The organism is Bradyrhizobium sp. RD5-C2, from assembly GCF_019972155.1.
Taxonomy (GTDB): Bacteria; Pseudomonadota; Alphaproteobacteria; order Rhizobiales; family Xanthobacteraceae; genus Bradyrhizobium.
Genome location: NZ_BOVL01000019.1, coordinates 103466 through 158014 on the forward strand (window position 1 = coordinate 103466; position 54549 = coordinate 158014).

Annotated in this window: 56 protein-coding genes and 1 tRNA gene (1 of these 57 running past the window's edge); 31 read left to right on the forward strand and 26 right to left on the reverse strand. The window is 64.8% G+C overall.

Annotated elements, in window-relative coordinates; all coding sequences use genetic code 11:
• The first annotated feature begins 63 nt into the window (after positions 1-63).
• Positions 64-960: an SDR family oxidoreductase gene (locus BraRD5C2_RS21460; protein ID WP_223971194.1), complete on the forward strand. Its 897-nt coding sequence runs from the start codon at positions 64-66 to the stop codon at positions 958-960.
• A 1-nt stretch (position 961) separates the two neighbouring features.
• Here BraRD5C2_RS21460 and BraRD5C2_RS21465 read toward each other — a convergent pair whose 3' ends face one another.
• Complete coding sequence (locus BraRD5C2_RS21465; protein WP_223971196.1) at positions 962-1297, reverse strand: GIY-YIG nuclease family protein; 336 nt, start codon at positions 1295-1297, stop codon at positions 962-964.
• Positions 1298-1401: 104 nt separating this feature from the next.
• On the opposite strand from BraRD5C2_RS21465, the gene BraRD5C2_RS21470 reads away from it, so the two are divergent.
• Complete coding sequence (locus BraRD5C2_RS21470; protein WP_223971198.1) at positions 1402-1827, forward strand: DUF1330 domain-containing protein; 426 nt, start codon at positions 1402-1404, stop codon at positions 1825-1827.
• 8 nt (positions 1828-1835) lie between these two features.
• Here BraRD5C2_RS21470 and BraRD5C2_RS21475 read toward each other — a convergent pair whose 3' ends face one another.
• On the reverse strand, positions 1836-2501 hold the full coding sequence (locus BraRD5C2_RS21475) for a glutathione S-transferase family protein (RefSeq protein WP_223971199.1): 666 nt from the start codon (positions 2499-2501) through the stop codon (positions 1836-1838).
• 131 nt (positions 2502-2632) lie between these two features.
• On the opposite strand from BraRD5C2_RS21475, the gene BraRD5C2_RS21480 reads away from it, so the two are divergent.
• The 4 genes from BraRD5C2_RS21480 to panE all read left to right on the forward strand — a co-directional run bounded on the left by BraRD5C2_RS21480 (position 2633) and on the right by panE (position 6435).
• Complete coding sequence (locus BraRD5C2_RS21480) at positions 2633-3220, forward strand: DUF2239 family protein (protein ID WP_223971202.1); 588 nt, start codon at positions 2633-2635, stop codon at positions 3218-3220.
• A gap of 104 nt (positions 3221-3324) precedes the next feature.
• Positions 3325-4680, forward strand: coding sequence for an MATE family efflux transporter (locus tag BraRD5C2_RS21485; protein WP_223971205.1), 1356 nt, complete (start codon positions 3325-3327; stop codon positions 4678-4680).
• Between the two features lie 111 nt (positions 4681-4791).
• Positions 4792-5397: a 2-hydroxychromene-2-carboxylate isomerase gene (locus BraRD5C2_RS21490; protein ID WP_223971208.1), complete on the forward strand. Its 606-nt coding sequence runs from the start codon at positions 4792-4794 to the stop codon at positions 5395-5397.
• 117 nt (positions 5398-5514) lie between these two features.
• Positions 5515-6435: a 2-dehydropantoate 2-reductase gene (gene panE / locus BraRD5C2_RS21495; RefSeq protein WP_223971210.1), complete on the forward strand. Its 921-nt coding sequence runs from the start codon at positions 5515-5517 to the stop codon at positions 6433-6435.
• Between the two features lie 190 nt (positions 6436-6625).
• On the opposite strand, the gene BraRD5C2_RS21500 is transcribed toward panE, so the two are convergent.
• The 4 genes from BraRD5C2_RS21500 to BraRD5C2_RS21515 all read right to left on the reverse strand — a co-directional run bounded on the left by BraRD5C2_RS21500 (position 6626) and on the right by BraRD5C2_RS21515 (position 10069).
• Positions 6626-7207 carry a c-type cytochrome gene (locus BraRD5C2_RS21500; RefSeq protein ID WP_374708030.1) on the reverse strand — a complete coding sequence of 194 codons (582 nt, stop codon included), beginning with the start codon at positions 7205-7207 and terminating at the stop codon, positions 6626-6628.
• A 187-nt stretch (positions 7208-7394) separates the two neighbouring features.
• Positions 7395-8672: a PQQ-dependent sugar dehydrogenase gene (locus tag BraRD5C2_RS21505; RefSeq protein WP_223971211.1), complete on the reverse strand. Its 1278-nt coding sequence runs from the start codon at positions 8670-8672 to the stop codon at positions 7395-7397.
• A gap of 706 nt (positions 8673-9378) precedes the next feature.
• A tRNA-Gly gene (locus BraRD5C2_RS21510) sits at positions 9379-9453 on the reverse strand.
• Between the two features lie 160 nt (positions 9454-9613).
• Complete coding sequence (locus tag BraRD5C2_RS21515) at positions 9614-10069, reverse strand: SRPBCC family protein (RefSeq protein ID WP_223971213.1); 456 nt, start codon at positions 10067-10069, stop codon at positions 9614-9616.
• 239 nt (positions 10070-10308) lie between these two features.
• Between BraRD5C2_RS21515 and trxA the strand changes: the two genes are divergently transcribed.
• Together trxA and BraRD5C2_RS21525 are read left to right on the forward strand one after the other, a co-directional pair.
• Positions 10309-11229, forward strand: a complete 921-nt coding sequence (gene trxA, locus BraRD5C2_RS21520) for a thioredoxin (protein WP_223971215.1) — start codon at positions 10309-10311, stop codon at positions 11227-11229.
• 30 nt (positions 11230-11259) lie between these two features.
• Positions 11260-11934, forward strand: coding sequence for an LON peptidase substrate-binding domain-containing protein (locus BraRD5C2_RS21525; RefSeq protein WP_223971217.1), 675 nt, complete (start codon positions 11260-11262; stop codon positions 11932-11934).
• A 42-nt stretch (positions 11935-11976) separates the two neighbouring features.
• Here the strand turns inward: BraRD5C2_RS21525 and BraRD5C2_RS21530 are convergent, their stop codons facing one another.
• The 7 genes from BraRD5C2_RS21530 to BraRD5C2_RS21560 all read right to left on the reverse strand — a co-directional run bounded on the left by BraRD5C2_RS21530 (position 11977) and on the right by BraRD5C2_RS21560 (position 18147).
• On the reverse strand, positions 11977-12531 hold the full coding sequence (locus tag BraRD5C2_RS21530) for a cytochrome b/b6 domain-containing protein (protein ID WP_223971219.1): 555 nt from the start codon (positions 12529-12531) through the stop codon (positions 11977-11979).
• A 22-nt stretch (positions 12532-12553) separates the two neighbouring features.
• Complete coding sequence (locus BraRD5C2_RS21535) at positions 12554-12838, reverse strand: PepSY domain-containing protein (RefSeq protein WP_223971221.1); 285 nt, start codon at positions 12836-12838, stop codon at positions 12554-12556.
• A gap of 186 nt (positions 12839-13024) precedes the next feature.
• A complete protein-coding gene (locus BraRD5C2_RS21540) occupies positions 13025-15556 on the reverse strand; it encodes a bifunctional diguanylate cyclase/phosphodiesterase (protein WP_223971224.1) in 2532 nt (843 codons plus the stop codon).
• Between the two features lie 156 nt (positions 15557-15712).
• Positions 15713-16531 (reverse strand): SDR family oxidoreductase, encoded by an 819-nt coding sequence (locus BraRD5C2_RS21545; RefSeq protein ID WP_223971228.1) that lies wholly within the window; start codon positions 16529-16531, stop codon positions 15713-15715.
• A gap of 28 nt (positions 16532-16559) precedes the next feature.
• On the reverse strand, positions 16560-16982 hold the full coding sequence (locus BraRD5C2_RS21550; RefSeq protein WP_223971230.1) for a PaaI family thioesterase: 423 nt from the start codon (positions 16980-16982) through the stop codon (positions 16560-16562).
• The gene (locus BraRD5C2_RS21555) at positions 16979-17785 is read right to left on the reverse strand and encodes a crotonase/enoyl-CoA hydratase family protein (RefSeq protein ID WP_223971232.1); all 807 of its coding nucleotides are present in this window, start codon (positions 17783-17785) and stop codon (positions 16979-16981) included. Before BraRD5C2_RS21555 ends, BraRD5C2_RS21550 begins: the two co-directional genes overlap by 4 nt.
• Before the next feature lie 11 nt (positions 17786-17796).
• Positions 17797-18147 (reverse strand): hypothetical protein, encoded by a 351-nt coding sequence (locus BraRD5C2_RS21560; RefSeq protein ID WP_097676238.1) that lies wholly within the window; start codon positions 18145-18147, stop codon positions 17797-17799.
• Positions 18148-18240: 93 nt separating this feature from the next.
• Between BraRD5C2_RS21560 and BraRD5C2_RS21565 the strand changes: the two genes are divergently transcribed.
• The 3 genes from BraRD5C2_RS21565 to BraRD5C2_RS21575 all read left to right on the forward strand — a co-directional run bounded on the left by BraRD5C2_RS21565 (position 18241) and on the right by BraRD5C2_RS21575 (position 19995).
• A complete protein-coding gene (locus tag BraRD5C2_RS21565) occupies positions 18241-18777 on the forward strand; it encodes a TetR/AcrR family transcriptional regulator (RefSeq protein WP_223971233.1) in 537 nt (178 codons plus the stop codon).
• A gap of 106 nt (positions 18778-18883) precedes the next feature.
• Positions 18884-19081, forward strand: coding sequence for a Trm112 family protein (locus BraRD5C2_RS21570; RefSeq protein WP_223971236.1), 198 nt, complete (start codon positions 18884-18886; stop codon positions 19079-19081).
• Positions 19081-19995 (forward strand): alpha/beta hydrolase family protein, encoded by a 915-nt coding sequence (locus BraRD5C2_RS21575; RefSeq protein WP_223971239.1) that lies wholly within the window; start codon positions 19081-19083, stop codon positions 19993-19995. The genes BraRD5C2_RS21570 and BraRD5C2_RS21575 overlap by 1 nt, the downstream gene beginning before the upstream one ends.
• A gap of 25 nt (positions 19996-20020) precedes the next feature.
• Here the strand turns inward: BraRD5C2_RS21575 and BraRD5C2_RS21580 are convergent, their stop codons facing one another.
• Positions 20021-21241 carry a ubiquinone biosynthesis hydroxylase gene (locus BraRD5C2_RS21580; protein ID WP_223971242.1) on the reverse strand — a complete coding sequence of 407 codons (1221 nt, stop codon included), beginning with the start codon at positions 21239-21241 and terminating at the stop codon, positions 20021-20023.
• Between the two features lie 217 nt (positions 21242-21458).
• Here BraRD5C2_RS21580 and tesB point away from each other — a divergent pair, with 217 nt between their 5' ends.
• Complete coding sequence (gene tesB, locus BraRD5C2_RS21585; RefSeq protein ID WP_212312813.1) at positions 21459-22322, forward strand: acyl-CoA thioesterase II; 864 nt, start codon at positions 21459-21461, stop codon at positions 22320-22322.
• Between the two features lie 14 nt (positions 22323-22336).
• Here the strand turns inward: tesB and BraRD5C2_RS21590 are convergent, their stop codons facing one another.
• Positions 22337-23227 (reverse strand): DUF4339 domain-containing protein, encoded by an 891-nt coding sequence (locus tag BraRD5C2_RS21590; RefSeq protein WP_223971245.1) that lies wholly within the window; start codon positions 23225-23227, stop codon positions 22337-22339.
• 283 nt (positions 23228-23510) lie between these two features.
• Between BraRD5C2_RS21590 and BraRD5C2_RS21595 the strand changes: the two genes are divergently transcribed.
• From BraRD5C2_RS21595 to BraRD5C2_RS21630, 8 genes are all read left to right on the forward strand, one after another.
• Positions 23511-23849 (forward strand): P-II family nitrogen regulator, encoded by a 339-nt coding sequence (locus tag BraRD5C2_RS21595; RefSeq protein ID WP_074128375.1) that lies wholly within the window; start codon positions 23511-23513, stop codon positions 23847-23849.
• Positions 23850-23933: 84 nt separating this feature from the next.
• Complete coding sequence (locus BraRD5C2_RS21600) at positions 23934-25250, forward strand: ammonium transporter (RefSeq protein ID WP_374708031.1); 1317 nt, start codon at positions 23934-23936, stop codon at positions 25248-25250.
• Between the two features lie 149 nt (positions 25251-25399).
• Entirely contained in the window at positions 25400-25714 is a 315-nt protein-coding gene (locus BraRD5C2_RS21605; protein ID WP_092121114.1) for an ArsR/SmtB family transcription factor, read from the forward strand.
• On the forward strand, positions 25711-26064 hold the full coding sequence (locus tag BraRD5C2_RS21610) for an SRPBCC family protein (protein WP_223971249.1): 354 nt from the start codon (positions 25711-25713) through the stop codon (positions 26062-26064). Before BraRD5C2_RS21605 ends, BraRD5C2_RS21610 begins: the two co-directional genes overlap by 4 nt.
• Before the next feature lie 56 nt (positions 26065-26120).
• Complete coding sequence (locus tag BraRD5C2_RS21615; RefSeq protein ID WP_223971251.1) at positions 26121-26723, forward strand: ATP-dependent Clp protease proteolytic subunit; 603 nt, start codon at positions 26121-26123, stop codon at positions 26721-26723.
• A 316-nt stretch (positions 26724-27039) separates the two neighbouring features.
• Entirely contained in the window at positions 27040-27378 is a 339-nt protein-coding gene (locus tag BraRD5C2_RS21620; RefSeq protein WP_029080945.1) for a P-II family nitrogen regulator, read from the forward strand.
• Between the two features lie 39 nt (positions 27379-27417).
• Positions 27418-28866, forward strand: a complete 1449-nt coding sequence (locus BraRD5C2_RS21625) for an ammonium transporter (RefSeq protein WP_223971253.1) — start codon at positions 27418-27420, stop codon at positions 28864-28866.
• A gap of 202 nt (positions 28867-29068) precedes the next feature.
• Positions 29069-29473 (forward strand): GFA family protein, encoded by a 405-nt coding sequence (locus BraRD5C2_RS21630; RefSeq protein ID WP_207834147.1) that lies wholly within the window; start codon positions 29069-29071, stop codon positions 29471-29473.
• Between the two features lie 34 nt (positions 29474-29507).
• On the opposite strand, the gene BraRD5C2_RS21635 is transcribed toward BraRD5C2_RS21630, so the two are convergent.
• Both BraRD5C2_RS21635 and BraRD5C2_RS21640 read right to left on the reverse strand, forming a co-directional pair.
• Positions 29508-30281, reverse strand: coding sequence for a GGDEF domain-containing protein (locus BraRD5C2_RS21635; RefSeq protein ID WP_223971255.1), 774 nt, complete (start codon positions 30279-30281; stop codon positions 29508-29510).
• A gap of 144 nt (positions 30282-30425) precedes the next feature.
• Positions 30426-30899: an NUDIX hydrolase gene (locus tag BraRD5C2_RS21640; protein ID WP_223971257.1), complete on the reverse strand. Its 474-nt coding sequence runs from the start codon at positions 30897-30899 to the stop codon at positions 30426-30428.
• Between the two features lie 180 nt (positions 30900-31079).
• On the opposite strand from BraRD5C2_RS21640, the gene BraRD5C2_RS21645 reads away from it, so the two are divergent.
• From BraRD5C2_RS21645 to BraRD5C2_RS21660, 4 genes are all read left to right on the forward strand, one after another.
• Positions 31080-32306 carry an aminotransferase class I/II-fold pyridoxal phosphate-dependent enzyme gene (locus BraRD5C2_RS21645; protein ID WP_223971260.1) on the forward strand — a complete coding sequence of 409 codons (1227 nt, stop codon included), beginning with the start codon at positions 31080-31082 and terminating at the stop codon, positions 32304-32306.
• A gap of 16 nt (positions 32307-32322) precedes the next feature.
• Positions 32323-34809, forward strand: coding sequence for a DNA translocase FtsK (locus BraRD5C2_RS21650; RefSeq protein WP_223971263.1), 2487 nt, complete (start codon positions 32323-32325; stop codon positions 34807-34809).
• Between the two features lie 100 nt (positions 34810-34909).
• Entirely contained in the window at positions 34910-35734 is an 825-nt protein-coding gene (locus BraRD5C2_RS21655; protein WP_223971266.1) for an outer membrane lipoprotein carrier protein LolA, read from the forward strand.
• Positions 35735-35939: 205 nt separating this feature from the next.
• Positions 35940-36755, forward strand: a complete 816-nt coding sequence (locus tag BraRD5C2_RS21660; RefSeq protein WP_223971269.1) for an exodeoxyribonuclease III — start codon at positions 35940-35942, stop codon at positions 36753-36755.
• Between the two features lie 161 nt (positions 36756-36916).
• Here the strand turns inward: BraRD5C2_RS21660 and BraRD5C2_RS21665 are convergent, their stop codons facing one another.
• Positions 36917-37357 carry a Crp/Fnr family transcriptional regulator gene (locus tag BraRD5C2_RS21665; RefSeq protein ID WP_223971271.1) on the reverse strand — a complete coding sequence of 147 codons (441 nt, stop codon included), beginning with the start codon at positions 37355-37357 and terminating at the stop codon, positions 36917-36919.
• 57 nt (positions 37358-37414) lie between these two features.
• Positions 37415-38101: a response regulator transcription factor gene (locus BraRD5C2_RS21670; protein ID WP_016841446.1), complete on the reverse strand. Its 687-nt coding sequence runs from the start codon at positions 38099-38101 to the stop codon at positions 37415-37417.
• Positions 38102-38344: 243 nt separating this feature from the next.
• Between BraRD5C2_RS21670 and BraRD5C2_RS21675 the strand changes: the two genes are divergently transcribed.
• Positions 38345-38884, forward strand: a complete 540-nt coding sequence (locus BraRD5C2_RS21675) for a L,D-transpeptidase family protein (RefSeq protein WP_223971274.1) — start codon at positions 38345-38347, stop codon at positions 38882-38884.
• A 102-nt stretch (positions 38885-38986) separates the two neighbouring features.
• Positions 38987-39772: a 2-keto-4-pentenoate hydratase gene (locus BraRD5C2_RS21680; protein WP_223971276.1), complete on the forward strand. Its 786-nt coding sequence runs from the start codon at positions 38987-38989 to the stop codon at positions 39770-39772.
• A gap of 145 nt (positions 39773-39917) precedes the next feature.
• Here the strand turns inward: BraRD5C2_RS21680 and BraRD5C2_RS21685 are convergent, their stop codons facing one another.
• A complete protein-coding gene (locus BraRD5C2_RS21685; protein WP_223971278.1) occupies positions 39918-40622 on the reverse strand; it encodes a YggS family pyridoxal phosphate-dependent enzyme in 705 nt (234 codons plus the stop codon).
• Positions 40623-40731: 109 nt separating this feature from the next.
• Between BraRD5C2_RS21685 and BraRD5C2_RS21690 the strand changes: the two genes are divergently transcribed.
• The 4 genes from BraRD5C2_RS21690 (at position 40732) to holA (ending at position 47008) form a co-directional block, all read left to right on the forward strand.
• Positions 40732-42423: a sensor domain-containing diguanylate cyclase gene (locus BraRD5C2_RS21690; RefSeq protein WP_223971280.1), complete on the forward strand. Its 1692-nt coding sequence runs from the start codon at positions 40732-40734 to the stop codon at positions 42421-42423.
• Between the two features lie 376 nt (positions 42424-42799).
• The gene (leuS, locus tag BraRD5C2_RS21695; RefSeq protein WP_223971282.1) at positions 42800-45424 is read left to right on the forward strand and encodes a leucine--tRNA ligase; all 2625 of its coding nucleotides are present in this window, start codon (positions 42800-42802) and stop codon (positions 45422-45424) included.
• The gene (lptE, locus tag BraRD5C2_RS21700; protein ID WP_223971284.1) at positions 45411-45968 is read left to right on the forward strand and encodes an LPS assembly lipoprotein LptE; all 558 of its coding nucleotides are present in this window, start codon (positions 45411-45413) and stop codon (positions 45966-45968) included. Before leuS ends, lptE begins: the two co-directional genes overlap by 14 nt.
• Before the next feature lie 8 nt (positions 45969-45976).
• Positions 45977-47008, forward strand: coding sequence for a DNA polymerase III subunit delta (gene holA, locus BraRD5C2_RS21705; protein ID WP_223971286.1), 1032 nt, complete (start codon positions 45977-45979; stop codon positions 47006-47008).
• 121 nt (positions 47009-47129) lie between these two features.
• Here holA and BraRD5C2_RS21710 read toward each other — a convergent pair whose 3' ends face one another.
• From BraRD5C2_RS21710 to mnmE, 5 genes are all read right to left on the reverse strand, one after another.
• On the reverse strand, positions 47130-48020 hold the full coding sequence (locus BraRD5C2_RS21710) for a ParB/RepB/Spo0J family partition protein (protein ID WP_223971289.1): 891 nt from the start codon (positions 48018-48020) through the stop codon (positions 47130-47132).
• Between the two features lie 141 nt (positions 48021-48161).
• On the reverse strand, positions 48162-49013 hold the full coding sequence (locus tag BraRD5C2_RS21715) for a ParA family protein (protein ID WP_223971292.1): 852 nt from the start codon (positions 49011-49013) through the stop codon (positions 48162-48164).
• A gap of 31 nt (positions 49014-49044) precedes the next feature.
• Entirely contained in the window at positions 49045-49710 is a 666-nt protein-coding gene (rsmG, locus tag BraRD5C2_RS21720; RefSeq protein ID WP_223971294.1) for a 16S rRNA (guanine(527)-N(7))-methyltransferase RsmG, read from the reverse strand.
• A gap of 121 nt (positions 49711-49831) precedes the next feature.
• Positions 49832-51715, reverse strand: a complete 1884-nt coding sequence (mnmG, locus tag BraRD5C2_RS21725; protein WP_223971296.1) for a tRNA uridine-5-carboxymethylaminomethyl(34) synthesis enzyme MnmG — start codon at positions 51713-51715, stop codon at positions 49832-49834.
• Between the two features lie 233 nt (positions 51716-51948).
• Entirely contained in the window at positions 51949-53274 is a 1326-nt protein-coding gene (gene mnmE, locus BraRD5C2_RS21730) for a tRNA uridine-5-carboxymethylaminomethyl(34) synthesis GTPase MnmE (protein WP_223971298.1), read from the reverse strand.
• Between mnmE and BraRD5C2_RS21735 the strand changes: the two genes are divergently transcribed.
• Positions 53174-53464 (forward strand): hypothetical protein, encoded by a 291-nt coding sequence (locus tag BraRD5C2_RS21735; protein WP_223971300.1) that lies wholly within the window; start codon positions 53174-53176, stop codon positions 53462-53464. The two genes, mnmE and BraRD5C2_RS21735, sit on opposite strands and share 101 nt — an antisense overlap.
• 114 nt (positions 53465-53578) lie before the next feature.
• Here BraRD5C2_RS21735 and rho read toward each other — a convergent pair whose 3' ends face one another.
• On the reverse strand, positions 53579-54549 hold the 3' portion of the coding sequence (rho, locus tag BraRD5C2_RS21740; protein WP_028341998.1) for a transcription termination factor Rho. 295 nt of this gene lie beyond the right edge of the window; the window shows 971 of its 1266 coding nt (coding positions 296-1266); its start codon lies off the right edge, out of view — the gene reads right to left on this strand; the stop codon is at positions 53579-53581.

Genomic DNA, 54549 nt, shown 5'->3' on the forward strand with positions numbered 1-54549 from the left:
CCTCTCCCACAAGGGGAGAGGGAGCCTGACATGGTGCATCCCTAACTGTGGAGGAGCCGACAGATGACATCGCTCAAAGGCAAGACGCTGTTCATCTCGGGTGCGAGCCGCGGCATCGGGCTTGCGATTGCGCTGCGCGCCGCGCGTGACGGCGCCAATGTCGCGATCGCGGCGAAGACCGCCGAGCCGCATCCGAAGCTGAAAGGCACGATCTACACTGCCGCCGACGAGGTCCGCGCCGCCGGCGGCAAGGCGCTGCCGGTGCTCTGCGACATCAGGGACGAGGCCCAGGTGATGGCGGCGATCGAAGCTACCGTCGCCGAGTTCGGCGGCATCGACGTCTGCGTCAACAATGCCAGCGCGATCAGCCTGACCCCCTCGCAGGCAACCGACATGAAGCGCTACGATCTCATGATGGGGATCAACACCCGCGGCACTTTCATGGTGTCGAAATACTGCATCCCGCATCTGAAGAAGGCGGAGAATCCGCACATTTTGATGCTGTCGCCACCGCTCGACATGAAGACGAAGTGGTTCGAGCACTCGACCGCGTACACGATGGCGAAGTTCGGCATGAGCATGTGCGTGCTCGGGCTAGCCGGCGAGCAGAAATCCGCCGGCATTGCCGTCAACGCATTGTGGCCGCGGACCACGATCGCAACCGCCGCGGTCGGCAATCTGCTCGGCGGCGACGCCATGATGCGCGCGAGCCGCACGCCCGAGATCATGGGCGATGCGGCCTATGCGATTATCACGCGGCCGTCGCGCGAGTTCACCGGCAATTTCTGCATCGACGACAAGGTGCTCTATGCCAACGGCGTGCGCGACTTCGAACGCTATCGCGTCGATGCCTCGGTGCCGTTGATGTCGGATTTCTTCGTGCCCGACGACGATGTGCCGCCGCCTGGCGTCACCGTGCAGGCCCTGCCGTCGGTGGGCGGAGCTCAGACGTCGCGCTAGACTAGACGACCGAGGCGTTGAGCTGCGTGCGCCAGTGCTGCACGCGCTCCTTGAGCAACGTGTCGCGCACATAGGCGAGCTCTTCGTCCTCGATGCGCTCCAGTGTTTCGAGCGAGAGATCGTCCGCGCCATGCGCCGACCAGGCGCGCTGCAATTCGGCATTGCGGTGGCTACCCATCCGCAGCGTGAACCAGATGCGGTTCTGGATTTTCTCCAGATCGAGCGCCTGCCCGACCCAGACCTCCCCGGTCGCCCGGCAGCGGATCGCGAACACGCCGGCGACGGCACCACGTTTCTTGTAGTCGGCGATGGCCAGCTTGCGGTCCTCGGTCTTCATGATGGCTCCTGTCCGGTCGGCACACGATTTATATCCGGGTATTATTGACAAAGCAATTACACCCGGGTAAAACTTCCCATCGAGGGCGAATAGGACGAGCTGACATGGACACCGCCTACCATCTGGAGCCGACCTGGAATGCCGGGCGCGACTTCGCCCAGCGCGCGATCGGCGGCGAGCTGGTGATGCTCAACCTGCTGCGCTTCCGCGACATCGCCGACTATTCGCAAAGCCCTGAGCTGGCCCCGCCGCAGCCGGTGACGGGTGCGGAAGCCTACGACCGCTATGTCGCCCACACGCTGCCGCATCTGCGGAAGAGCGGCGGCGACATCCTGTTCATGGGTGAAGGCGGCTCGTTCCTGATCGGCCCCGAGGACGAGCGCTGGGATCGCGCAATGCTGATCCGGCAGAAGAGCCGCGGCGCGTTCCTCGCCTTCGCGGTGGCGGAGGCCTACCTCGCCGGCATCGGACACCGCACCGCGGCGCTGGCGGATTCACGGCTGCTGCCGCTGGTCGAGTTGCCGCGATGACCGAGATGCTAGCGGCCAACCTCGTACGGCCCGCCCTTCTCCAGCGCCCGCGCATAGGCCGGGCGGGCGTGGATGCGCTCCAGGAAAGCGACGCACCGGGGATGGCCGTCCTCGAGCCCGCCGCGCGCGGCGGCCGCCTCGAGCGGAAAGCTCATCTGGATGTCGGCGCCGGAGAACTCGTTGCCGGCGAACCACTCGCTCTTGCCGAGCTCGCCTTCCCAATAGGCCATGTGCTGCTTGATCTGCGGATTGACCAGCGTGGACAGCGCCTGGTTCGAGACCTTGCGCACCAGCGGCCGCAGCAGCGCCGGCGCGCGCTTCGGCATCAGCGTGAACAGCAGCTTCAACAGCAGCGGCGTCATCGCCGAACCCTCGGCGTAGTGCAGCCAATAGGTGTAGCGCAGCCGATCCGGCGTATCGGCCGGCGGGATCAGGCGACCCTTGCCGTAGGTCGCGATGATGTATTCGAGGATCGCGCCGGATTCCGCGATCGTGTTGCCGTTGTCGGTGACGACCGGCGACTTGCCGAGCGGATGGATCGCGCGCAGCTCCTTCGGCGCCCGCATGTCGGGCTGCCGCTGGTAGCGCACGATCTCGTAGGGCACGCCCAATTCCTCGAGCAGCCACAGCACGCGCTGCGAGCGGGAATTGTTGAGATGATGAACCGTCAGCATGGGCGTCCTCTGAAATATCGGCGCAATCGGACGGCGTTTGGTGCCGGCCGGGAACAGGAAAGTCGAGATCCACGCGCCGTGCTTGCTGGAAATCACCCGGGCAATACGTCGCGCAATCGGAGAGGTCTACCATGAATCCTACCTATGTCGCCTTCGAAGGCGAGCATCGTATCGGGGCCGGTGACCTCGCGGAGGTCGCGCGCGCCGCCAAGCAGCTGCTCGACCGGCGCAAGGATGCCGCGGTCCTGGTGTTCAACGGCCGTACCTCGGCGCTGGTCGATATCGATTTCCGCGGCTCGGTCGACGATGTGCTGGCGCGGCTGCCGAAGCTCGCGCCTCCGCGCGACGAGGAGCCGGCAACGCCGACCGCCCCGCGCGGTCCCGGACGGCCGAAGCTTGGCGTCGTCGCGCGTGAGATCACGCTGTTGCCGCGCCATTGGGACTGGCTCGCGCAGCAGAAGGGCGGCGCATCGGTCGCGCTTCGCAAGCTGATCGACGAGGCGCGGCGCACAAGCGGAGACAAGGACCGCACGCGCAGCGCACAGGATGCCGCCTATCGCTTCATGACAACGATGGGGGGCAACCGGCCAAACTACGAGGACGCGATCCGCGCCCTGTTCGCGCACGACCGGCGGCGCTTTGCGACGCTGATCGCGGAGTGGCCGGCCGACATCCGCGATCACGCGATCAAGCTCGCCTATAGCGATCAAGCGGACTGATGCGCCGTCGCGCGAAATCGGCGGCGGCGGGCCAGTGATTCGGCTTTCGGAGCAGAACCGCAGACCCGTCCCACCGCCGTCCTGACGGTCTCGATTTTTGGAAGTTGAACGTGTCCAAGCCTCCTTCTCTACGCAAAGCTTTCCTATCCTTCCTGGCGCCGATGCTGCTGAGCAATGTGCTGCAGTCGCTGTTCGGCACCATCAATGGCATCTATCTCGGCCAGATGATCGGGGTCGACGCGCTCGCCGCTGCGTCGGGGTTCTTCCCGGTGATGTTCTTCTTCATCTCCTTCGTGATCGGCCTGAGCGCCGGCGCCTCGGTCATGATCGGCCAGGCCTGGGGCGCCGGCGAGCCCGACCGGGTCAAGGCGGTCGCCGGCACGACCATGACCGTGACGCTGCTGCTGGCGCTGGCGATCGCGATCTTCGGCGGCCTGTTCGCGCGCCCGCTCCTGATCGCGCTCGCCACGCCGCCTGATGTGCTCGATGCCGCAGTGTCCTATGCGCGGATCATGATGATCACGATGCCGGTGACCTTCGCATTCCTGCTGCTCGCGGCGATGATGCGCGGCGTCGGTGACACCATGACGCCGTTGCTGGCGCTGACGGTCTCGACCGTCGTCGGCCTTGTGGTGACGCCCGCATTGATCCGCGGCTGGCTCGGGCTGCCAATGCTGGGCGTCGCCAGTGCCGCAATCGCCTCCGCGGTCTCGGGCGTCGTCACGCTGCTCTGGCTGCATATCCACATGCTGCGGCACAAGCATCCGCTGGCCTTCGACGCCGCGTTCCTGCGCGCGATGCGGCCGAACGGCGCGCTGCTGCGCATCGTGCTGCGGCTCGGCATTCCGACCGCGATCGGCATGGTGGTGGTCTCGCTCGCCGAACTGGTGCTGCTCGGCCTCGTCAACGGGTTCGGCTCGGACGCCACCGCCGCCTATGGCGCAGTCAACCAGGTGATCAGCTATGTGCAGTTTCCGGCGATCTCGATCGCAATATCCGTGTCGATCTTCGGCGCGCAGGCGATCGGCCGCGGCGACTCGCGCCAGGTCGGCGCCATCGTCCGCACCGGGATCGAGATGAACCTCGCGCTGACCGGCGGACTTGTCGTGCTCGGCTATCTCTTTGCGCGGCCGCTGATGGGCTTCTTCATCGTCGATGGCGCTGTGCTCGCGCTCGCCCAGCAGCTTCTCTACATCGTGCTGTGGAGCATGGTGCTGTTCGGCATGGCGACGGTGTTCTCCGGCGCGATGCGTGCCGGCGGCACGGTCTGGATGCCGCTGTTCATCTCGATCCTGGCCATGGCGCTGGTCGAGGTGCCGGTCGCGGTTGTGCTCAGCCGCATCATGGGCATCAGCGGCATTTGGATCGCCTATCCCGCCACCTTCGCAACCATGTTCCTGCTGCAGATGGCCTATTACGCCCTGGTATGGCGCAATCAAACCATCAAGCGGCTGATTTGACATCGCGCGCCGCGGCTCACATGATGAGTATCATATTCTACTGATGGCGCCTGCGGCAGCAGGCCCGTGCTAGAAGAGCCAATACGAGACAAGCCGAGGGGAGAGACCGCCGTGAGCCAAAATCCGCAATTCCTGTTCGATTTCGGCAGCCCCAATGCCTTCCTCAGCCACGAGGCGATCCCGGCGATCGAGCAGCGCACCGGCGTCAAGTTCGAGTACGTCCCGATCCTGCTCGGCGGCATCTTCAAGGCCACCAACAACAAGTCGCCGGCCGAGACGCTGGCCGGCGTCAAGAACAAGCCGGACTTCATGAAGATCGAGACCGAGCGCTTTATCAAGCGCTTCAACGTCAAGCCCTACACCTGGAACCCGTTCTTCCCGGTCAATACGCTGAACCTGATGCGCGCGGCGGTCGCCGCCCAGCTCGAGGGCGTGTTCGAGAAGTACATCGAAGCGGCCTTCCACTACATGTGGGTCGAGCCGAAGAAGATGGACGATCCGGAAGTCGCCGGCAAAGCCATCGCCGCCTCCGGCCTCGACGCCGCCAGACTGTTCGCCCGCGCGCAGGACGCCGATGTGAAAGCCAAGCTGATCGCCAACACCCAGGCCGCCGTGGAGCGCGGCGCGTTCGGCTCGCCGACCTTCTTCGTCGGCAACGAGATCTTCTTCGGCAAGGAGCAGCTGCGCGAAGTCGAGGAACTGGTGTCGGGAAAGTGAGATGAGCGAATGCTCAATTGCGGGTAGCGAATAATCGAACGGCATTCCTATCTAATCGACACTCCCCATTCGCTCTTCGCTCGCTTCCCGGGCAACAACAAAGAAGGACAAATTCCCATGCGCGTTCTCGTGGTCGGCGCCGGTGCGATCGGCGGTTATTTCGGCGGCCGGATGCTTCAGGCCGGCCGCGATGTGACTTTTCTCGTCCGGCCCCGCCGCGCCTCCGAGCTCGCCTCCGCCGGGCTCGTGATCAAGAGCCCGAACGGCGACGTCACGCTGAACAATCCGCCGACCGTGCAGGCCGATAAACTGTCGGACAAGTTCGACGTTGTGCTCCTGAGCTGCAAGGCGTTCGACCTCGAGGATGCGATCAAGTCCTTTGCGCCAGCGGTCGGCGACAAGACTGCGATCATCCCGCTGCTCAACGGCATGCTGCATCTCGATGCGCTCGACAAGACATTCGGCGCCCAGCATGTGCTCGGCGGTCTCTGCGCGATCGCCGCGACGCTGAACGAGAAGCGCGAGGTGGTGCAGCTGCAGCCGATGCAGTCGCTCGCTTTCGGCGAACGCGCCGGCGGCCTGTCGGACCGGGTGGGCGCGATCGCGGACACTTTCTCAGCGATCAACGGCGCGGCCGCAAGCGACCACATCATGCAGGACATGTGGGAGAAGTGGGTGTTCCTGGCGTCGCTCGCCGCCTCCACCAGCCTGATGCGGACCTCAGTCGGCAACATCCTGGCTGCGCCCGGCGGCAAGGATTTCCTGCTCGGCATCCTCGACGAATGCAGCGCGATCGCGGCCGACGCCGGCCACATGCCGGGCGGTCCGTTCTTCCAGCGCACCCGCGGGCTCCTGACCACTGAAGGCTCGCCGATGACCGCATCGATGTTCCGCGACATCAAGGCGGGGCTGCCGGTCGAAGCCGATCACGTGATCGGCGACCTGATCGTGCGCGCCGATGCCGCCAAGATCCCGGTGCCGAAGCTACGCACGGCGTACACGCATCTCAAGGCGTACGAGAAGCAGCGGGCTGGCTAGCCTTCACCCTCCCTTGGAGGGGGAGGGTCGACGCGAATGAAATGAGCGGCGGGGCGGGGTGACAGTCTCTCCGCATCGGCACTGCTCGAGTGGAGAGATCACCCCACCCCGGATCGCATATCGCTACGCTCAATGCGATCCGACCCTCCCCCTCCAGGGGAGGGTGAAGACCGCGGGTCCTATGCTTCCCTCACAAATGCGCCAGGTAATGCGCGAGCGCGGTGATCTCTTCGTCGCTCAGCGGATACGCCACATCGGCCATCGCCGCCTGCGCGCCGCCGGAGCGCTGTCCCGACTTGTAGTCGTGCAGCGCCTTGACGAGATATTCCTCGCGCTGGCCGGCGATGCGGGCGACGGCCTTGGTGCCGGCGAACGTGTCGCCATGGCATGAGGCGCAGCGACGGCCGGCGGCGGCCTGCTTACCCTTCTCGGACAATTCCGGATCGTCGTCCTTGCCGCCCTTGAACGGCGTCAGCGAGGCGAAATAGGCGCCGAGATTACGGATGTCGTCATTGTTGAGCTGCTCGACGATCGGCTGCATCTGCTCGTTCTTGCGCGCACCGGCACGGAAGAACACCAGCTGCCATTGGATGAACTGGTCGAGCTGGCCGGCGAGCGACGGAATATTCTCAGTCTGCGAGATGCCGTTGTCGCCATGGCACCCGGCGCAGATTTCGGCCTTCGCCTTGCCGGCGGCGACGTCGGCTGCCTCCGCAAAGGATGTCATCGCGATTGCCGACGCGAACAGGATTCCGAGGGACGCGATACGCATTGCCAGTTTCTCCTGACGTCATTGCCGGGCTTGACCCGGCAATCCATCTGGCTTGCAGAAGGGTTTTTGTTTGGATGGATGCCCGGATCAAGCCCGGGCATGACGAGTCTGTTCCGTAGCTTGCCAAACCAAGCAAACGGGGCTGCAGCCGCCTCGAAGGCCACCGCAGCCCCGCTGCCTTCAACCGTTACTTCTTGCTGTAGCTGATGCGATAGATCGCACCGGCCCAGTCGTCGGCGACGAGGATGGAGCCATCCTTGTCGAGCAGGATGTCGGCCGGGCGGCCGAGATAGCCCTGGTCACCCTGGATCCAGCCGTCGGCGAAGATCTCCTGCTTGGCGTTCTTGCCGTCGGGGCTCGCGGTGATCTTCACGATGCGGCCGCCCTGGTACTTGTGCCGATTCCAGGAGCCGTGCTCGGCGATCAGGATGCTGTTCTTGTACTCGGCCGGGAATTGGCTGCCGGTATAGAACTTCATGCCGAGCGGAGCGACGTGGGCGCCGAGATTGTACACCGGCGGGGTGAACTCCGAGCACTTGTGACCCATCGCGAACTTGGTGTCCGGCAAATTGCCCTGGTGGCAATAGGGATAGCCGAAGTGCTCGCCGATCTTCGAGATCATGTTGAGCTTGTCGCTCGGCAGATCGTCGCTGATCCAGTCGCGGGCGTTTTCGGTGAACCAGTATTTGCCGGTGCGCGGGTCGACGTCGCCGCCGACCGAGTTGCGCACGCCGAGCGCATAGATTTCCGCGTTGCCGGTCTTGGGATCGACGCGGCGGATCTGCGACACCGAGGTCGGCGGGATGCCGATGTTGAAGGGAGGTCCGAACGGAATGTAGAACCAGCCGTCCTTGTCGACGGCGATGTATTTCCAGCCATGCGCCGCATACGACGGCATGTCGTCATACACCACCTTGCCGCTGCCGAGATTGTCGAGATTGGCTTCGGCATTATCGTATCTGATCAGCTTGTCGACCGCGATGACGTAGAGCGCGCCGTCGCGGAACGCGAGGCCGGTCGGCATGTTGAGGCCCTTCAGGATGGTCTTGACCTCCTTCTTGCCGTTGTTGTCCTTGATCGCATAGACGTTGCCGAGGCCGAACGAGCCGACGAACAGCGTGCCCTTGTCGCCCCAGGCCATCTGCCGCGCCGCGAGCACGTTCGAGGCATAGACCTCGATCTTGAAGCCCGGCGGCAGCTTGATCTTCTTCATCATGGTGGCGAGTTCGGCGTCGGATGCGCCGGTCGGCGGACCGGACGGCGGAGCAAGGCCCTTCTGCGCGTCGGTCTCGTCGCCGAGGAACCAGTCATCCGGCGGATGGGTCCAGAATTCCTTGGTGCCGGATTCGTACTTCTTCAGCGCCCGGTTCTTGTCGGTTTGTTGCTGTGCATTGGCGAAGGTTGTCCCCGCCAGCAGCGCAATCGCCGCGAACGCAAGTATGGATCGATTGAAAGCCGATTTCATCGCGTCACTCCCCTACGCAAGCCATTGCAGCTTGCCTGTTATTGATTTTGAACGCCCTGAGAGATGATGGTGGCGGTCTGTGAGGTAGGTCAGACCGCAAAATGGTAGCACATCCATCGACGCTGAAAAGCGCGTGCAGTAGTGTGCGCTGCGTCAAAACAAGTTGAGACGAAATTTGAGACGAAATTTTCGCGCGCCGGCTGCCTGATAACAAGGCATTCTGCACCGCAGCGTAATATTCGAACGAAGCTAACGCTCGTGACCGCCTCTATCGCGACGAGAGGCGCGAACGCCCGAGCGCCTGTGCCTTCGGTAGCGGCCTGAACAACACACTGCGCTTGTGCCCCCGAAGATCCCCGCGATCTTGAAGCCGTCATCGGCGGCGATGATGTCGCCGTTCCGCAGCGTCATGCCATCCTCGATGCAATCGGCGACGGTCCGGTGGACGCGCCAGCGCTGCACACGCATGGCGGCACGATCGCGCGCTGGAATCGGAGTGGATCCGCGAGCGCCTTGCAGGTCCCGCCCGCTTCGGTTGTGGCGCTATCTATGTCGGAGCCGGAATGCAGCTTCACCGCGGCAGCCGACGCGGCCGTCGCGGGCCGCGGCATCCTGGTCGCAAGAACACAACACCGCCCGAACAACAAAAAGCCCGCACCAATGCGCGGGCCTTCATCAGACTGTCAGCTCGGTCAGCGAGATATTTTGGAGCGGGCGAAGGGGCTCGAACCCTCGACCCCGACCTTGGCAAGGTCGTGCTCTACCACTGAGCTACACCCGCATCCGAAATGGCGGCGATCGCTCGCCGGCAACGGCAGACCTATGCCAAATGCTGTCTGTGAATGCAACACAAGAGCGCGGTCCGAACTTCACGAAATCGCACGGTTTCCTTAAAAATTGACCCCGAATCGGCCGGAACCGGCCACCGCGACGATTTCTTTTTATGTTTCGGCTGGAACCAGCCTCAGAGCCATCTCGTCCCGGAGCGATTCGAGCCAGGTCTCGAACCAGCCGGTCAGCGTCTGCGCCAGTTCGACGCGGCGGTCCGCGTCGCAATCGAACACCGCCCACCATTCGATAAAGGCCCGGTCGCCGTCGACCACCGGGGTCACCCGCAGGGTTGCGCTGAAATCCGTCATCGGCAGGGTCGGTGGACCGGCAAATTCGTAGGTCTGGAAGTGCTCGACGTCGGACTGGGCGAGCAGGCGCTGCCGGATCCGCCGCTCCCGGTACAAGACGTTGCGCACGGCGCCGACGGTATCGCCGGACTTGCCGTCCTCGATCTCGCTGCTGCCCGCGCCGTGGACCCAGACCGGGTAATTGTTGAAATCGCGGATGATTTTCCAGACCTCGCCGGCCGGCTGCTCGAACACGGTGCTGTAATAGGCCTTCGCCATGGGCGATCCCCTGTTGCCATGAAGGAGCGCCATCGTCGGCCGTTCCGGACCTCAAACCCACCCGATCTCCGATGGAACGGGCCGGGCGGCAAGCGATTGAATTTTGCCGGCCGACCGCCATCTACGGAGCATGTTCCGGGATCATGCTCTGGGCTGACAGAACGGCTGAACACGCCGTCCGGAGCGTGCTAGAACGCCCCCGTATTTTTCCGACCTCAGAAGACCAAGGCGAGGACAACGTGACGATAATGGAGCAGGGCGGCCCCACGCCCCAGGCAGCGCCCGATCTGATCAAGGAGACGACGACCCAGACCTTCGTCAAGGACGTCATCGAGGAATCGCGCCGCCAGCCGGTCATGATCGACTTCTGGGCGCCGTGGTGCGGTCCCTGCCGCCAGCTCACCCCGATGCTGGAAAAGGCGGTTCGCAACGCCAAGGGCCGGGTCAAGCTGGTCAAGATGAACATCGACGAGCATCCACAGATCCCCGGCCAGATGGGCATCCAGTCGATCCCGGCCGTGATCGCCTTCGTCAACGGCCAGCCCGCCGATGGCTTCATGGGCGCGGTGCCGGAGAGCCAGATCAACGCCTTCATCGAGAAGATCACCAAGGGTGTGCCCGCCGCCGGCGAGCCCAATCTTGCGGAAATCCTGGCCGAGGCCGACGCGGTGCTGGCCGAGGGCGATGTCGAGGCTGCGGCGCAGATCTATGCCGAGGTGCTGGCGCACGACGCCACCAACATCGCCGCGCTGGCCGGCCTCGCCAAGTGCTACGTCACGTCGGGTGCGGTCGAGCAGGCCAAGCAGACGCTCGCGATGGTGCCGGAATCCAAGCGCAATGACGCCGGGGTGAAGGCGGTGCAGGCGGCAATCGACCTCGCCGAACAGGCGCAGTCGGTCGGACCGATCGCGGAGCTGGAACAGAAAGTCGCCGCAGACCCGCTCGATCATCAGGCCCGGTTTGATCTTGCGACCGCGCTCAATGCCATAAACAGGCGCACGGAGGCGACCGAGCAGCTGCTCGCGATCGTCAAGCGTGACCGCAAGTGGAACGACGACGGCGCGCGCAAGCAGCTGGTGCAGTTCTTCGAAGCGTGGGGCGGCACCGATGAGGCAACCGTCGAGGGGCGCAGGCGGTTGTCGACGATATTGTTCTCGTAACGCACGCCCGTCATAGCACCGGGACCGCAGATGCCGATCAATGCCGAATATCGCGGGCCCGGCGAGCTCCCCGAGGTGATCCCGGTGTTCCCGCTGCCGGGCGCGTTGCTGTTGCCGCGCGGCCAGATGCCGCTCAACATCTTCGAGCCGCGTTATCTCGCGATGATCGACGACGCGTTGCGCGACGGTCACCGCCTGATCGGCATGATCCAGCCTGATGCGGCGCATTCGCAGAAGGAGGCGCGGCCGGCGCTGTTCCGCATCGGCTGCGTCGGCCGCATCACCCAGCTCGCCGAATCCGGCGACGGCCGCTACATCCTCGAACTGACCGGCGTCGCACGCTTCAAGGTGGTCGAGGAGCTGACCGTGCAGACGGCGTACCGGCAGTGCAAGGTCGACTTCTTCTCGTTCGCCGGCGACTTCACCGCGCGCAAGGGCGAGGACGCCGTCGACCGCAAGGCGCTGCTCGAAGTGCTCGCCGATTTCCTGGAAGCCAACAACCTGAAGGTTGACTGGGAAGGCATCGAGTCCGCGCCGAACGAAGCGCTGGTCAATGCGCTGGCGATGATGTCGCCCTATGGTCCGGCCGAGAAGCAGGCGATGCTGGAAGCGCCCGACCTGAAGACCCGCGCCGAGATCCTGATCGCGGTCACCGAGATGGACCTCGCCAAGAAGCGCACATCGGGCGACCCGCCGGTGCAATAAAGGATGATCCTTCGCGACAAACGCGAGGTGTTTGCGCGAAGATCAACGATTGCGAAGCTGCTTCCGTCCGGTGAACATCGCGCGCACCAGGTTCTGACGCTGCAGCAATCCCACCGCGATGACGCCGAGCACGTGCAGGGCGACCAGGATGATCACCGCATCCGAGGCATAGGCGTGGGTGTCCTCAACCCACCAGACGCCGAAGAAGGTGACCGTGACCTCCATCGCACCGGTGATCGCGGAGACCGCGAGCGTGAGCAGCAGTGCCACCAGCATCACGGTGCCCGCGGGGTTGAGCCCGATGTAGCGGCCGGTGATGCCGCGACGGAGATTCCAGATGTAGCGCGGCGCGGCGCGCAACCGGACACCGAGCTTGCCGAAACGCGCATAGCGCGTGCCGGCAAAGCCCCAGATCAGCCGGAACGCCAATAGCCCGATCACGGAATAACCCGCCAGCCGGTGCAGTCGGTCATAGACGTTGGGCGTCACCCAAGCGACCAGGACGAGGATGGCGAGCGCCCAGTGCCAGAACCGCAGCGGCAGGTCCCAGACCTGCACGGTGGTGGCGCCGCGGGCGCCGGGCGCCGCCTTCGTCATCGCGTCTGCTTCACTCGGCGATTCACTTGGCGATCGTGTGCTTCAGGCTGAGATCCTCCGGGCTGTAGAACAGCTCGTAGAGCTTGCCTTCCTTGACGCCGTACACTTCGTAGCAGGAGCCTTCGACCTTCGAGCGGCGCACCTCGTAGCCGGCCGCCTTGGCCTTGGCTTCGGCATCGCTGGCCGGCTTCCACGACGCCTTGTCGAGCTTGGTGCAAGTCTTGTAACCGTCGGCGAACGCCGCCGAACCGAAAAGCCCCAGAACACCAGCTGCAAGTACAGCGCTCAAAATCACTCTCACGCGCATCTCCCCTCCGTTGACGATCATGCCCACAACGCCATCGCGCCGAGCACATGCGTGAACAATGCTGAGGTGATTGCCAAGTCAAGGAAGCGCGGACGCGGCACGCTTTAGAGAAATTCTAACGGCCGCGAAAACCGCTTTGCACTCCACGCGCAATTTGATTTTGAGCGCTTGCTGCGGCCTTACGCCTCAGGACGCGGCACCGGCCATTGCGAGACGAATCGCGGGGCGCTCGGCTGCCGAAATCCGCCCACCGATCATCTGAGCGACCTTCTCGCTCTGGACCGCGGGGCTGAAGTGGAAGCCCTGCACTTCCACGCAGGCGTCGGCGCGCAGGATGTCGAGTTGCTCCCTGGTTTCGACACCTTCGGCCGTCGTCGTCTTGCCGAGGCTGACGGCAAAGCGAACGATCGCGCGTGCGATCCGGCGCGACTCGTCGGTTGCGCCCGCGAGTTCGGACACGAAGCTGCGGTCGATCTTGACCTTGTCGAACGGAAATTTCTGCAGGAAGCTCAGCGATGAATAGCCGGTGCCGAAATCGTCGAGCGCGATCCGCACGCCGAGATCATGCAGCTGGCTGAGCGCCGCGAACACCGCCTCGCTGTCCTGGATGATCGCCGTTTCGGTGACTTCGAGCTCGAGCCTGTCAGGCGAAACCCCCGAGCTCGCCAGCGCGTGCACGATCACCGGGACCAGTTCGGGGCTCCTGAACTGCACCGGCGACAGGTTGATCGCGATCTTGAGATCATCGGGCCATTTGGCGGCTTCGGCACACGCGGTGCGCAGCACCCATTCGCCGAGCGGCACAATCAGGCCGGTCTCTTCCGCCAGCGGAATGAACTGCGCCGGCGAGACCATGCCGCGCTGCGGATGATGCCATCGCAACAGAGCCTCGAAGCCGCAGGTCTCCCCGCTCGCGACGTTGATGAACGGCTGATAATGCAGCTCGAACTCGCCGTTGGCGAGCGCGCTGCGCATGTCGCGCTCGAGGCTGCGCCGGGTCTGCAGCTGCCGGTCGAGCTCCGGCTCGAAGAAGCGGAACGCGCCGCGCCCGCCACTCTTGGCCGAGTAGAGCGCAAGATCGGCGCTGCGCAGGACCTCGTCGGAATCGGTGCCGTCGCGCGGCGCGATCGCAATCCCGATGCTGGTCGTGGTAGTCACCCGATGATCGCCGAGATCGATTGGTTCGCTGAGCGCCTTCCTGATCCTCTCGGCGAGCACACCGGCTTCCGTGACCGGATCGGTGACGTAGTCGATCACGGCGAACTCGTCACCGCCGAGCCGCGCCACCAGCGTGGTATCGCTGACGCTCCTGCGCAACCGCGCGGCCACCGACTTCAGCAACGCATCACCTGCCGGATGCCCGAGGGTGTCGTTGACGTCCTTGAAGCGGTCGAGATCGAGCATCAGCACCGCAAGGCTCGGTCCGCCGCACCGCGCGCCGGAGAGCGCCTGCTCCATCCACTCCTTGAGCAGCACGCGGTTCGGCAGATCGGTCAGCGCGTCGTGCTGCGCCATATGGGTGATCTTGGCCTCGGAGCGCCGCTGTTCGGTGACGTCGCGATGCGTCGCCACCCAGCCGCCGCCGGGCATCGGCTGCCGCGTCACGCAGATCAGCCGGCCATCAGCAAGCTCGTCGACCCGGCTGCTGATCTCGCCGGCCGGCAGTGCGTTCAGTGTCGCGAGCACCTGGGTCGCGGCGCTGTCGCTGGTCTCGCCCTTGAGAATGCCGTTGGCGATCCGATGCGTGATGATCTCACGATGGGCGGTGCCGGGCAGCAGCAATTCGGGCGGCAGCCGGTACATCTTGGCGTAGCGCTCGTTGCACACGACGAGGCGCTTCTCCGCATCGAACATGCAGAGGCCCTCGCCCATGTGGTTGATCGCCGTATCCAGCCGGAACCGCTGTTCTTCCAGCTCCTTCTGCGACGCCTCGACCTGCTGCCGCGCCAGCGAGAGCTGGCTGATGATCTCCTCGAAACGGCGGGTGCGAAGCGCGAGGCGCCGATCGGCGAGCACGCCGACCAGACTCATCCCGAGCACCGAGAGCGCCACGCCCGCGATCACGATGGCGAGGAAGGCGGGAGACAGCGACAAGGCTTCCGGAGCCAGCAGCGGGTCCGGAACGATCTCGACCGCGCCCATCGCGGTGAAATGATGCGACACGATCGCAAGCGTCAGCAACAGCGCCGCCACGAGCGACATCCAGCGATCCTGACGGCGGACCGCGACCGACAGCGCGGCGTAACCGAACAGCATGCCGAGCACGATGGAGGCCGCCACGAGGTCGAGCGACCACACCACATGGCCCGGCACTTCCAACGCCCACATTCCGAGATAATGCATGCTGGCGATGCCGGCTCCGATTACCGCGCCGCCGACCGGCGCACGCCAGGAGCCGGAGTCGCTGGCGGCAAGGCCGAGTCCGCCGGACGTCAGCATCATCGCGACGGCGAGCGACAGCGCCGTGAGGACGATGCCGTAGCCGGTCGGCACGCCCGGCTCGTAGGCGAGCATGGCGATGAAATGCGTCGCCCAGATGCCGTAGCCGATCGCAGCTCCCGCGATCGCGATCCAGATCAGCCGCGTCCTCGCCTGTGAAGCGATCGCGCGATGGAAGATGTTGACCGCGACAATGCTGGCAACGAAGCAGACCAGGCCGGCGAGCAGAACGAGCCGCCAGTCATGCTCACCTGAAAGACACGTCAGAACACGAAACATGCGTCGGCCCATGGTTGTCCGCGCGGACAGGCTAGGTCGATTGAATTGTCTTCTCGATAATTTTCTACAACTTTCGGTGGCATGGTTATCCGCGCGTAAGCCGATTCCACACGGAAATTGATGGCTCCATAAATATCGTTGCTACGGTCAGCCGTCTCATGTCCCCGCCATGGCGCTATCCGCGTTCTGCGACCGGTTCAACCAATCGATCCAGGATCGCGTGCCGCGGACGCCGTCGCTTACGACGAAGCCCATCCCGCGTGCAGCCTTTCGAGAGAGCGGCATCGGAAGGACGAGACGATGCATGCCCCGCGCCCGCAGAAACTCCCGCGCGATCGCGGCAAGACTGAGGTCGTCTGGTCCTCCAATCTCCGCCCGCGTGCCGCGTCCTCCATCGAAGGCGCATCGGACGAGATAGTCGGCGACGTCCGAAGTATCGACCGGATTGAACATGGCGTTCGGCACCGGCCACACCGGCAGCCATGAGAGGTTCGACAGCATTTTCTCGAGCAAGTAGTGGAACGGCATTGCCCGGATGACCGACCACGGCAAACCGGAGCGGCGAACGAGTTGCTCGCCCGCGAGTTTTACGCGCGCATATGGCAGCGACGCATCCTCGAGTCCGACTATCGAAACATGGAGGAAATGCTGCACGCCGGCGGCGCCGCTGAAAGCGAGCAGACGTTCGGTTCCGTCGACGTCCACTGCGGTCGGTGACTTGACGAAATCAAGCGGTTTGACGCTGCCGCGACGTGCGATTGGAGAATATGTCGCTGCGTTGATGACGGTGTGCACGCCATCCAGCGCTTCGCCGAGCCCTTCGCCCGTGGCGAGATCTCCTAATGCACATTCCACATCACTTTCGGGTTGCGGTCTCCTGGCGAGGATCCGCACATGATGCCCGGCTTGAACAAGCCGGCTGACGAGGTCACGGCCAAGATGGCCCGTTCCTCCGGTAACGAGGACGAGTGGCATTTCCTGCTCTCTGTGATTGATCGGTTGATCAGGCTGCAAGCGGGACGAGGATCGTTTCGCCCGTGGCGACCAACACCGCCGCACCCCGCTCATCCGCCGCGAACAGCTCCGCGCGCGCGAACACCTGCCTTCGGCCGGTTCGTACCGTGCTGCCCTTGGCAACAAAAGTGCGGCCTACTGCAGGCCGCAGACAATTCATCGAAAAGTGAGAGGCCGTGACCCCGCCCACGACCGTCGCCGCGGCAAAGCCGCAGGCAGTATCGAGCAGAGCCGCGATCATGCCCGCGTGAAGATGGCCTGCATATTGGGTGAGATCATCACGCCAGGGCATGCGCAGCTCTACCGCGCCGGCGCCGGCGGAGACCAGCTCGAGGCCGACCAGCCGGTTGAAGGCCGCCGACGCATTGGTCGCAACAAGACGCTCCAGATCGAATCCCGCTCCAGTGGTCATGCAAAACTCCATTGCGGCGGTCGTCGCTCGAGATTGGCCCTGACCGCTTCGACGTGATTGGGGGTGCCAAGCAGAAGCGCCTGCTCGGCCGTTTCAGCCGCGAGTCCGGTCGCCGCATCGCGATCGACTGCGAGATTGAGCAGCCGCTTGGCGGCGCGGATCGCGTCCGGGCTGCGGTCCGCGATCGCGCGCGCCGTCTCCAGTGCGGCATAGTGCGGCTGTTCGACGATCCGGGTGGCGAAGCCGTAACCGAGCGCTTCCTCCGCGGAAAAGACGCGCGCGGTATAGGTCAGTTCGCGGACGACGTCTTCGCGCGCGAGATGGCGCATCAGCTGCGTTCCGGCCATGTCGGGCACCAGCCCCCATTTGGCTTCGATGACGGCCAGACGCGTGGCTGGCGCAAGATATCTGATGTCGGCACCGAGCATCAGCTGAAAGCCGCCGCCGAATGCGATGCCGTGGACGGCCGCAATCACCGGCACCGGCAACTCGCGCCAGAGCCACACCAGATGCTGCGCGAAGTTGGCGATGCCGTGGGTGCGCTGGCCGAGATCGACAAAAGGCAGGATGGATTGGCCTTCCGTCGTTGCGACCAGACGTTCGATGTCGAGGCCGGCGCAGAACGCCTGCCCCTCGCCCGACAACACCACCGCGCGGATCTTCGGGTTGTCCTTAAGCTGCGCGCCGATGGCGGCGATGGCGGTGAACATCGCCGGATCGAGCGCATTGAGCTTGTCCGGGCGGTCGAGCCTGATGTCGGCGACGCCGTTGGCGATGCTCAGACTGATGCGATCAGTCGTCATGATCGTGTCCGCTAGTAGCCGGCGGCGGCGAGCGCCACGACGGCACTCATGGCCATCCAACCGAAATGCCGGCCACGCGTCGCGACCGCATTGGCGAGCGCGGCGCTGCCGAACACGATGGCGAGCGTTGCCACGATCCAGTGCCGCGCGGCATCGGAGGCCATCGCGGGCGCAGCGACGAGCAGCACGCCGCCGCCGATCCAGGCGACGGTGCCGGCCTGATAGACCAGACGAAGCAAAAGGCGCAGCCGCGGCGGTTCGACGGTGGCGCGCGCGAATATTTTGGTCTCGCCGAGCACGCCATGAATCAGGCTGACCAGGATGGCGATGAGTCCGGCGCCTTGCAGCAGAAGATCACGCATCGCATTGTCTCCATACAGTACTGTATGGATAGGACACCAGTCGCTGGCGCCTGTCAATACACTTGTGTATGGTCGGGACGTGGACGGTGAATCATGACGGAACAGCTCTCGGTCAAGGACTGGCTCGATCAGGGCCTGAAGACGCTGGCGAAGCACGGCTTCACGGCGCTCAAGGCCGAGCCGCTGGCCAAGGCCATGGGGGTCTCGCGCGGCAGCTTCTACTGGCATTTCGCCGACATCGGCGCCTACCGCACCGCGATCCTCAACCATTGGCGCGAGGTTGCCGCCGAGCAGGTGATCGCCGAACTCGAGACCATTCCGGAAGGCGGCGACGCGCTGGCGCTGCTGCTGCGCCGGACCTTCTCGGCGCGGCTGGCACTGGAACGCGCGGTGCGCAGCTGGGCCACCGGGTATGCCGCGGCGCGCGCCGCCGTGCTCGAGGTCGACCAGCGCCGGATCGGCTATATCGAAACCCTGCTCCGGCATGCCGGATTCCCCGACGACGTGGCGCGGGGCCGGGCGCAGATCTTCTATTGGGCGTTCATCGGCTACGCGCTGTCCGAACAAACGCTGCCGAAGCCGCGTCAGCAGGCCGCAATCGACGAGCTGTTGCGGATGGCCAAGCGCTGACAGCTGACACGAGAGTGTGCTACACGACGGCCAGTTTGTTCTGGCGCGTTTTCTTCACGCGAACCGGTACCCACTTCGCTCGAAAACGCTGCAGCCGGAGACCGCAATGAGTTCCACGACCGACCACCTCGACAGCACCGCCGACCCAAAGCTGCTCGAAATCCTGGTGTGCCCGATCACCAAGGGACCGCTGGAATTCGACGCCGCGCGGCAGGAGCTGATCTCGCGCTCCGCGAAACTTGCCTATCCGATCCGCGACGGCATCCCGATCATGTTGCCGGAAGAGGCGCGCAAGATAGATTGATGCGCGCCCTCGTCACATGGCTGTTGCTGCTCGTCTCCGTGGCGAGCGCGGCGGCCGACGAGAGCAGGCTGCGCATCGGCGCGATCGACGCGGTGCTGACGGTGCCGCCGGACGTGGCAAAACCGCCGGTGGCGCTGCTGATCGCCGGCTCCGGCTCGACCGACCATGACGGCAACGGGCCGCAGCTCAAGCCGGCGACATTGAAAAAACTCTCCGAGCAGCTGGTCGCACGCGGCATCGCGACGCTGCGCTACGACAAGCGCGGCGCCGGCGAATGGAAGAAGGAGTTCGGCCGTCCGGAGGACTTTCGCTTCAAGGACTATGTCGGCGACGCGGCGGCGCTGATCGACTATCTGCGCGGCAGCGGCAGGTTCGCGCATGTTGCGGTGGTCGGGCACAGCGAGGGTGGCCTGGTCGCAATCCTCGCCGCCCAGCGCGTGCCGATCGACCGGCTGGTGCTGCTCACGACGGCGGCGCGCAAGCAGGGCGCCGTGTTGAAGGCGCAGCTCGAAAAGCAGCTGCCGCCGGACAAATTCGCGCCGATCGGAAAGGCCATCGACGACATCATGGCCGGACAAATCGTCGATCCGCCGCCGGCGGGGCTGGCGATAGCGCCTGCGATGCAACCCGCCATCGCATCGGCCTTTACCGAGGATCCGGTCGATCCGATGAAAAAGATCACCGGGCCTGTCCTGATCGTCGCGGGCGGCCGCGACCATCAGCTGGCGCGGCTCGACTACCTCGCGCTCACCACCGCCGACGTCGCGGCCAAATCATTGTGGCTGCCGGATATGAATCACCTGCTGGTCGACGTCACCGACGCGGCGGACGACATGGCAAGCTACAATGAACCGGAGCGGCCGCTCGACCCCGACCTGATCGACGCGGTGGCGGGCTTCATTTCGCAGAAATGATCGGATGCGCGGCAAAGCCGTAGCCCTACAGCGCCTCGCCCTTCAGCAGCCGCGGTACCTCGCCTGACAATCCCGCCGCCTGGCGGATGAACATGCTCTTCAGTGGCGGCGCGCGATCGACGAGGCCCAAGCCGATATCGCGCACGGTGCGCAGCAGCGTCGATTCGTTGGAGAACAGGAAGTTCAGCGAGTTGGTGGCAACCCCCATCGCCATCGTGTCGAAGCGCCGCCAGCGCTGATAGCGCTCGAGCACGTCGGCCTGTCCGAGATCCATGCCGAGCCGCGCCGCATCGACCACGACCTCGGCCAGGGCCGCGACATCCTTCAGGCCCATGTTGAGCCCCTGTCCCGCGATCGGATGGATCACATGCGCGGCGTCGCCGATCAACGCCAGCCGTTCGGCGATGAAGGAGCGTGCGACGAAATAGCCGAGCGGGAACGCGCGCGGCTTGTCGAGCGCCTTGATCTCACCGAGGTGCAAGCCGAACCGCTGCTCGAGCTCGGCGTGGAATTCCGCCTCGCTCAGCGCCGTGATGCGCGCGGCCTCTTTGCGCGTCTCGGTCCATACCAGCGACGAGCGATTGCCGGTCAGCGGCAGGATCGCGAACGGACCCGCGGGCAGGAAATGCTCCTCGGCGCGGCCGTGATGTTCGCGCTCGTGCCCGACGGTGACGACGATGCCGGATTGGTCATAATCCCAGCCGTGGGTCGCGATCCCGGCGCGCTCGCGCAGCTTGGATCGCGCGCCGTCGGCGGCGACCAGCAGGCTCGCATCGATCTCGGTGCCGTCGGCCAATCGGACGCTGACGCCGTCGGGCCGCGAGTCGAAGCTCGACACCGCGGTGGCACGCAGCTCGACGCCCTCGGCCTCGGCGCGGGTCGCCAGCGCATCGATCAAATAGCGGTTCTCGACCATGTGGGCGAACGGCTCGCCGGGCTCGACATTGCCGGCGAAGGTCAGGAACACCGGACGCGTCGCGTCCTCCAGCTTGGAATCGGTCACGACCATGTCGGTGATCGGCTGCGCCGTCGGCGCCACCTGCCCCCAGACGCCCAGCGTCTCGAACAGCCGTCGGCAGGCCGCCACGATCGCGGTCGCGCGCGGATCGCGGCTCGGGCGCTGGCTCAGCGCCGGATCGGCCACGATCACCGGAATGTCCGGCCCCAGCCCCTGGCGCAACGCCACGGCCAGCGCCAACCCCGCAAAAGCGCCCCCGCAGATGACAATACTTCGCTGTGCCGGCATGCCGTTCCCTTACGCGCCCTGCGCTCTCAGACTGTGCTTGCTACCTGATAATAGCTGGGCGAAACAGGGGACAGAAACAAGGCCAAATCCAACGGTCGTCATTCCGGGGCACGCGCAGCGTGAACCCGGAATCCATCAAACCGCATGTTCCGTGGCTGAATGGATTCCGGGCTCTCGCTTCGCGAGCCCCGGAATGACGAAAGAGAGCGCCCCCCTCATGTCCAAGAGCCTGATCGACCTGTTGTCCATCCTCGATCTCGAGCAGCTCGAGGTGAATTTGTTCCGCGGCAACAGCCCGAAGACGAGCTGGCAGCGCGTGTTCGGCGGCCAGGTGATCGGCCAGGCGATGGTCGCGGCCTGCCGCACCGTCGAGGGCCGCCTGCCGCACTCGATTCATTGCTATTTCATCCTGCCGGGCGATCCGCAGATCCCGATCATCTACCAGGTCGAGCGGCTGCGCGACGGCAAGAGCTACACCACCCGCCGCGTCACCGCGATCCAGCACGGCAACGCGATCTTCTCCATCATGGTCTCGTTCCACGCCGAGGAAGAGAGCAACTTCAATCATCAGGAGAAGATGCCCGACGTGCCGCCGCCGGAGAAGCTGACCGCGGAGGAAGTGTCGAAGCAGCCGATGTTCAAGGAGATGCCGGAGTTCATCCGCCGCTACTATGAGAGCGACCGCCCGATCGAGCTGCGCCCGGTCGAGCTCGGCCGCTATTTCGGCCAGCAGATCGAGGACGGCCGCATCCATGTCTGGATCCGCACCGCGGCGAAATTGCCCGACGATCCGGCGCTGCATCTGTGCGCGCTCGCCTATGCGTCGGACTTCTCGCTGCTCGACGCCGTCATGGCGCGCTACGGCCGCACGCTGTTCGACCGGCGCATGATGCCGGCGAGCCTCGATCACGCGATGTGGTTTCACCGCCCGTTCCGCGCCGACGAATGGCTGCTCTACGCGCAGGATTCGCCGAGCGCGCAGTCGGGCCGCGGTCTGACCCGCGGCCAGATCTTCAAGCCCGACGGCACGCTGGTGGCGTCCGTCGCGCAGGAAGGTTCGGTGCGCGAACGCAAGGCGTAATCGCTTTAGCGCACTCAGGCGTTGGCGTAGGCGCCGCGCTCGGTCAGCGCGAATTGCGAGATGAACCAGTTGGCGTACCAGCGCAGCACCCACGGAATCGGGATCAGGAAGGCGCAGGCGACCGAGAACACGATGGTTCGCCACAACACCTCGAGCCCGGATGCGTTGAAGGTGACCTCGCGGCGCGTGCCTTCGACGTTGCGGCAGATCCAGCGCAACCACGCCGTCATCACCCAGGCCCAGCCGATGATGGTGACGGCCGAGATCACCATCAGCACGTACCAGCCGACATAAACCGCCGGACTGCCGTTGAACGAGATCGGCAGCTCCTGGCCGCTCGAGCTGAGACGGCTGAAGATCCAGCGAACGATCATCCAGCTCAGGAAGCCCTGCAGCAGCAGCGAGAGCAGCGTGACGATGTTGCTGTTGGCCGCTCCCGCATAGGTCAGCAGACCGAGCACGATGAAGACGTACCAGATGTCGAGCGGCTGCCCGGTGAAGCCGAGATGCGGCCGGCCCGGCACGCGGATATAGGGGATCGCAAAACGATACAGGCCGGTCGCGGTCCACGGCGCGGGGATGACGAAAATCTGGCCGATGAACATCAGCAAGCTGCGTCCGAACAGGCCCCAGATCGGGAAGTCGGCCGACAGCGCGCCGCCGCTATAGGTTGCCGATGCGGCCACCGGCGGCGGTCCGCCGGCCTGCGGGAACGCCGGCGGCGCGCCCGCACTCGGAACAAGGCCTGGAATCTCACCGGCCTTCTGCCAGCCGGCCATGCCCTCGGTCCACACCAGGGTATCGGCGCCCACCATGCCACGGGTGATCAGGTCGCGGAGCTGAGCTTCAGGCAGGGGGCCCTTTTGCTGGCCTTCGGATGCATAAAACCAGTTTCGATTCGACATTTTCTTGTTCCTCGGGGCGCGGGTGCACGCGCTGTGGCGAGAATGAGCCAGCGGGGACGCTGGCCAGGGCGGGAAAGCCATATTCTGGCCGACGGTTGTCGTCCCGTACAGTGACGGAGTTCACGCGGTGCGCACGTTTTCCCCTTCAACCTGCAACTTTTTTGTGCCATTTGCCCAGAAAGCTGCCAGATTTGGTGGCGGCAAGTTGCCGCTCCAGAGACGGCAATTTGCCGCTCTGGGGACGGGCGCACACGGAAAACCTCAAGGGAATGAAGGCCTGACCATGAAACTCGTCGTCGCGATCATCAAACCGTTCAAGCTCGATGAGGTACGCCAGGCCCTGACCGCGATCGGCGTTCACGGCATGACGGTGACCGAGGTGAAGGGCTATGGCCGCCAGAAGGGCCACACCGAGATCTATCGCGGCGCCGAGTACGTCGTGAATTTCCTGCCCAAGCTTAGGATCGAGATCGCCGTCGACACCGAGCTCGCCGAAAAGGCGGTCAGCGTCATCACCGAGCACGCCCGCACCGGCCAGATCGGCGACGGCAAGATCTTCGTCACGCCGATCGACCACGCGCTGCGCATCCGCACCGGCGAGACCGACAACGACGCGCTCTGAGTCTCAATCGACACCACCGCCGCCAGCGACGCCGGCACACGCCAAAAACCACGTAAAGAAACCACGACACGCCGGGGAATGATGATGGGGGCACGAGCTCTTCGTGCAGCGATATCAGCTGCGCCGATCACTGCTGCAATGCTGCTCTCGTGGGGCACGCCGGCGTCAGCGCAAGACTCTAGCGCCTCCGGCATCAACCCCGCCGACACCGCCTGGATGATCGTCGCCACCGCGCTGGTGCTGATGATGACGATCCCGGGGCTTGCGCTGTTCTACTCCGGCATGGTGCGCAAGAAGAACGTGCTGGCGACGATGGCGCAGAGCCTCACGGCCGTTGCGATCATTTCGATCCTCTGGGTCGTCTTCGGTTATTCGCTGACCTTCGTCGGCAACGGTCCATGGCTCGGCTCGCTCGATAGCTGGTTCCTGGCCGGCATCACGATGGACAGCGTCAATCCGGCGGCAAAGACCATCCCGGAAGCGCTGTTCATGCTGTACCAGATGACGTTTGCGATCATCACGGTGGCGCTGGTTGCCGGCTCGGTCGCCGACCGCATGCGGTTCTCCGCCTATGTGCTGTTCTCGATCGGCTGGTTCATCTTCGCTTATGTGCCGCTGGCGCATTGGGTGTGGGGCGGCGGCTTCCTCGCCTCGATGGGCGTGATGGATTTCGCCGGCGGCCTCGTCGTGCATCTGTCCGCCGGCATCAGCGGCCTGGTCGCGGCCAAGGTGATGGGCAACCGGCACGGCTACGGCCATGACAATCTGTCGCCGTTCGACCTCTCGCTCGCCGTGGTCGGCACCGGCCTGCTCTGGGTCGGCTGGTTCGGCTTCAACGGCGGCTCGGCGCTTGCGGCCAACTCGCGCGCGGTGATGGCGATCACCGCCACGCATCTGGCGGCCTGCGCCGGCGCGCTGACCTGGGGCGCGATCGAATGGGCGACGCGCCGCAAGCCGTCGGTGCTCGGCATGATCTCGGGCGCGGTCGCAGGGCTCGGTACCATCACCCCGGCATCCGGTTTCGTTGCGCCGTGGCACGGCATCATCATCGGCATCATTGCCGGCCTGGTCTGCTTCTGGGCCTGTACCTGGCTGAAGCATCGCTTCCAGTATGACGACTCGCTCGACGTGTTCGGCGTGCACGGCATCGGCGGCCTGACCGGCACGCTGCTCGCGGGCGTTTTCGCCACCGCGGCGATCGGCGGAACTTCCGGCCTGCTGGAGGGCAATCCGGGGCAGCTCCTGATCCAGCTCTACGGCGTCGTGGTCACGCTGGTCTGGTGCGGCGGCGTTACCTTCGTGCTGCTCAAGCTGGTCAGCGCCTTCGTCCCGCTGCGCGTCTCGATGCAGCAGGAGCTGGAGGGTCTCGACATCTCGCAGCACGGCGAAGCGCTGCAGTAGCAGCCGAGCTCGCATCGCCAGGACGAGATGGGCCCTGAGAGGGCGAATTCGTAAAACAACCCCATGCAAAGTACCCGAGCGCCGCGACGTCACGCTGCACGGGACAGTTCAGGCTTGCACGACACATAAGTATATGCTTATGTGTTGGCATGGTCGACACCGATATCTTCAAGGCACTAGCCGATCCGACCCGCCGCAGGGTCTTTGAGAAGCTGGCCGGCGGCAGCCTGAACGCCAGCGCCTTGCGCGACGGACTTGAGATCAGCCAGCCGGCGATGTCGCAGCATCTGGCGGTGCTGCGCGCGGCAGGACTGGTGCGCGAGCAGCGGCAGGGCCGCTTCGTCAACTATGAAGTCGACCCGGACGGGATCGCCAGCATCGGGACCTGGCTCGCGCGCTACCGCGCCTATTGGCCGAAGCGCATCGAAGCGCTCTCCGACCTCTTGAAGGACATGGATCAATGAGCGACACGGTTGAGCCTGACGCGGACGCAGCTCTGGTGATCGAATACGAGCTCGACGCACCGCCTGAAAAAGTATGGCGCGCCGTCACCATTCCAGCCCTGCGCGAGCGCTGGCTACCTGATTGCGATCTCGCGGGCGCTGAGCCCCTATCGTCGGTCGCAGGCGAAGAGGTGCGTTACCGGCTGCGCGATTCCGAGCCGCCGTTTCGCGAGAGTCACGTCACCTTCCGGATCGAGCCGAACGAAGCCGGCGGCACCCGGTTTCGCATCATCCAGGAAGCCTGCCACAAGCGAGCAAGCCAGCCGCAAGCGGCCAACAGCAACAGCCGCGTACTGATGCGCGCGGCCTGATCGCAGACTTCATCATCCGCTGAAACTTCATCACCTGCTGAAATGGGAGGTCGCCGATGCGCGACATGATGCAACTCGTCCCGATGGTCGTCGAGCAGTCGTCCCGCGGCGAACGGTCCTTCGATATCTATTCCAGGCTGCTGCGCGAACGCATCATCTTCCTCAACGGCGAGGTCAATGATGCGATGTCCGGGCTGGTCTGCGCGCAGCTGCTGTTCCTCGAGGCCGACAACCCGAACAAGCCGATCAACCTCTACATCAACTCCTATGGCGGCGTGATCTCCAGCGGGCTTGCGATGTACGACACCATGCAGTTCATCAAGACGCCGGTGCACACGCTGTGCATGGGCACTGCGCGGTCGATGGGATCGTTCCTGCTGATGGCCGGCGAGCCCGGTCATCGCGCCGCGCTCCCGAATGCCAGCCTCCACGTGCATCAGCCGCTCGGCGGCTTCCAGGGCCAGGCCACCGACATCCAGATCCATGCCGCCGAGATGCAGGCGACCAAGCGGCGCATCATCCGACTCTACGCGCAGCATTGCCGGCGCACCGAGGCCGACGTGGAACGGACCTTGGACCGCGATCACTTCATGTCGGCGGAGCAGGCGCTCGAATGGGGACTGATCGACAGGGTTTTTGCAGCGCGCGACGCCGCCTAATGGCCTGGCATTACTTTATCTGAATACCGGAGCCTGCACCGCGGCTAAGCAGAATTGTGTCCAGACCCTGGCTTGCTCATGAATTAGGCCGGTCTGATTAGATTTTAGGCGCGACGGAATAGCGCAGCAGCAGCTTGCTCCCGCAATGCGGGAAAAGGTCCGGATTCATAATCCATTAGCGAACCCGAGCCGTTTGGCACGGCATTTGATTCTAAGGGTCCCGGCTGTGCCCGCGTAGTGGATGTCTTCCGCGTGGTGAACCTCAGTCGAAACTCCCGGTGTTCGTTCGCACCGGGCCCAAGCGGGGATAGGACTCATGAAAATTGTTATGGCGATCATTAAGCCATTCAAGCTGGAAGAGGTCCGTGACGCCCTGACCGCCATTGGCGTTCACGGTCTCACGGTGACGGAAGTCAAGGGGTACGGCCGTCAGAAGGGCCACACGGAAATCTATCGCGGCGCCGAATATGCGGTGAGCTTCCTGCCCAAGATCAAGATCGAGGTCGCAGTCGCCTCCGATCAGGTCGACAAGACAATCGACGCCATCACCTCCGCCGCCAAGACCGGACAGATCGGCGACGGCAAGATCTTCGTCATCAGCCTCGAGCACGCCGTGCGCATCCGCACCGGCGAGGCCGATGCCGCGGCCCTCTGATTTCGCGCTCAACCTTTAAGACCTCAGGAGTGAAATAACATGACGTTCAAGCGTCCCTATGGCGCGGGACTGGCGGCCCTCGCAGTTGGCCTCTTTGCCGCAACCGCCGCCTACGCCGAGCCAACCGTCAACAAGGGCGACAACGCCTGGATGCTGACATCGACGGTGCTGGTGCTGTTGATGACCATCCCGGGCCTCGCGCTGTTCTATGGCGGCCTCGTCCGCTCCAAGAACATGCTCTCGGTGCTGGCGCAGGTGTTCTACACCGTCTGCATCGTCACCGTGCTCTGGGCCCTCTACGGCTACAGCCTCGCCTTCACCGGCGGCTCCGACTTCATCGGCGGCTTCTCCAAGGCCTTCCTGATGGGCGTCACGCCGGACTCCAAGGCTGCGACCTTCTCGGTCGACGCCAACATCTCGGAGCTCGTCTATATGTGCTTCCAGATGACCTTCGCGGCGATCACGCCGGCCCTCATCGTCGGCGCCTTTGCCGAGCGGATGAAGTTCGCCGCGATCGCGCTGTTCATCCCGATCTGGGTCACCGTGATCTACTTCCCGATCGCGCACATGGTCTGGTACTGGCCGGGCCCGGACGCGATCCAGGATGCTGCCAAGGCGCTCGCCGCTGCGGCTGACGGCGATGCCAAGACGAAGGCGCAGGCCGCCCTCGACGCTATCAACGCCGACGCCGGCTGGATCTTCAAGAAGGGTGCGATCGACTTCGCCGGCGGCACCGTCGTGCACATCAACGCCGGCATCGCCGGCCTGGTCGGCGCGCTCCTGATCGGCAAGCGCACCGGCTACGGCAAGGAGCTGATGGCTCCGCACTCGCTGACCATGACCATGATCGGCGCCTCGCTGCTCTGGGTCGGCTGGTTCGGCTTCAACGCTGGTTCGAACCTCGAAGCCAATGGCGGCGCTGCGCTCGCCATGACCAACTCCTTCGTGGCCACGGCCGCGGCGGCGCTGGCCTGGATGTTCGCGGAATGGATCATCAAGGGCCATCCCTCGCTGCTCGGCGCGCTCTCGGGCGCGGTCGCGGGCCTCGTCGCGGTGACGCCTGCGGCCGGTTACGCCGGTCCGATGGGTGCCATCGTGCTCGGCCTCGTGGTCGGCGTGGTCTGCCTGTTCTTCTGCACGGTCGTGAAGAACGCGCTCGGCTATGACGACTCGCTCGATGTGTTCGGCGTCCACTGCGTCGGCGGCATCATCGGCGCGCTTGGCACCGGCATCCTGGTGAACCCGGCGCTCGGTGGTGCCGGCATCATCGACTACACCGCGATCCCGCCGAAGGTTGCCGATTACGACTTCGTGGCGCAGATGACCTCGCAGGTCTGGGGCGTCGGCACCACGCTGGTGTGGTCGGGCATCGGCTCGGCGATCCTCTACAAGATCGTGGACGTGATCGTCGGCCTGCGTGCCAACGTCGAGACCGAGCGTGAAGGCCTCGACATCACCGAGCACACGGAGCGCGCCTACAACATGTAAGAGGTTCTCCCGGGACGCGACCTCCCCAAGCGGTCGTTCCCAGAACTACGGTTCGGGCACATACCCGGCAATGTCCGGACCGTTGAGGGGCTCCAGCGCAAGTTGGAGCCCCTTTCTTTTTTCTGCGGATTGAGAAAATAATGTCGGAATTGCCTGCTATCGTGGAACAACAGGCTACAGAGAACAAAAACGGGAGGACGTCATGAAGGTGCAAGGCAGGTGCTATTGCGGCAACGTGCGCTATGAGGCCGAAGGCGAACCGATGATGGCGGCGCAGTGCCTGTGCCGCGAATGCCAGTACATCACCGGCGGCGGACCGAACATGTTCATGGCGATGCCGACCACCGGCTTCAAATACACCGCCAGCCAACCCAAGCAGTTCACCCGCAAGGACCTTGAGCGCGCCGTGACGCGGGAATTCTGCCCGGAATGCGGCACCCATCTCGTGACCAAGGTGCCTGGCCTGCCCGCCACGATCCTGAAGGTCGGCACGTTCGACGACCCCAGTGTGTTCACCCCGCAGATGACAATCTACACCTGCGACAAGCAGACCTTCCACCATGTCCCCGACGGCAAGCCGTCATTCGAGAAGCTGCCGGCACGGTGAGGCGCTACAATTCGTAGCCCGGATGAAGCGAAGCTCACGCCGCGTCGCGTGCGTGTTCGACGCGGTCGCGGCCGTGGCGCTTGGCGGCGTAGAGCGCTTGGTCGGCGGTTCGCATCAGGCCGCTCAGATCGAAGCCAGAGTCCTTCAAGGTGAAGCCGATGCTGATCGTCACCGGCAGAAGGGTCACGCCGTCGAGGATGGTCCGGCCTGCGCAGTCGCGGCGGATTTCCTCGGCGCCTTGCGCGGCCTGCTCGTGGCTCAGGCCGGTCACCACAGCTGCAAATTCCTCGCCGCCGTAGCGGGCGACCAGCGCGCCGTGCCGGCTCGCGAACTGGCGCAGAACGTCGGCGATCTCGACCAGCACCTTGTCGCCGATCTCATGTCCGTAGCGGTCGTTGATCGACTTGAAATGGTCGATGTCGCACATCAGAACCGCAACCGACGCGCCGTCCGCCTGCGCCTGGTCGAGCGCCGCGGCGGCCTCAGTGTCGAAGCCGCGGCGATTCAACAGGCCGGTCAGCTGGTCGGTCTGCGAGATCTGGGCGAGCTGACGGCGGGTATGCGCGAGCTCCAGCATCAACAGGCCGGCGCGATAGGACATCGCGCCGCTGAGCGCGATCGAAATGAACACACCGGCGGTGAGCCCGAACAGCTGCATCTGGCCGACCGTGATCGGCGCGGCCAGATCGCGGCCGAACACCAGCATGCCGATGGTGAAGGACATCACCGCGGTCATGCCGGCGGCAATGACCATCACCTTGCCGGTGCGGCGCAGAACATCGCCGCGTGTCTCGATCCTGATGGCCATGTCCGTCCGCAGATCCTCGCAATCCGCGGGATCATTCGGTCGTGCTGTGTTGCGAATTGCTGAAGGAACTCGTGACGCCCGCGCTGGCCTTAATGGTGGGTAAAGCGGATCACTCGAATGCACCGCAATGACCAGCAAGCGGCGTCAGTCGACCAGGATTTCTTCGTCCGGCAGCTCGCTTGGCGCGCCGTCACTCAGATAGCTTTCGAGGATATTGGCCAGCGACAGCGGCGTGAGGCGCTCGTCCGCGCCGGATAGATCGGCGATCGCCCACCACCTGAAGCAATCGAGCACCTTCGCCTCGGCTTTGTCGGCCATGACAGGGTCGAACCGATCCGTGTGAACGATCCGGTATTCTTCCTTCTGGGAGATCCGCCGGCCGCCCCAGTTGAAGATGTGATGACGCCGCCACACGGCGGGGCCGGGCGCGAAATCGATCAGCCCCAATTCCTCGGCCAGTTCCCGCTGCAACGTCGCTTCCGGCGTCTCATCGCCCTCGATGCCGCCACCGGGCGCGATCCAGAAACAGTCGCCGCCGTGCGGCGGGCGAATCCGCATCAGCAGGACTTCGCGCTCGCCCGTGATGATGAGCGCCCTGACGGCGCGGCGGTGGATCATGGCTCGGAGCAATTTTGAAGCGGTTTTCTGAGAGGAGCGCTGATATCACGCGCCGGCCAAACGTGTCGCGCCGCCGATGGTTAATCGCGTCTTAACCTCGCCCTATCTATGGTGATTTGATCGGTTTACGGTCGGCTCCCCCTCACCTCCGACCGCAGTGAAAGTGCTGGCATTTCAACCATGGCAATGACCGCCTCATCCGGCGTGGCGCAGGGCGCCGCCGATGCCACATCCGCCGGCCAGGCCGAGCGCTCCCCATTCGTGCGAACCACCGAACTGCTGGCGCCGTACCAGCCGGCTAAGCCCTTGATTACACTGTCGGTCGGCGAACCGCAGCATCCCGTGCCCGACTTCGTCGGGCCGGTGCTGGCAAAACACACCGCAGAGTTCGGCCGTTACCCGATGGCCAAGGGCATCGAGCCGTTCCGCCGCGCGGTCGCGACCTGGCTCGGAAGCCGGTTCCAATTGCCGCGTCCAGTCGATCCGGAGAGCGAGGTGTTGGTGCTCAACGGCAGCCGCGAGGGGCTGTTCTTCGCGGCGATCACAGCCGCGCGTTACGTCGCCCCGCGCAAGGGACGGCCGGCGATCCTGATGCCGAATCCGTTCTATCCGGCCTATGGCGCCGGCGCGCGCGCGGCCGGCTGCGAGCAGATCCATCTGCCGACCACGCTCGCCAACGGTTTCCTGCCCGACCTCGATGCGATCGACGAGGCGACATGGGCCCGCACCGTCGCGTTCTTCATCGCCTCGCCGGCCAATCCGCAAGGCTCGGTCGCCTCGCGCGCCTATTTCGCGCGTCTGAAAGAGCTCGCCGACCGGTTCGGCTTCATGATCCTGTCCGACGAGTGCTACTCGGAGATCTATACCCGCGAGGCGCCAGGCAGCATGCTGGAATGCGCCGGTCCCGATTTCCGCAATGTCGTGGCGTTCCAGTCGCTGTCGAAGCGCTCGAACCTGCCGGGCATGCGGGTCGGCTTCGCCGCCGGCGACCGCAAGTTTCTCGCCGCGTTCCTCGAGTTGCGCAATGTCGCCGCACCGCAGGTGCCGGTGCCGTTGCAGCATGTCGCGGTTGCCGCCTATGGCGAAGAGGCGCATGTCGAGGAGAACCGCAGGCTCTATCGCATCAAGTTCGATTTCGCCGACCAGATCCTCGGCAACCGCTACGGCTACAAGCGTCCCGCCGGCGGCTTCTGCGTCTGGCTCGACGTCACCGATCGCGGCAGCGACGAGGCGGTGACCGTCAGACTCTATCGCGACGCCGGCGTTCGCGTGATTCCCGGCAGCTATCTGGCGCGCGAGCAGAACGACGGTTCCAATCCTGGCGCGGGCTATATCCGGCTTGCGCTGGTCTCCGACAGTGAATCAACGGCCGAGGCGATGCATCGCCTGGTCGAAACCCTGGGTTAATCGCGAAGCGCGAAGATTGAGTATGCCAGCGATCGAACGTGTCATCCCTCTGGTCGGCCATCTGCCGCTCTCGCTGCGCGAGGCGCTGGCGCGGCGGCTGCGCGAACTCACTGGGCTTGGCCTGATCGCGCTGTCGGGCGCCATCACCGCTGCGCTGATGACCTGGTCGGTGCAGGATCCGTCGCTCAGTCATGCCACCTCGCGCGCGATCCGCAACGTGCTCGGCTATCCCGGCGCAATCGGCGCCGACCTCTTGATGCAGATTCTCGGCCTCGGCGCCATCATGCTGCTGCTGCCGGTGGCGGTATGGGGCTGGCGGATGCTGACGCATCGTCCGTTCGACCGCGAGGCGCTGCGGCTCGGCTGCTGGATCCTGTGCACGGTGATCGCGGCGGGCTTCGCCAGCTGCTGGCCGCACAATACGTCATGGCCGCTGCCGACCGGGCTCGGCGGCGTGGTCGGCGACGCGCTGCTGCGCACGCCGGCCGTCGTGTTCGGGCCGCCCGGCTTCCTCTATCGCGTCGTGCTCGGCCTGATCCTGTTTGTCGCGATGGCCGCGACCTTCCTGTTCGCCTGCGGTTGGGGCGCCAAGGAAGAAGACGAAGAGCTGACGCCGATCGCTGACGACGACGAGCCGTTCGTCGAAGAGGAAGACAACGACCGCAGCTCGGTATCGCTGGGCTGGCTATTCCACGCGCTGATGAGCGCAAAAGCCCGGCTCGGCTGGCTGTTCGGTACCGCCTATAAATCGCTCGTGTCGAGCGGAGCGCAGGGCCGCAGCAGTGCGGCGTTCGAGCGCCAAGAGCCCAACATCGGCGGCGGCCGCGCCGCGCCCTCGATCGCGCCGGCGGCCGACGACCATGCCGAGGACGAAGACGAGGCCGAGGCTTTCGACGACGAGGAAGAAGAGGATGACGAGGAGGAAGCTCCCGTCGCCCGCGCCCCGCGCAAGAAGGCCGAGCCGAAGCCGAAGAAGAAGAACTCCGACAAGTTCGAGCTGCCGTCGGTCTCCGTGCTCAGTGCGCCGAAGGCGAGCGATCGCCAGCCGCTGAGCAAGGCCGAGCTCGAAGCCAACTCGCGCTCGCTCGAAGGCGTGCTGCAAGATTTCGGCGTGCGTGGCGAGATCGTCAAGGCCAACCCCGGCCCGGTGGTCACGCTATACGAACTGGAGCCCGCGCCCGGCATCAAGTCGTCGCGCGTGATCGGATTGTCCGACGACATCGCCCGCTCGATGAGCGCATTGTCTGCGCGCGTCGCCGTGGTCGCTGGCCGCAATGCGATCGGCATCGAGTTGCCGAACGCGCATCGCGAGAAGGTCTATCTGCGCGAGCTGCTGGTCGCCAAGGAAAGCGTCGATTCGGTTGCGAAGCTGCCGCTGTGCCTCGGCAAGACGATCGGCGGCGATCCCGTGATCATCGACCTCGCGCGCACGCCGCATATGCTGATCGCCGGCACCACCGGCTCCGGCAAATCGGTCGCGATCAACACCATGATCCTGAGCCTGGTCTACCGGCTGCGTCCGGATCAGTGCCGCCTGATCATGGTCGACCCGAAGATGCTCGAACTCTCAGTCTATGACGGCATCCCGCATTTGCTGACGCCCGTCGTCACCGATCCGAAGAAAGCCGTTGTCGCGCTGAAATGGGCCGTGCGCGAGATGGAAGAGCGCTACAAGCGGATGGCCAAGCTCGGCGTGCGCAACATCGACGGCTACAATGCGCGCCTCGTCGAAGCCAAGGGCAAGGGCGAAGAGCTGACGCGCACCGTGCACACCGGCTTCGACAAGGAGAGCGGCAAGGCGATCTACGAGGAAGAGAAGCTCGACCTCGAGCCGCTGCCCTATATCGTCATCATCGTCGACGAAATGGCCGACCTGATGATGGTCGCCGGCAAGGACATCGAAGGCGCGGTGCAGCGCCTCGCGCAGATGGCGCGCGCCGCCGGCCTGCATGTGATCCTCGCCACGCAGCGTCCGTCGGTCGACGTCATCACCGGCACGATCAAGGCCAACTTCCCGACCCGCATCGCCTTCCAGGTGACCTCGAAGATCGACAGCCGCACCATCCTCGGCGAAATGGGCGCCGAGCAACTGCTCGGCCAGGGCGACATGCTCTATATGGCGGGCGGCGGCCGCATCAGCCGCGTGCACGGCCCGTTCGCGTCCGACGAGGAAGTCGAGAAGGTGGTGCGTCACCTGAAGACGCAGGGCCAGCCGGAATACCTCGAAGCCGTCACCGCGGAAGAGCCGACCGACGAGGACGGCGCCGTTTTCGATGCCACCGGCATGGGTGGCGACGGCGGCGGCGATCTGTTCACGCAGGCGGTTGCGATCGTCAAGCGCGACCGCAAGGCGTCGACCTCCTACATCCAGCGCCGGCTGCAGATCGGCTATAACCGCGCCGCCTCGCTGATGGAGCGGATGGAACTTGAGGGCATCGTCGGCCCGGCGAATCACGCCGGAAAGCGCGAAATCCTGGTCGGGGAGGAAGAAGGCCAGTTCTGATCGGGGGCGATCATCACGGAAAAACCATATCTCCCTCGGAAGAGGCGGGATAAAATCCGGCGAAGCGGGACGAGCGTCGAACAGAGACCTGACATATCTGATGGCAAAACATCTCATTGACCGCGGCACGCGCACTGCGCTGGCTCTTCTCGTCACCGCCGCGATCGCCGGCGGCGCGGCTGCGCAAAACGCGCCGGCGACGCCGAAACCCGTAGCCAACGCCGGACCGAAGGCCGCGCCGAAGGCCAAGGACGCCGGCGCGCAGAGCAATGCGGACAAGGGCCCGGCCACCACCGGCGCCACCCAGGCACCGCCGGAGCCAGTGATTCCCGATCCGCGCCGCAACGTCCCCGCCAACATCTTCCAGACCTTCGACGCCAACCAGAAGGCGCAGGCCGCCAAGGTTTCGGCCTATCTGTCGTCGCTGCAGACCCTGGTCGGGAATTTCGTCCAGGTCGGTCCCGACGGCACGAAGACCAAGGGCGATTTCTACATCCAGAAGCCCGGCAAGCTGCGCTTCGAATATGACAATCCGAGCACCATCGAGGTGATCGCCGACGGCTCGTCGGTCGCGGTGCGCGACCGCAGGCTCGCCACCCAGGACATCTATCCGCTGTCGCAGACCCCGCTGCGCTATCTGCTGTCGGACCGCATAGACCTGATGAAGGACACCAACGTCGTCAGCGTCACCGCCGACGACGTGTTCGTCAGCATCACGATCGAGGAGAAGCAGGCGCTGGTCGGCACCAGCCGCTTCCTGCTGATGATCGGCGCCAAGGACGGCAAGCTCAAGCAGTGGACCGTCACCGACCCGCAGGGCTACGACACGACCGTTGCGGTCTATAATCTCGACGCGACGCAGAAGCCCGATCCGGGGCTGTTCAAGATCGACTTCACGACCTATCCGGGTTCATCGCCGGGCTAGCCGCTCTTCTCCCTCGCCCCGCTCTTGCGGGTGAGGGGCCGCCTCCGCAAATTCGAAAGATTCGTAGGGCGGGTTAGCCGAAGGCGTAACCCGCCATTCCTCCGCGCAAGTGCGGCGGGTTACGCTGCGCTAACCCGCCCTACGAATCCTTGCTTGTGGACAAAGCGCTAACCCACGCCGAGAACCGTGCTAAGACGCACCCCTCATGCGGTTCTCCGTCACCACCTGGAACATCAATTCGGTGCGCCTGCGCATCGACATCGTCGCCAAATTCCTGAAGAGCGCGCGGCCGGACGTGCTGTGCCTGCAGGAGACCAAATGCATCGACGATGCGTTTCCATTGAAGCGCTTCAAGCGGCTCGGCTATGAGCACGTCGCGCTGAACGGGCAGAAGGGCTATCACGGCGTCGCCATCGTCTCGCGCCTGCCGTTCGAGACCACCGACATCAGGACGTTCTGCGACAAAATCGACTCGCGGCACATCTCAGTTTCGTTCGGCGAGAAGGCGCAGCTCTCAAAGCCACTGGTGCTGCATAATTTCTACGTGCCGGCCGGCGGCGACATTCCCGATCCCGCGCTCAATCCGAAGTTCGAGCACAAGCTGCAATTCCTCGACGAGATGAAGGCGTGCGAGCCGCTGCATCCGCGCGGCGACGACCGCCACATCCTGGTCGGCGACCTCAACGTCGCGCCGCATGAGCACGACGTGTGGTCGCACAAGCAGCTGTTGAAGGTGGTCTCGCACACGCCGGTCGAGACCGAGAAGCTGCTCGCAGCGCAGGCGCATGGCGAATGGTTCGACGTCGCGCGCGAGCGAATCCCGATGTCGGAGAAAGTCTACACCTGGTGGAGCTATCGCGCCGCGGACTGGACCGTCGGCGACCGCGGCCGCAGGCTCGATCACATCTGGGTCTCGCGCGCTCTGAAGGATCAGGTCAGCGACTTCAAGATCACCCGCGACGCCCGCAGCTGGGAGCGGCCGTCGGATCATGTGCCGGTCACGGCGGTGATGGAGGTCTAGACTCGCTGCCAGAGCAGCAACTGTGTTCCGTCACCCTGAGGAGCGCGAAGCGCGTCTCGAAGGGTCGACGGCCACCAGCCGGGCCGTGCATCCTTCGAGGCTCGCGAGAGCTCGCACCTCAGGATGACGGGATAAAACAGGTCTCGCCGCAACGACAGCGGCTACGTGCTCAGCTTCCCGCCCGCGATCAAAATATCGCTCGCCAGCTGGCTGGTGCGGAGCGCGAGTTCGTCGCGCAGGCGGCGGGCGGCGGCCGGATCGCTTTCCAGCACGCGCTGGAACAGGCTGCGCGCGACGCGGATCACCGAGCCGCGCTCCAGCGCGGTCGCGGTCGAGGGCCGTTTCATCGCGACGATCAATGCGAGCTCGCCGATCAGCGCACCGGGGCCGGCGATGATCTCGGCGCCGCCTTCCTCGACCCGGAACGTGCCGCGCTGCACGACATAGCCCGCGTCCGCGGCGTCGCCGACCTTGAACAGCACTTCGCCTGCGTTGAAATCGCGTTGCTCGGAGCCGATCGCCAGCATGCGCAAGGAGCTGTCGCCCAACAGACGCATCGTCGGGACCTGCTCAAGCAGGGCTACGTCATCATCGATCGACATTCAGGGCCGGTAATCGCAGTGCGCCTCGATTTCACGAATCGTTGAGCGCGAAGCGTATCACGGCACCAGCTTGTAGCCACCGGCTTCCGTCACCAGGATTTCCGGGTTGGCGGCATCCTTCTCGATCTTCTGGCGCAGGCGGTAGATGTGGGTTTCCAGCGTGTGGGTGGTGACGCCGGAGTTATAGCCCCAGACTTCCTGGAGCAGGGTTTCGCGCGACACGGGCATCTGGCCGGCGCGGTAGAGGAAGCGCAGGATCGCGGTTTCCTTCTCGGTCAGCCGCACCTTCCTGGCATTGGCGCCGGTGAGCATCTTCGAGCCGGGCCGGAACGAGTAGGGGCCGACCGAGAACACCGCGTCCTCGCTGGCCTCGTGCTGGCGCAGCTGCGCCCGGATCCGGGCCAGCAGCACCGCGAAGCGGAACGGCTTCGCTACATAGTCGTTGGCGCCGCTTTCGAGGCCAAGGATGGTGTCGGAATCGGTGTCATGGCCGGTCAGCATGATGATCGGGGCCTTGAAGCCGCCCTTGCGCAGGCTGCGGACCACTTCGCGGCCGTCGGTGTCGGGCAGGCCGACATCCATCAGGACCAGGTCGGGAGAATTGGCTTTGGCGGCAGTGGCGCCCTTGGCGCCGGTGTCGACTGCGGAGGCTTCGAATTCCTCGTGCAGGGACAGCTGCTCGACCAGCGTATCGCGCAGATCGGTATCGTCATCCACGATCAAGATCTTGCGGGCATTGGCCATAGGTACAATCCTTCGGGGGCGGGGCGGTCAGAAGCGGGGGGCGCTTCTGGCCGTAGCATCGGCTAGATACGTGCTCAGGTAGGCCGTCGTTACCGATTCACAAGGCAGCGGCAGTCTACCTCAAATCCGGCGGGGCAGGACGTGAATGTCCTGTAATGCCGGGAGATAGAATGTTTGGGGCTTCCAAGGCAAGTTCAGTTTTGAACGATTCTTAGAGGAAGATCAGCTATTTCAATCACTTATATGACAGCGAAACGTGATCGCCCGCTCTCCGCCATCGAGGTCCGCAGCGCCGCCGGCGATCCGCGCCGGGGCTGGCTGACGGCCGATGGCTGGACTGTTCCGGTGGCGCTTGGACGTGGCGGAATCCTCGCCAACAAGCGCGAAGGAGACGGCGGCACGCCGCGCGGCATCTTCCACCCCAGGCAGCTCTGGTGGCGCGCCGACCGGCACCGCCGTCCCGTGACCTTCCTGCCGGCCCGGCCGATCCGCCGCGAGGACGCCTGGTGCGAGGACCCCGCCGACCGCCATTACAACCAGCCGATCCGGCTCGACCGCGAGCAGGCCGGCGACCGCCTGACGCGCGAGGATCACCTCTACGACTTCATTGTCGAGATCGACCACAACGCGGCACCGCGCATCGCCGGCCGCGGCAGCGCCGTCTTCCTGCATCTGGCGCGGCCGAATTTCGGGCCGACCGCGGGCTGCGTCTCGATGACCAAGGCGTCGATGCTGCGGCTGTTGCGACGGATGTCGCCGCAGACCCGGATCATCATCGAGTAAAGTTCTGGAATAGCTGAGCATCGGTTTTCCCACGCGACAAACGCGACGCGCTTGTGCTGAGATCATGCGCAACACAGAAAATTCCCGCAGGGACGAAATCGCATGCTCGACAACAACCGGATCGCCGCCGCCGCCAAGGTCCTGCGCGATCACTGGCACGCGGGAACGAAACTCGCCGCGCTCGACGGCGCCATGCGGCCGCGCGACCGCGCCGAGGGTTACGCGGTGCAGGCTCAACTGAAAAAGACATCGGGCGAAAAACTGTTCGGCTGGAAGATCGCGGCGACCAGCGCGGCCGGCCAGAAGCATATCAATGTCGCAGGGCCGCTGGCCGGGCGCATCCTCGCCGAAACATTGATCGCTGATGGCGGCACCGCATCGATGAAGGGCAACGCGATGCGCGTCGGCGAGCCGGAATACGCCTTCCGCATGGCGCGCGATCTCGCGCCGCGCGCGACGCCGTACAGCGTAAGCGAAGTGCTCGATGCCGTCGGCACGCTGCATCCCGCAATCGAGATTCCGGATTCGCGCTTCACCGATTTCACATCAGCCGGCGAGGCGCAGCTGATCGCCGACAATGCCTGCGCACATCTGTTCGTGCTCGGACCTGCAACATCAGCGGATTGGCGCGCGATCGATCTGGTCGAAGAACGCCCGACCATCACGCTGCGCGGCGAGCGCTACATCGGCCACGGCAAGAACGTGCTCGGCGATCCCCGTGTCGCACTCGCCTGGTGCGCCAACGAGCTGCGTGCGCTGGGGCTGACGTTGCGGGCAGGGGAAGTCGTCACCACCGGCACCTGCCATCCGCCGCTGCCGATTCAGGCCGGCGACGTGTTCGCGGCGGACTTCGGCGCGATCGGAAAGGTGTCGGTGAAGTTCGCGTGAGCCGTGCGCGAGCCGCACACACCGCCGTCGTCCTGGCGAAGGCCAGGACCCATTACCACGGCTGTCAGTTGCAAGATGAATGTCTCGCCGCGTGCCCTTTGCGATGGCCGCGGCGTATGAGTCCTGGCCTTCGCCAGGACGACGGTTAGTTATGCACCACCGTCCGCGTCCCAAAAATCGCCGAGCCCACCCGCACATGGGTGGCGCCCATCTGGATCGCCACCGCGAAATCCGCGCTCATGCCCATCGAGAGATTCTTCAACCCATTGCGCGCAGCGATCTTGGCGCAGAGCGCGAAATGCGGCGCCGGGGCCTGGTCGACCGGCGGGATGCACATCAGTCCTGAAATCTGCAAGCCATAGGTGTCACGGCATGCCGCGATGAAGGTATCGGCGTCCTGCGGTGCGACACCGGCCTTCTGCGGCTCCTCGCCGGTATTGATCTGGACGAACAGCTCCGGATGCTTGCCCTGATTTTTGACTTCCTTGGCTAACGCTTCGCAAATGCTGGCGCGGTCGACCGAATGGATCGCATCGAACAGCGCGACCGCCTCCTTGGCCTTGTTCGACTGCAACGGTCCGATCAGATGCAGCTGCAGTCCCGGGTTAGCCTGGATCAATTCCGGCCACTTGCCCTTGGCTTCCTGCACGCGGTTTTCGCCAAATGCGCGCTGTCCGGCGCGAATAATCGGCAAAATTGCGTCGCCCGCGAATGTCTTCGACACCGCGATCAAGGTCACCGACGCGCGGTCGCGCCGCGCTTCCTTGCAGGCATGCGCGATCTCCTGCTCCACGGCGGCGAGGCCGTTTGGTGAATCAGCCGATAACGGCGCGGTCGGGCTTTGTGTCATGCTTGTGCCGTTCTCTGACAGGCGCGGGGGGTTGGCTCGAATTTTACCAAATTCGGGAAAGGCTTTTTGAAGCCCTTCACTCTACCTTGCGCCCGGGCAAGGGACCAGAATGTCGGGCGTCACTTTCAACCGCAACCGGGTCAAACTCAAGAAGGTTCTGGGTATTCGTGCCCGGCTCGCCTTGCTTGCGGTGATGCTGGTCGCGCCCTTGATGCTCGATCGCGTCCGCACGTTGGAGAATTTCCGCTCGACGCAGATCGCGCAGGCCGCGGCAGGCTATGCCAACCTCACCGCGCACGCCGCCGAAACCCAGCGCGAGGTGGTCTCCTCGGTCGAGACCATGCTGAAATCCGCCGCCTATATCCGCGCCTCCGGCGGCATCGGGCAGAGCTGCGAAGTGCTGCGCGCCAGCCTGCCGACGGTGCTGCCCTGGATCCGCAGCATCATGTTCGTCTCCAGGGACGGGCTGGTGCAGTGTTCGACGCTCAACAGCCAGGTCGGGCTCAATCTCGGCGACCGCGAATATTTCAAGAAGGCGCAGGACAACCGCGGCTTCGTGTTCAGCGACTATCTGCGCGGCAGGACCAACGGCCGGCCGATGATGATGGCTGCCTATCCGGTGGCCGCGATCAATCCGGAGCTCGACTCCATCGTCGTCGCCGGCATCAACATCGACTGGCTGTCGCAGATCATGGGTAATCTCGGCGGCCAGCCCGGCATGTCGGCGGTTCTGGTCGACTCGACCGGCGTCGTGGTCGCAGCCCCCGCGGATCAGGCGAGCCTGATCGGCCGCTCGCTCGACACCATTCCCTTGATGTCGGCGATTGCGGAGAAGGCGCTGAGCTACGACGAGCCGTCAGGCTCGGTCTCGTTCACGGCGTCCGACGGCGCGCAGCGCACGCTGAGCTTCGCCCGCATCGCCGGCACGCAGTCCCGCCTGATCGTGAGCATGGATGAGGCCAAGGTGACGGCGGCGATCAGCCGCGAGATCCGCACCGCCTATCTGCAACTCGGCTTCGTCTGTCTCTTCGTGTTGTTGGGTGCCCTCGTCGGCGCAGAGCGGCTCGTGATCCATCCGATCGAGCTGATGACCAGCATGGCGCGGCGGTTCGGCGAAGGCGACTGGTCGGCGCGCGTCGCCAAGCACAAGCTGCCGTCGGAATTCGTGCCGCTGGCGCGCGCCTTCAACGCGATGGCCGCGCAGCTCAGCCAGCGCGAGCGCGAGCTCGTCGCCTCCAACGACCGCCTCACCGTGATGGCCTCGATCGATGCGCTGTCCGGCCTTGCCAACCGCCGCGGCTTCCAGAACCGGCTCGATTTCGAGTGGATGCGGGCGCAGCAATATGAATGCGAGCTGTCGCTGATGATGATCGATGTCGATCACTTCAAGCTCTACAACGATACCTACGGGCATCCCGAAGGCGACGTCTGCCTGACCCGGATCGGCGAAACGCTGGCCGGAATCGCCGCCGACACCATGGGCTTCGCCGGCCGCTATGGCGGCGAGGAATTTTGTTTGTTGCTGCCGAACACCGATGCCGCGCACGCGCTCGCGATCGGCGAGACGGTGCGCACCGCGGTCCTCGGCCTCGCCGTGCCGCATGCCCCCTCGAGCCATTGCGTCGTCACCGTCAGCGTCGGCGTCGCCACCACGAAACCAAACGAGACCCAGCGTCCCGGCGACCTGATCGAGGCGGCGGACGCTGCCCTCTACGCCGCCAAACGGCGCGGCCGCAACGCCGTGATCGAGCACGGCTTCCTGCAGACGCTGGACGAAGCCGGGATGGCGCTGGCGAGTTAGTACCTCTGGTCAAGGAGAGGGCGGAACGAACGGCAAAACTCGGACAAAACATGTCGCGAGGACGCGAAATCGCGCCCCATATCACGCTGTCATCGCCCGGCTCGACCGGGCGATCCAGTACGCCGCGGCCTCTCGGTTCAAGCATAAACGTCTCTGGAATACTGGGTCACCCGGTCAAGCCGGGTGACGACACCGGATCGGTTCCTAGCGGGCTGCCGTGTGTCGACCTTCACCCTTCCCCGCTGTACCGACGGCAGGCCATGAGCATTTGGCAGCCCCCAAGCCGTTGACCCCATGGGCGATTTTGTGGCCTAGTCCGCCGTCCCCGAACGGGACCTGAAAATCACCCAAAGCCACCCAGAATCCCTGCGATTTCATGACCGCCGAACGCTACAACGCCCGTGAATCCGAGCCCCGCTGGCAAGCCACCTGGGACGAAAAGGCGATCTTCGCCTCCAAGAACCACGATCCGCGGCCGAAATATTACGTGCTCGAGATGTTCCCGTACCCGTCGGGGCGCATCCATATCGGGCATGTCCGCAACTACACGCTCGGCGACGTGCTGGCCCGCTTCATGCGCGCCAAGGGCTTCAACGTGCTGCACCCGATGGGCTGGGACGCGTTCGGCCTGCCGGCGGAGAACGCCGCGATTGAGCGCAAGGTGGCGCCGAAGGCCTGGACCTACGACAACATCGCCGCGATGAAGAAGCAGCTCAAGTCGATCGGGCTGTCGCTCGACTGGAGCCGCGAATTCGCGACCTGCGACCCCAGCTACTACAAGCATCAGCAGAAGATGTTCCTGGACATGCTGCGCGCCGGCCTCGCCGAGCGCGAGAAGCGCAAGCTGAACTGGGATCCGGTCGACATGACCGTGCTCGCCAACGAGCAGGTGATCGACGGCCGCGGCTGGCGCTCGGGCGCCGTCGTCGAGCAGCGCGAGATGAGCCAGTGGGTCTTCAAGATCACGAAGTACGCGCAGGAGCTGCTGGAGGCGCTGGACGGTCTCGACCGCTGGCCCGACAAGGTGCGGCTGATGCAGCGCAACTGGATCGGCCGCTCCGAGGGCCTGCTGATTCGTTTCGCGCTGGATCCGGCGACCACGCCGGCCGGCGAGAACGAGCTGAAGATCTTCACGACGCGGCCGGACACGCTGTTCGGCGCAAAATTCATGGCGATCTCGGCAGATCATCCGCTGGCGCAGGCCGCCGCGGCAAAGAACCCGAAGCTCGCGGAGTTCATCGCCGACATCAAGAAGATCGGCACCGCACAGTCGATCATCGACACCGCCGAGAAGCAGGGTTTCGACACCGGCATCAAGGCGGTGCATCCGTTCGATCCGAGCTGGAAGCTGCCGGTCTATGTCGCGAACTTCGTGCTGATGGAATACGGCACCGGCGCGATCTTCGGCTGTCCGGCGCACGACCAGCGCGACCTCGACTTCGTCAACAAATACGGCCTCGGCAACGTGCCGGTGGTCTGCCCCGAGGGCCAGGACCCGAAGACGTTTTTCATCACCGACACCGCCTATGACGGTGACGGCCGCATGATCAATTCGCGCTTCCTCGACGGCATGACGATCGACGCGGCAAAGGAAGAGGTTGCCAAGCGTCTGGAGAGCGAGCTGCGCGGCAACGCGCCGGTCGGCGAGCGGCAGGTGAATTTCCGGCTGCGCGACTGGGGCATTTCGCGCCAGCGCTATTGGGGTTGCCCGATCCCGGTGATCCATTGTCCGAAGTGCGACGTGGTGCCGGTGCCCGACGACCAGTTGCCGGTGACGCTACCGGAGGACGTCAGCTTCGACAGGCCGGGCAACGCGCTCGACCATCATCCGACCTGGAAGCATGTCAACTGCCCGAAGTGCGGCGGCAAGGCGGTGCGCGAGACCGACACGATGGACACCTTCGTGGACTCGTCGTGGTACTTCGCGCGCTTCACCGATCCCTGGAACGCGACCGCGCCGACCACGCCCGCGGTCGCCAACCGGATGATGCCGGTCGACCAGTATATCGGCGGCGTCGAGCACGCGATCCTGCATCTGCTCTACAGCCGCTTCTTCACCCGCGCGATGAAGGCCACCGGCCATATCGACATGAGTGAGCCGTTCGCCGGCATGTTCACCCAGGGCATGGTGGTGCACGAGACCTACCAGAAGTCCGACGGCAGCTGGGTCACGCCGGCCGAGGTCAAGATCGAGGTCGGCGGCAACGGCCGCCGCGCGGTGCTGCTGGCGACCGGCGAGGACATCGAGATCGGGCCGATCGAGAAGATGTCGAAGTCGAAGAAGAACACCGTCGACCCCGACGACATCATCGCCAGCTACGGCGCCGACGTCGCGCGCTGGTTCATGCTGTCGGACTCGCCGCCGGATCGCGACGTGATCTGGAGCGACGAGCGCGTGCAGGGCGCCTCGCGCTTCGTGCAGCGGCTGTGGCGGCTGGTGAACGAATCGGCAGAGATCGCCAAGGCGGCGCCGGCGGCCCGGCCCGGCACGTTTGGGCACGAGGCGCTGGCGCTGCGCAAGGCCGCCCATGGCGCGCTCGACAAGGTGTCGTCCGGGATCGAGCGGCTGCATTTCAACGTCTGCCTCGCCCATATCCGCGAATTCGCCAATGCGCTGTCCGAGGTGCTGGCCAAAGGCGACAAGCCGGCGCCTGACGTCGCTTGGGCGGTGAAAGAAGCCGCGACCATCCTGGTTCAGCTGTTTTCGCCGATGATGCCGCATCTGGCCGAAGAGTGCTGGGTGGTTCTGGGCCAGTCCGGGCTGGTTTCCGAGGCCGATTGGCCGCAAATCGAACGCGATTTGCTGGTCGAAGACAGCGTGACCCTGGTCGTCCAGGTCAACGGTAAAAAACGAGGTGATGTTACCGTGCCACGGGCGGCGCAAAATGCGGATATAGAGGCTGCCGTTTTGGCGCTCGATGCGGTAAAAGCCGCACTGGGCGGCAAGCCCGTCCGCAAGGTGATCGTGGTGCCCATGAGGATCGTCAATGTTGTCGGCTAGGATCAGGATCGCCGCCCGGCTCGTGGCCGTGGCAGCCTTGGCCGCGCTGACGGCTGGTTGCTTCCAGCCGATGTATGCCGAGCGCACCCTCGACGGTCAGTCGTCCGCCCTGCGTGAAAAGCTGATGGGCGTCGAGGTTCCGCCGGTCGACAAGGCGAACGCGTCCCGCGAGGCCCGGGTCGGCGTCGAGGTCCGCAACTCCCTCGCCTTCAAGCTCTACGGCACCGCCACCGGTGCACCGCCGACGCACCGGCTGGTGCTGCGCTTCTATACCAGCCGCTCCTCGCTGATGATCGACCCGACCACCGCGCTGCCGACCAGCGAGAACTACGGCATCGATGCCCAGTTCAACCTGATCGAGATCGCCTCGAACAAGTCGGTCATGACCGGCACCACCTTCTCGCGCGTGTCCTATGACATGCCGGGCTCCTACCAGCGCTTCGCCCGTACCCGCGCCCTCCGCGACGCCGAGGACCGCGCCGCGCAGGAGATCGCCGACAACATCCAAACCCGCCTCGCCTCCTTCTTCTCAGCCGGGACCTGATCGCCGCATTGGTCGCGCTTCGCGGAAAAGAGATCGACAGCTTCCTCGCCCGGCCCGACGCCGGTCGCCCGATCATCCTGCTTTACGGTCCGGACCTAGGCCTGGTGCGCGAGCGCGCCGACGCGCTGATGGCGTCCGCGGTCGACGACCCCAACGATCCGTTCTCGCTGGTGCGCCTCGATGGCGACGAGCTCGCCGCCGAGCCGTCGCGGCTGGTCGACGAGGCCATGACAGTGCCGCTGTTCGGCGGCCGCCGCGCCATCCGCGTCCGCGCCGGCTCGCGCAATTTCGCAAGCGGCGTCGAGACGCTGACTGAGACCCCAGCGCTCAGGGATTGCCGCATCGTGATCGAGGCCGGCGAGCTCAGGCCGGAATCGCCGCTGCGCAAGATCTGCGAGCGCGCCAAGAATGCGGTCGCGATCGGCTGCTATCCCGACACCGAACGCGATTTGACCAAGCTGATCGAGGACGAGCTGCGCGTCTCCAACCTGCGGCTCGCACAGGACGCGCGCGCGGTGCTGATGTCGCTGCTCGGCGGCGACCGCATGGCCTCGCGCAACGAGCTACGCAAGCTCGCGTTGTTCGCGCATGGCAAGGGCGAGATCACGCTCGACGACGTCATGACCGTGGTCTCCGATGCCTCCGAACTGAAGCTCGATCCGATCGTCGACGGCGCCTTCGCCGGCAACGCCGCGCTGGTCGAAAGCGAGTTCACCAAGGCAATGGTCGCCGGCACCTATCCCGGCGTGATCATCTCGGCCGCGCAGCGCCAGGCGGCGTGGCTGCATAAATCGGCGCTCACGATCGCGGACGGCACGCCGGCGTCAGCCGTGCTCGAGGGCGGATTTCCGCGGCTGCATTTCTCGCGCAAGCCGGCGGTCGAGATCGCACTGCGCAATTTCACGCCGCCGCGGCTGGTGGCCGTGATCGATCAGCTCGCCACCGCGGCGCTCGACATGCGCAAGCAGGCCGCGCTCGCCGCCGTCATCGCCCAGCGCGCGCTGCTGTCGATCGCGGCGAATGCGAAGCGGCGGGGGTGACGCACGAGAAGAGACGTCATTGCGAGCGAAGCGAAGCAATCCATCGCTCCGCACCCGCGGAAGGATGGATTGCTTCGTCGCTGTCGCTCCTCGCAATGACGGTGGAGGCAGACCCGCGGAGCTAACCGCCTTCCAGCCGCCGCACCACTTCGTCGAGCTGCTCGAGGTTGCGGTAGCTGATCTGGACGGTGCCGCCGGGATCGCGATGGCTGATGGTGACGGCAAGGCCGAGCGCATCGCTGACGCGCTTCTCCAGCGCCAGCGTGTCGGCGTCCTTGTCGACCTTCGCCGCTCCGCCGCTGCGCGCCTTCTGAGGCTTGCGCTCCGGCACGCCCTCCTCATGCGCCAGCGCCTCGGCCTGGCGGACGTTGAGGCCCTCGGCGACGATGCGCTTGGCGGCGGTGAGCGGATCCGGCACGCCGATCAGCGCGCGAGCGTGGCCGGCGGAGAGATCGCCCTTCGAGATCAGCGCCTGCACCTCGGCGGGCAACTTGGTCAGGCGCATCATGTTGGCGACATGGCTGCGGCTCTTGCCGACGATCTTGGCGATGTCTTCCTGGCCGCGTTTGAACTCGTCGGCGAGCGCGTGATAGCCCAGCGCCTCTTCCATCGCGTTGAGGTCTTCGCGCTGGACGTTCTCGATGATCATGATTTCGAGCGCATCGGAATCAGAGACCTCGACCGGCACGATCGGCACTTCATGCAGGCCTGCGAGTTGCGAGGCGCGCCAGCGGCGTTCGCCGGCGATGATCTCAAAGCGGTCCTGAGCGCCCTTGATGGCACGCACCACGATCGGCTGGATCACGCCGCGCGCCTTGATCGAATCGGCGAGCTCGCCGAGCTCGGCGTCGGCGAAGCTGCGCCGCGGATTGCGCGGATTGGCCTTGAGGAATTCGATCGGCACCTTGCGCTGCGTGCGCGGCCGCTCGACATGCGCGGCCGCCTCGCCGCCGACATCTCCAATCAGGCTTGCCAGCCCGCGCCCCAGTCGCGAACGCGCTTCATCGGCCATTGTTGCGAGCTCCCTTGGATTCACACGCAGTACTCCAGACTTGAATTTCAGAATCGTCGGATGGGCCGCGCGCAGCGAATCCCATCGCTCTCGTTGCGTGCCAGGATGGGGTTCGCTTCACTGCGCCCATCATCGACAACATCAGTGCGTGCGCAGCTCGCGCTCGCGCTGGATGACTTCAGTGGCGAGCTTGAGATACGCATCGCTGCCGGCGCATTTGAGGTCGTAGACCAAGACCGGCTTGCCGTAGGACGGCGCTTCCGAGATACGCACGTTGCGCGGGATCATGGTGTCGTAGACCTTGTCGCCCATGAACTGGCGCACGTCGGCAACCACCTGGTTGGAGAGGTTGTTGCGCGAGTCGAACATGGTCAGCACGATGCCGTGGATCGACAGCGTCGGATTGAGCGTCGAACGGACCTGCTCCACGGTCTGCAGCAATTGCGACAGACCTTCGAGCGCGAAGAACTCGCATTGCAGCGGCACCAGGATCGCGTCCGACGCCGCCATCGCATTGACGGTGAGCAAATTGAGCGACGGCGGGCAGTCGATCAGCACGTAGGTGTAATCGGCTTCCGGCGAGACGTTGTTGTTCAATCCTGCGATCGCATCGCGCAGCCGGAAGGCGCGACCCGGCGTGGTGCCGAGTTCGAGCTCGAGGCCGGAGAGATCCATGGTGGAGGCCGCGATGTGCAGCCGCGGCACCGCGGTCGCGACCACGGCATCGCGCAGCGGTGCCTCGCCGATCAGCACGTCATAGGTCGAGCAGTTGCGGCTGCGGCGATCGATGCCGAGACCGGTCGAGGCGTTGCCCTGCGGATCGAGATCGACGATCAGGACACGCTCGCCGATCGCAGCGAGTGCGGTACCAAGATTGATGGCTGTGGTGGTCTTGCCTACGCCGCCCTTCTGGTTGGCGAGCGACAGGATGCGCGGGTGGCCCGGCGCCTGGAGTGCCTTATCGCCTTGATAAACCTCGTCCATCACGGTCATACCAAAATACCATTTACTTTTGCGGAGTCCCCTAGCGCCGCTCGATTGACCCGAGTTCGACGATCCAGCCCTGTCCGCCGGTCCGGCTGGAGTGTAGCTTTGGTTCAATAGTCCAATATTTAGTGGCCTCGGTCAATTCGGCCTCTACATCTTGACCCTTCAAAAACAGCGCCTTCGCGCCCTTTTTGATCCACGGCTCCGCAAAGCCGATGAGTTGATGTAACGGAGCCAGCGCCCGCGCGGTGACGCAATCGATGGGGCCTGCGATTCTATCCACAGTATCCCCGATATCAGCCAGATGCACCGTCCCTGGTGACGCCGTGACCCGTATCGCCTCGCGCAAGAATGCGGCCTTCTTGGCGATCCGCTCAACCAGATGGATCCGCGCGCCTTGTGTCTCGGCCAACGCACAGGCCAGCACGACACCGGGAAAGCCGCCGCCGCTGCCGAGATCGACCCAAGATTTTGCTGAGGGTGCGAGGCTCAGAAGCTGCAGCGAATCGGAGACGTGTCGGGTCCAGAGATTCGGAAGCGTGGAGGGCGCGACGAGATTGGTCTTGGCCTGCCACTCCAGTAGGAGGGCGATGTAGCGATCGAGCCGCGCCTCTGTTTCACGTGAAACAGGCGTCAGCGCGAGCGCCGCGGCCTTGTCCTTGGCGGAGACGCTGAGTTCGGCGGATTGCGAGGCTGGAGCCATTTCGGGAGCAGGGCCGTTTGTCTGAAGTAGTGAAAGCCGGTGGCGAGGCCGACGAGCGGCGGATCGGTCGATTCGCCTTCACGGAAGATAGGCGCTCAATCCCCGTGTTTCACGTGAAACGTCAGGCGGTCGCCTTGGCCGATTTCTGTCGTGCTTGGCGCCGCAGATAGGCCGCCAAAATACCCAGCGCTGCCGGCGTCATGCCGTCGATCCGGCCCGCCTGCCCGACCGTCCGCGGCTGCGCCTTCTGCAGCTTGGCACGGGCTTCGTTCGAGAGACCCGGCACATCGGCATAGTCGACATCGGTCAGGACCAGGCCCTCATCGCGCCGGAAGGCGTCGACGTCGGCGGTCTGGCGCTTCAGATAGACGTCGTATTTGGCATCGATCTCGAGATGGACCGCGATCGCAGGGTCAATGGCCGACAGCTCCGGCCAGATCGCCTGAACCGCGGGCCACTCGATCTCCGGATAGGCCAGCAGCTCGAAGGCGGAGCGGCGATGACCGTCGCGATTGAGCGCAAGCCCATGTTTGGCGGCTTCATTCGGTGTGATCGCAAGCGACTTCGCCAAGGTCTTGGCCGCATCCAGGGCCGCCATCTTGGTCCGATGGCGTTCCGCGCGCGCCGTTCCGACGCATCCGAGCGCGATGCCCTTATCGGTCAGCCGCTGGTCGGCATTGTCGGCCCGTAGCGTCAGCCGGTATTCGGCCCGCGAGGTGAACATCCGATAGGGCTCGGTGATCCCGCGGGTCACGAGATCGTCGATCATCACACCGAGATAGCCGTCTGCGCGGTCGAACACGATCGGATCGGTCCCGCCGGCGGCCAGCGCGGCATTGAGCCCGGCAACGATGCCCTGCCCCGCCGCCTCTTCGTATCCCGTGGTGCCATTGATCTGGCCGGCCAGGAAAAGCCCGCGCAGGCGCTTGGTCTGCAAGGTCGGATCGAGCTCGCGGGGATCGACGTGGTCGTACTCGATCGCATAGCCCGGGCGGACCATCTTCACCCGCTCAAGGCCAGGGATGCTGGCGAGGATCGCGAGCTGAACCTCCTCGGGCAGCGAGGTCGAGATGCCGTTGGGATAGACCGTGCTGTCGTCGAGTCCTTCCGGCTCCAGGAAGATCTGATGGCCGTCACGGTCGCCAAAACGGACGATCTTGTCTTCGATTGAAGGGCAATAGCGCGGTCCGGAGCTCTTGATCTGGCCGGAATACATCGGCGAGCGATGCACATTGGCCCGGATCACCTCATGGGTCGCCGGTGTGGTCCGGGTGATCCCGCACTGGATCTGCGGGTTCGTGATCCGGTCCGTCATGACCGAAAACGGTTCCGGTGGCTCGTCTCCTGGCTGCATTTCGACCGCGGACCAGTCGATCGTGGTGCCGTCGAGGCGCGGCGGCGTCCCGGTCTTGAGCCGGCCGAGCACAAAACCCGCCCGCTCGAACGAGGCAGACAGACCCATGGCCGGCGCTTCGCCGACCCGGCCCGCCGGCCAGTTCTTCTCGCCGAGGTGAATCAGACCGCGCAGGAAGGTGCCGGTGGTGATGACAACCGCACCCGCCGAAAGCTGGCGGCCATCGCCCAGGCGAATGCCGGTCACGCGTCCGTCGACGACGATCAGCTCGTCCGCCTCGCCCTCGACGACGCTGAGGTTCGCGGTCTCGGTGATCGCCGCCTGCATCGCGGCCGCATAGAGCTTGCGGTCGGCCTGGGCTCGCGGCCCACGGACCGCCGGACCCTTGCGGCGATTGAGCATGCGGAACTGGATGCCGCCGGCGTCGGCGACCCGGCCCATCAGGCCGTCTAGCGCGTCGACCTCGCGGACCAGATGGCCCTTGCCGAGCCCGCCGATCGCAGGATTGCAGGACATCGCGCCGATGGTCGCGAAACGATGGGTCGCCAGCGCCGTCTTCGCGCCCATCCGGGCAGCCGCACTCGCGGCCTCACAGCCGGCATGGCCGCCGCCGATGACGATGACGTCGAATGAGTCTGCCCTGATAGTCATGGCGGGACTTCTATCGTGGAGTGATGAAAGCCGGAAGAACGAAGTTAGGTCGCCGGTTTGAGAACCGCTTCTGCGGTCGAGATATGGATTGCGTCGCCTCCGTCGCAATGACGGGCGGAGTTGTTTCACGTGAAACAGCCCCGTCGAGCGGCAGCAATTGTTTCACGTGAAACGGGAGGCCGCTTGCTTAACCAAATCGAAACCATGTTTCACGTGAAACAGATGAGGGCTCGCTACTTCCCGACGCAGAACTCGCGGAAGATGACGTCCAGGATGTCTTCGACATCGACCCGGCCAAGCAGACGGCCGAGTGAGGTGGCCGCCCTGCGAAGTTCCTCGGCGGCAAGTTCCTCGCCCTGCCCGACCACGTCGATGCTGCGCCGAAGAGATCCGACGGTCTCCTCAAGCAACCCCCGCTGCCGCGTCCGGCTGATCAGACCGCCCTCGCTGGTCGCGAAATAGTCGTGGGCGAAGCCGACCAGCGCGGCAATCAGCTCAGAGAGGCCGTCACCGCGGGCCGCTGAGATCCGGAACTCAGGGTAGCTGCCTCCCTCACCCGGCGGAGTCCTCACCAGATCGATCTTGTTCCGCACCAGCCAGGTCGGCGTCGTTCCGCCATGCCCGACCTTCGCGCCGCGGCTGTCGGCCAGCCACAATACGAGGTCGGCTTCCGCAGCGCGGGCCCGGGCGCGGCGAACACCCTCCTGCTCCACCGGGTCGTCGGTCTCGCGGATCCCGGCGGTGTCGATGACCGTGACGGGATAGCCGTCGAGGTCGAGCTGCACCTCAATCACGTCGCGGGTGGTGCCGGCATGCGGCGAGACGATTGCGACCTCGCGCTTGGCAAGCTGATTGATCAGGGTCGATTTGCCGACATTCGGCGGACCTGCGATCGCGACCACCAGGCCGTCGCGCAGCCGCTCACTTTGCCCCTGCCCCGCTAGGACTTGCCTGATCTCATCGTGCAACGCCCGGATCTTCCCGAGCGCCGGCGCGATCAGCTCCGCCGGCACATCGCCTTCATCCGAGAAATCGATGCCGGCCTCGATCAGCGCCGACGCTGCGATGATCCGCTCCCGCCAGTCGCGCGCGCGATCGCCGAGCAATCCCTTGAGCTGGCGCAGCGCCTGGCGCCGTTGGCGGTCGGTGTCGGCGTGAATCAGGTCGTCGAGGCCCTCGGCCTCGGTCAGGTCGAGCTTGCCGTTCTCGAATGCCCGCCGCGTGAACTCGCCCGGCTCGGCCGGCCGCACATTCTCGAACGCGGCAATGGCATCGAACATCGCCGCCAACACCGCACGCCCGCCATGGACATGAAATTCGGCGACGTCCTCACCGGTCGCACTGGCCGGGCCCGGGAACCACAATACGACCGCGTCATCGATCGGTTGATGGTTCGAATCGTGGAGCAGCGCGCGGGTCGCCATTCGTGGAACCGGGGTCTTGCACGCCAGTCCAGCAATGACCGACTCGGCCATTGGGCCAGACAGCCTGACAATGGCGATCGCGCTGGGCGGCCGCCCGGAGGATAATGCGAAGATGGTCTGGTCGCGCGGATGCATCGCCTATTTTTTCTTCCAGCAAATCGGCAAAGGCAATGCCGCTTCCATTTCGCACGTCATGCCGCAATATGCTGCAACGCAGTATAACCAAATCTGGTTGCGGCAACCGCGCAGCAATTTTGCTGCACTCCCGCCGACCAGACCACAACCTCTACGGTACAAAGATAAATTCTATCAGATAGTTATGTGAATATTCGGTGAGCCGAACCAGCCCAAATCATGCTGCGCTATGCTGCAGCAACTCCGCAGCATGAAAAAAGGCGCCCCGTTTGTGCGGAGCGCCCTGTTCCTTTCGGCCGTGGCCTCAGGTGTTCATGGAATCGAAGAATTCCGAATTGCTCTTCGTGTTCCGGAGCTTGTCGAGCAGGAAGTCGATCGCGTCCATGGTGCCCATCGGATTGAGGATGCGGCGCAGGACGTACATCTTCTTCAGTACCTGCGGGTCGGTGATGAGCTCTTCCTTACGGGTGCCGGAGCGGGCGATATCGATCGCCGGGAAGGTCCGCTTGTCCGAGACCTTGCGGTCGAGGATCAGTTCGGAGTTACCGGTGCCCTTGAACTCTTCGAAGATGACTTCGTCCATGCGGCTGCCGGTATCGACCAGCGCGGTCGCGATGATGGTCAGCGAACCGCCCTCCTCGATGTTGCGCGCGGCACCGAAGAAGCGCTTCGGGCGCTGCAGGGCGTTGGCGTCGACACCGCCGGTCAGCACCTTGCCGGATGACGGCACCACGGTGTTGTAGGCGCGGCCGAGGCGGGTGATCGAATCGAGCAGGATCACGACGTCGCGGCCGTGCTCGACGAGACGCTTGGCCTTCTCGATCACCATCTCGGCGACCTGGACGTGACGCACGGCGGGTTCGTCGAAGGTCGACGACACCACCTCGCCCTTCACCGAACGCTGCATGTCGGTGACTTCTTCCGGACGTTCGTCGATCAGAAGCACGATCAGGTAGCAGTCGGGATGATTGGCGGTGATGGAGTGCGCGATGTTCTGCATCAGCACCGTCTTGCCGGTGCGCGGCGGCGCCACGATCAGCGCGCGCTGGCCCTTGCCGATCGGCGCGACGATGTCGATCACGCGGGCTGAGAGATCCTTCTTGGTCGAATCCTCAAGCTCCATGCGGAAACGCTGATTGGGAAACAGCGGCGTGAGGTTGTCGAAATTGACCTTGTGCTTGGCCTTTTCGGGATCCTCGAAATTGAGCGTATTGACCTTCAGCAACGCGAAGTAGCGTTCGCCTTCCTTCGGGCTGCGGATATGTCCTTCGATGG

Excerpts from the sequence above, each read along its gene's own strand:
- BraRD5C2_RS21460 (WP_223971194.1), top strand. The coding sequence starts at position 64 with ATGACATCGCTCAAAGGCAAGACGCTGTTCATCTCGGGTGCGAGCCGC.
- BraRD5C2_RS21465 (WP_223971196.1), bottom strand. The coding sequence starts at position 1,297 with ATGAAGACCGAGGACCGCAAGCTGGCCATCGCCGACTACAAGAAACGT.
- BraRD5C2_RS21470 (WP_223971198.1), top strand. The coding sequence starts at position 1,402 with ATGGACACCGCCTACCATCTGGAGCCGACCTGGAATGCCGGGCGCGAC.
- BraRD5C2_RS21475 (WP_223971199.1), bottom strand. The coding sequence starts at position 2,501 with ATGCTGACGGTTCATCATCTCAACAATTCCCGCTCGCAGCGCGTGCTG.
- BraRD5C2_RS21480 (WP_223971202.1), top strand. The coding sequence starts at position 2,633 with ATGAATCCTACCTATGTCGCCTTCGAAGGCGAGCATCGTATCGGGGCC.
- panE (WP_223971210.1), top strand. The coding sequence starts at position 5,515 with ATGCGCGTTCTCGTGGTCGGCGCCGGTGCGATCGGCGGTTATTTCGGC.
- BraRD5C2_RS21500 (WP_374708030.1), bottom strand. The coding sequence starts at position 7,207 with ATGCGTATCGCGTCCCTCGGAATCCTGTTCGCGTCGGCAATCGCGATG.
- BraRD5C2_RS21505 (WP_223971211.1), bottom strand. The coding sequence starts at position 8,672 with ATGAAATCGGCTTTCAATCGATCCATACTTGCGTTCGCGGCGATTGCG.
- BraRD5C2_RS21515 (WP_223971213.1), bottom strand. The coding sequence starts at position 10,069 with ATGGCGAAGGCCTATTACAGCACCGTGTTCGAGCAGCCGGCCGGCGAG.
- BraRD5C2_RS21525 (WP_223971217.1), top strand. The coding sequence starts at position 11,260 with ATGCCGATCAATGCCGAATATCGCGGGCCCGGCGAGCTCCCCGAGGTG.
- BraRD5C2_RS21530 (WP_223971219.1), bottom strand. The coding sequence starts at position 12,531 with ATGACGAAGGCGGCGCCCGGCGCCCGCGGCGCCACCACCGTGCAGGTC.
- BraRD5C2_RS21535 (WP_223971221.1), bottom strand. The coding sequence starts at position 12,838 with ATGCGCGTGAGAGTGATTTTGAGCGCTGTACTTGCAGCTGGTGTTCTG.
- BraRD5C2_RS21540 (WP_223971224.1), bottom strand. The coding sequence starts at position 15,556 with ATGTTTCGTGTTCTGACGTGTCTTTCAGGTGAGCATGACTGGCGGCTC.
- BraRD5C2_RS21545 (WP_223971228.1), bottom strand. The coding sequence starts at position 16,531 with ATGCCACTCGTCCTCGTTACCGGAGGAACGGGCCATCTTGGCCGTGAC.
- BraRD5C2_RS21550 (WP_223971230.1), bottom strand. The coding sequence starts at position 16,982 with ATGACCACTGGAGCGGGATTCGATCTGGAGCGTCTTGTTGCGACCAAT.
- BraRD5C2_RS21555 (WP_223971232.1), bottom strand. The coding sequence starts at position 17,785 with ATGACGACTGATCGCATCAGTCTGAGCATCGCCAACGGCGTCGCCGAC.
- BraRD5C2_RS21560 (WP_097676238.1), bottom strand. The coding sequence starts at position 18,147 with ATGCGTGATCTTCTGCTGCAAGGCGCCGGACTCATCGCCATCCTGGTC.
- BraRD5C2_RS21565 (WP_223971233.1), top strand. The coding sequence starts at position 18,241 with ATGACGGAACAGCTCTCGGTCAAGGACTGGCTCGATCAGGGCCTGAAG.
- BraRD5C2_RS21570 (WP_223971236.1), top strand. The coding sequence starts at position 18,884 with ATGAGTTCCACGACCGACCACCTCGACAGCACCGCCGACCCAAAGCTG.
- BraRD5C2_RS21575 (WP_223971239.1), top strand. The coding sequence starts at position 19,081 with ATGCGCGCCCTCGTCACATGGCTGTTGCTGCTCGTCTCCGTGGCGAGC.
- BraRD5C2_RS21580 (WP_223971242.1), bottom strand. The coding sequence starts at position 21,241 with ATGCCGGCACAGCGAAGTATTGTCATCTGCGGGGGCGCTTTTGCGGGG.
- tesB (WP_212312813.1), top strand. The coding sequence starts at position 21,459 with ATGTCCAAGAGCCTGATCGACCTGTTGTCCATCCTCGATCTCGAGCAG.
- BraRD5C2_RS21590 (WP_223971245.1), bottom strand. The coding sequence starts at position 23,227 with ATGTCGAATCGAAACTGGTTTTATGCATCCGAAGGCCAGCAAAAGGGC.
- BraRD5C2_RS21595 (WP_074128375.1), top strand. The coding sequence starts at position 23,511 with ATGAAACTCGTCGTCGCGATCATCAAACCGTTCAAGCTCGATGAGGTA.
- BraRD5C2_RS21600 (WP_374708031.1), top strand. The coding sequence starts at position 23,934 with ATGGGGGCACGAGCTCTTCGTGCAGCGATATCAGCTGCGCCGATCACT.
- BraRD5C2_RS21605 (WP_092121114.1), top strand. The coding sequence starts at position 25,400 with ATGGTCGACACCGATATCTTCAAGGCACTAGCCGATCCGACCCGCCGC.
- BraRD5C2_RS21610 (WP_223971249.1), top strand. The coding sequence starts at position 25,711 with ATGAGCGACACGGTTGAGCCTGACGCGGACGCAGCTCTGGTGATCGAA.
- BraRD5C2_RS21615 (WP_223971251.1), top strand. The coding sequence starts at position 26,121 with ATGCGCGACATGATGCAACTCGTCCCGATGGTCGTCGAGCAGTCGTCC.
- BraRD5C2_RS21620 (WP_029080945.1), top strand. The coding sequence starts at position 27,040 with ATGAAAATTGTTATGGCGATCATTAAGCCATTCAAGCTGGAAGAGGTC.
- BraRD5C2_RS21625 (WP_223971253.1), top strand. The coding sequence starts at position 27,418 with ATGACGTTCAAGCGTCCCTATGGCGCGGGACTGGCGGCCCTCGCAGTT.
- BraRD5C2_RS21630 (WP_207834147.1), top strand. The coding sequence starts at position 29,069 with ATGAAGGTGCAAGGCAGGTGCTATTGCGGCAACGTGCGCTATGAGGCC.
- BraRD5C2_RS21635 (WP_223971255.1), bottom strand. The coding sequence starts at position 30,281 with ATGGCCATCAGGATCGAGACACGCGGCGATGTTCTGCGCCGCACCGGC.
- BraRD5C2_RS21640 (WP_223971257.1), bottom strand. The coding sequence starts at position 30,899 with ATGATCCACCGCCGCGCCGTCAGGGCGCTCATCATCACGGGCGAGCGC.
- BraRD5C2_RS21645 (WP_223971260.1), top strand. The coding sequence starts at position 31,080 with ATGGCAATGACCGCCTCATCCGGCGTGGCGCAGGGCGCCGCCGATGCC.
- BraRD5C2_RS21655 (WP_223971266.1), top strand. The coding sequence starts at position 34,910 with ATGGCAAAACATCTCATTGACCGCGGCACGCGCACTGCGCTGGCTCTT.
- BraRD5C2_RS21660 (WP_223971269.1), top strand. The coding sequence starts at position 35,940 with ATGCGGTTCTCCGTCACCACCTGGAACATCAATTCGGTGCGCCTGCGC.
- BraRD5C2_RS21665 (WP_223971271.1), bottom strand. The coding sequence starts at position 37,357 with ATGTCGATCGATGATGACGTAGCCCTGCTTGAGCAGGTCCCGACGATG.
- BraRD5C2_RS21670 (WP_016841446.1), bottom strand. The coding sequence starts at position 38,101 with ATGGCCAATGCCCGCAAGATCTTGATCGTGGATGACGATACCGATCTG.
- BraRD5C2_RS21675 (WP_223971274.1), top strand. The coding sequence starts at position 38,345 with ATGACAGCGAAACGTGATCGCCCGCTCTCCGCCATCGAGGTCCGCAGC.
- BraRD5C2_RS21680 (WP_223971276.1), top strand. The coding sequence starts at position 38,987 with ATGCTCGACAACAACCGGATCGCCGCCGCCGCCAAGGTCCTGCGCGAT.
- BraRD5C2_RS21685 (WP_223971278.1), bottom strand. The coding sequence starts at position 40,622 with ATGACACAAAGCCCGACCGCGCCGTTATCGGCTGATTCACCAAACGGC.
- BraRD5C2_RS21690 (WP_223971280.1), top strand. The coding sequence starts at position 40,732 with ATGTCGGGCGTCACTTTCAACCGCAACCGGGTCAAACTCAAGAAGGTT.
- leuS (WP_223971282.1), top strand. The coding sequence starts at position 42,800 with ATGACCGCCGAACGCTACAACGCCCGTGAATCCGAGCCCCGCTGGCAA.
- lptE (WP_223971284.1), top strand. The coding sequence starts at position 45,411 with ATGTTGTCGGCTAGGATCAGGATCGCCGCCCGGCTCGTGGCCGTGGCA.
- BraRD5C2_RS21710 (WP_223971289.1), bottom strand. The coding sequence starts at position 48,020 with ATGGCCGATGAAGCGCGTTCGCGACTGGGGCGCGGGCTGGCAAGCCTG.
- BraRD5C2_RS21715 (WP_223971292.1), bottom strand. The coding sequence starts at position 49,013 with ATGACCGTGATGGACGAGGTTTATCAAGGCGATAAGGCACTCCAGGCG.
- rsmG (WP_223971294.1), bottom strand. The coding sequence starts at position 49,710 with ATGGCTCCAGCCTCGCAATCCGCCGAACTCAGCGTCTCCGCCAAGGAC.
- mnmG (WP_223971296.1), bottom strand. The coding sequence starts at position 51,715 with ATGACTATCAGGGCAGACTCATTCGACGTCATCGTCATCGGCGGCGGC.
- BraRD5C2_RS21735 (WP_223971300.1), top strand. The coding sequence starts at position 53,174 with ATGACCGACTCGGCCATTGGGCCAGACAGCCTGACAATGGCGATCGCG.
- mnmE (WP_223971298.1), bottom strand. The coding sequence starts at position 53,274 with ATGCATCCGCGCGACCAGACCATCTTCGCATTATCCTCCGGGCGGCCG.